The sequence below is a fragment of the Halomonas sp. PGE1 genome (genome assembly GCF_013000985.1).
GTDB classification, from domain to species: Bacteria; Pseudomonadota; Gammaproteobacteria; order Pseudomonadales; family Halomonadaceae; genus Halomonas; species Halomonas alkalicola.
Genome location: NZ_CP053032.1, coordinates 388373 through 445883 on the forward strand (window position 1 = coordinate 388373; position 57511 = coordinate 445883).

The window sequence follows — 57511 nt, forward strand, 5'->3', positions numbered from 1 at the left end:
CCCTGCACCGAGAGGTGGCGGGCGAGGTCCGGGTGGCGGCGGGCGGCGTAGTCGAGCAGCCCCATGTCGGCCATGATCAGGGCATCGACGCCAAGCTCCGCGGCCTGGTCCACGGCGCGGGTCCACAGCGCCCAGCCGTCGGGCTGCGGGTAGGTGTTGATGGCGCAGAACACCTTCTTGCCGCGGGCGTGGGCGTAGTCGATCCCTTCCCTGGCGCGCTTGTCGGTGAAGTTGAGCCCGGCGAACTGGCGGGCGTTGGTGGTGTTCTGGAAGCCGAAATAGACGGCATCGGCCCCTTCATCCACGGCGCGCTTCAGGGCAGGCAGGTTGCCGGCGGGGCAGACGAGCTCCATGGTGAGCCTCCTGTGGTGGGAATCCCGACCATGCTAGTCGACTATCCCCGGCGGTCTTTTGACGCGGGTCATGGCGACCCCGGGTTGGGTCTGCGGGCGCGCCAGGCGTCGGCACTTTTTCCTGAAACCAGGCGTTCCTGAACGCAAACGGCCCCCGGTATCGGGGGCCGTGGCGGGCGGGCCAGCGTGGCATCGTTCAGCCGGCGCGTTCGAAGAGCAGGTTGTTCTCCAGGTGGATGTGCTGCATCAGGTCGTCGCGGAACTCGCGCAGCCCGGTGTAGAGGGCGCGCCAGGTGGTGCAGGCACCCTTGGGCGGGGTGATGTTGTCGGTCAGCGCCAGCACCTGCTCGAGGTTCTCGCCGTGGTCATCATGCTCGTGGCGCATCACCGCGATGGGTCCCTGGGCCTGGGCGCCCATCCCCCGGCGCAGCATCGGGAAGAGGATCTGCTCCTCCTTCTGCATATGGCTCTCCATCTCCTGATGGATGGTGGTGAGCAGGTCGGCCAGGCCATTGGGGCAGCTGTCGCGCTCACCGTGGACCTGCTCGACGCGCCGCGCCATGCGCACAAGCTCCGGAAGCTGCTGGCGGTGGACGTCGTGGTAGCGGGTGAGGATATGGTCGATCAGCTCGTCGTTGCTGGCCGACTGCCAGTCGCGCTCGTCGCTCGCGCCGGCGGGCAGTGCCTCGAGCTCGGCGACCAGAGCCTCGGGCGCGAGGCCGATGCGCTCGGCGGCCTCGCGCAGGCTGATGCGTCCGCCGCAGCAGAAGTCGATGTTGTGATCGCGAAATACCCGGGTGGCGCCCGGCAGGGTCAGGGCGGTGCGGCCGACGGTCTGTTCGATCAGGCTCATAGTGAGGTCCTCCTGGGGTGATGTGCTCTGCCCGACTGGCGGGGTGGAATAACCGACGTCGCTGGCAGGTGGATCGAGGTAGCGCCTTAAAGATGTATATTTAATACCTCTTTAAGGCGAGGCTGACATGGGGCAAATTGTCGCCCCCCATCTCGCCCCTCATCGCCCGGGGCGTGGGGACGCTGATGGCGTTATTCGGTGCCATCCACTTGACCGAGGTCAGCGTCGGGTGATGTCGGCTGGCGGCTGTCTCGCCGCCATGCTAGATAGTAATCAATTACTATCTTTTGAGGCATGAGCATGTCCCAACGCCAGCATCTCCCCGCCGACGAGCGCCGGGAGCGCACCGTGAAGGCCGTCGTCGCCCTGTGCGGCGAGGAGGATCCCGCGACCCTGACCACCGGCCGCATCGCCCAGCGCATGGGGGTGACCCAGGGGGCGCTGTTTCGCCACTTTCCCAACAAGGAGGCGATCTGGGAGGCGGTGGTGGCCTGGGTGGCCGAGCGGGTCATGGCGCGGGTCGGTGCCGCCGCCGAGGGCGTCGAGGAGCCCCTGCAGGCGCTGGAGGCGATGTTCCTGGCCCATGTGGCCTTCATCGCCGAGCATCCCGGAGTGCCGCGCCTGCTGATGGGGCAGCTGCAGCAGCCTTGTCCCACCCCGGCCAGCCGCATGGTGAAGGGCCTGCTGGCGACCTATCGGCAGCGCCTGGCAGGGTGGCTCGAGGAAGGGCAACGATGCGGCCAGCTACGCCCCGGGCTAGATCTGGACGCCGCGGCGGCCCAGTTCATCGGCTGCATCCAGGGGCTGGTGGTGCAGGCGCTGATCGACGGCGACGTAGCCGGGATCGTCGACCGTGCGCCGGCGGCCTTCGACCTCTATCGGCACGGCATCCGAGCGGATCGCGGAGGTGAGGCATGAGCCCACGGGGGAAGCGACTGGGGAGAGGGCTCCTGGTACTGGCGGGTGTTGCCGCGGGCATGGCGCTGCTGGTGGTGTTCGTGGCCAATCGCCAGGTCCCGGAGCGCCGCGACACGCCGCCGGCGCCTGCCGCGGTGGCGGTGATAGAGGCGCAGCCGCTGGCGTTTCGCCTGGAGGCTCGCGGCCACGGCGTGGCACGCCCTGCCGAGACCTGGCAGGCCGTGGCCAATGTCTCGGGCCGGGTAGTGGAGCGCCATCCGGCGCTGGAGAGCGGTACCCTGCTGCGCGAAGGCACCCTGTTGCTGGCGCTGGACCCTAGCCGCTACGAGCTGGCCATCGCCGAGGCCGAGGCGGAGCTGGCCAGCCTGGCCGGCGAGCTGGCTCAGCTTGCCGCCGAGGAGGAGAACACCGATCGCCTGCTGGCGCTGGAACGCCAGGCCCTGGCCCTGGCCGAACAGGAACTGTCGCGCATCGAGCGCCTGGCGGCCAGCGGGTCGGTGTCGACCTCCCAGCGCGATGCCCAGCGGCGCAGCACCCTAGGGCAGCGCCAGGCGGTGGCATCGCTGGAGAATGGCCTGGCGCTGCTGCCGGCGCGGCGCGAGGTGCTCGAGGCCCAGCGTGAGCGCGCCGCGGTGCGCCTGGCCCAGGCTCGTCAGGACCTGGCGGATACCCGCTTTGAAGCGCCCTATGACCTGCGCCTGGCCGAGGTGGCGGTGGAGCTACACCAGTTCGTCAGTGTGGGCCAGCGACTGTTCGAGGCGGACAGCCTGGCCGCCGCCGAGGTGGAGGCGCGAATTCCCTTCACCGCGATGCGTCGCCTGCTGGGTCGTGTGGCCCCGGCCGAGCTTCCACCCGGCACCCTGGACCTCGGCGAGCGCATCGACCTCGATGCGATTGATGCAGAGCTGGAGCTGGTCGGGGCCCCCGGCGTGGGCTGGCAGGGCCGGGTGGTGCGCGTGGCCAGCGGCCTCGATCCGGCCACCCGCGCCGTGCGGGTGGTGGTCAGGGTCGAGCACCCCTGGCGTGATGCGCGCCCCCCCGATCATCCACCGCTGCAGCGCGACATGTATACCCGGGTGAGGCTCTCGGCCGGGGGCCCCGAGGCCTCGATGGTGGTGCCGTCGTCGGCGCTTCACCAGGGTGAGCTCTATCTTGCCGATGAGCAGGGGCGCCTGATGCGACGCCCGGTCTCCGTGGCCTTCCAGCAGGCAGGGCTGGCGGTGATCGAGGCGGGCCTGGCCCCGGGGGAACGGGTGGTGCTCGACGACCTGCAGCCGGCCATCGAGGGCATGGCGCTCGCCGTGCGACGGGACGAGGCCGCCGAGGCGCGCCTGGCCGCCCGGGCCCGGGGTGATGCCGCGGCGGGAGAGCGGCCATGATCCGCTGGTTTGCCGCCCACCCCACCGCCGCCAACCTGCTGCTGATCCTGCTGCTGGCCGCCGGGCTGTTTGCCGCCCCTCATCTCAAGCGCGAGACCTTCCCCGACTACCGCCCGGTGGAGGTGTCCGTGGAGGTGGTCTATCGGGGGGCCAGCGCCGCCGACGTCGAGGATGCGATCTGCCGGCGCCTGTTCGATGCCGTCAAGGGGGTGGAGTTTCTCGACGAGTTCGGCTGCGTGGCCCAGGACAACCTGGCCAACGCCACGGCGACCATGGCCGCCGGCGGCGACGCCATCCGCTTCCTCAACGAGATCGACACCGAGGTGAGCGCCATTACCGAGCTGCCGGCCCGCGCCGATCCCCCGGTGGTGCGCGAGCTCCACCGCAGCGACCTGGTGGCCGCGGTGGCAGTGTCCGGTGATATGCCGAGGCGCCAGCTGGAAGACTACGCCCTGCGCCTGGAGGAGCGCATCATGACCCTGCCCGGCGTTGCCCGGGTGGCAATTCACGGCATGTCCCAGCGTCAGTGGCAGGTGGAGGTGCCCCGCGAGGTGCTGGGGCAGCACGGCCTCTCGGCGCGGGAGCTGGCGCGACGGGTGGCCGGCCAGAGCCTCGACCTGCCCCTGGGCACCCTGGAGACCGCCGACCGGGATCTCCTGCTGCGCTTCACCGACCAGCGTCGCTCGCCCGCCGAGCTGGCCGAGCTGGTGGTGGTCTCCGACGCCGGCGGCGGCGAGCTGACCCTGGGCGAGCTGGCCACCATCACCGAGAGCGGCGAGCGCGCCGAGGAGCAGGTCCGCTTCAACGGCGAGCCGGCGCTGGTGCTGGAGGTGAGCAAGGCGCTGCGCGACGATGCGCTGACCGTCAAGGAGCGGCTCGAGTCGCTGCTCGAGGCCGAGCGTCATCGTTTCGACGGCGGCATCTCGCTGACGCTGACCCAGGATGCGACCAGCATCGTCCGCGACCGCCTGCAGATGCTGGTGGGCAACGGCCTGATGGGTCTGGTGCTGGTGGTGCTGGTGATGAGCCTCTTCTTCCGCCCGCGGCTGGCCCTGTGGGCGGTGCTGGGCCTGCCGGCTGCCTTCATGGGCGCCTTCATCGTCATGGCCCTGACCGGGCTGTCGATGAACATGATCACCCTGGTGGCGCTGCTGATGGCGATCGGCATCGTCATGGACGATGCCATCGTGATCACCGACAACATCGCCGCCCACGCCAGCGAGGGTGCCTCGCCCCTGGAGGCGGTGGTCTCGGGCACCCGCCAGGTGCTGCCCGGGGTGCTCTCGTCGTTCCTGACCACGGTGGCGGTGTTCGCGCCGCTCTCCTTCCTGGCCGGGGAGCTGGGGGCGGTGCTGGAAGTGCTGCCGGTGGTGCTGATCGCGGCCCTGGCGGCGAGCCTCATCGAGGCGTTCTGGATCCTGCCGCATCATCTCAAGGGCAGTCTCAAGGGCAGCGAGGGGAAGCTGGCCGAGGGCCACGACTCCCGCTTCCGGGCCGCCTTCGAGCGACGCTTCGCGCGCTTTCGCGAGGCCGTCGGGGGGCTGGCCGACCAGGCGATCCGCTTTCGGCATGCGGTGCTGGGGCTCGTGCTCGCCATCATCCTGGGCTCGGCCGGTTTCATGGCCGGGGGGCATGTGGGCAGCGAGGCGATGCCGGATATCGATGGCGACGTGCTGGAGGCGCGCATCCTGATGCCCCAGGGCTCCCCCCTGGCGCGCACCGAGGCGGTGGTCGAGCGGGTCGAGGCGGCGATGCGTGAGCTCGATGCCCGCTTCTCGCCGGCACAGCCGGGAGGCGCCTCCCTGGTCGAGGCGATCCAGGCGCGCTTCAACCACAACCCCAGCGCCCGGGAGGCCGGCCCCCATGTGGCCACCGTCATCGTCGACCTGCTCACCGCCGAGCGTCGCCGGGTGACCCTGGAGGAGCTGACCGCCGCCTGGCGGGAGGCGATCGGCGAGATCGAGGGTCTGCAGCGGCTGATCATCCAGGAGCCTGGCTTCGGCCCCGCCGGCGTGCCGGTGGAGGTGCGCCTGACAGGAGACGATCTCGCTGCCATGAAGGCCGCGGCGCTGGAGCTGGGAGGGCATCTCGAGGCCTACGCGGCCGTCTACAACGTCATCGATGACCTGCGCCTGGGCAAGCCCCAGCTGGCCTTCTCCCTGGCCGAGGGCGCCCATGGCCTGGGGCTCGCCGCCGACGAGGTGGCCGGCCAGCTGCGTGCGGCGCTGCTGGGGGAGATCGCCGACACCCTGCGCATCGGTGACCAGGAGATCGAGGTGCTGATCCGCCTGGCCGAAGCGGACAGGAGCTCCCTCGACGACCTGGCCGACTTGACCATCGCCCTGCCCGACGGGCGCCGGGTGCCCCTGGAAGTGGTGGCCAACGCCGAGGAGCGGCGCGACTGGGCGCGCATCACCCGCATCGACGGCCGACGCACCGTCACCGTGGAAGCCAACGTGGATGCGCGCCAGGCCAGCGGTCAGGCCGTCGTCGATGACCTCGCCGGCAGCGGCTGGCTGAGCGAGTTCCGCCAGCGGCATCCCGGGGTGGAGATCTCCTTCGAGGGACAGGTGGCGCGCTCCGCCGAGACCGGCAGCTCCATCGGCCGCGGGCTGCTGATCGGTCTGGTGGGGATCTTCGTTATCCTCTCCTTCCAGTTCCGCAGCTACGTGGAGCCGCTGATCGTCATGCTCTCGATTCCGCTGGCCTTCATCGGCGCCATCTGGGGACACGTGCTCATGGGCTACTACCTCTCCATGCCCTCGCTGATCGGCGCGGCCTCCCTGGCCGGTATCGTGGTCAACAACGCCATCCTGCTGATCCACTTCATCAAGACGCACCGCGAGCGCGGGCTGGAGGCGGTGGCGGCCGCCGGCCAGGCCAGCCGCGACCGGCTGCGCGCCATCCTGATCTCGTCTACTACCACCATCGCCGGGCTGCTGCCGCTGCTGGCCGAGACCAGCTCCCAGGCGGCGGCCATCAAGCCGCTGGTGATCTCGGTGGTCTTTGGCCTGCTCAGCGCCACGGTGCTGGTGCTGCTGGTGATCCCGGCGCTCTATGTGCTGCTGGACGACTGGGGCTGGGTCCGTCAGCCCCCAGGGTGAGTTCTCTCTTGACGACGCTGGGGCAGCGCCTAGGCTTAAGATGTATAAAAAATACATCTTATTGCGAGGCGAAGCCGTGAGGGGGTGCCATGATCAAGGTGCGGCTCTATCGCTACCACCCCGAGCGGGATGACCTGCCCAGGATGGAGACCCTGGAGGTGGAGGAGCGCTTCCGCAAGGCCATGGTGCTGGATGTGCTCGAGCACCTGAAGCAGGAGGATGCCACCCTGGCCTACCGGCGCTCCTGCCGGGAAGGGGTGTGCGGTTCCGACGGCATGAACATCAACGGCAAGAACGGCCTGGCCTGCATCACGCCGGTGGGGGAGGTGCTGGGCAGGGGGGACACCCTGACCCTGCGCCCGCTGCCGGGGATGCCGGTGATCCGCGATCTGGTCGTCGACCAGCGTCTCTTCTTCCGCCAGTTCGAGAAGATTCGCCCCTGGCTGATCAACGACCAGGCGCCCCCCGCCATCGAGCGACGACAGAGCCCCGAGGACCGCGAGAAGCTGGATGGCCTCTACGAGTGCATCCTCTGCGCCTGCTGCAGTTCGGCTTGCCCCTCCTGGTGGTGGAACCCCGACAGGTACATCGGCCCGGCCGGGCTGCTGCAGGCCTATCGCTTCCTGATCGACAGCCGCGATACCGCCACCGACGAGCGGCTGGCGGCGCTCGACGACCCCTTCAGCGTGTTCCGCTGCCGGCAGATCGCCAACTGCACCTGGGTCTGCCCCAAGGGGCTCAATCCGATGCGCGCCATCGGCCATATCAAGGCGATGCTGCTGGCGCGCGGCAGCTGACCACCCACCCCAAGCGACGGGAGGTAGGCCATGGCCTTTCGCCAGGTGAAGGATCTGCTCGAGTGGATCCATGATTTCCACAGGCAGCTGGGTGTGCAGTACGCCCGGTTAGCCGAGGCGGCACCCGATGAGCGCATGCGTATGGCACTGGTATTCCTCGCCGACCGCGAGCGGCGCCTGCAGGAGGGCATGGCGGCCTATCTCGAGGATGCCGATCAGGGGCTCCTGACCACCTGGCTGATCGACAGTCAGGAGTTCTGCCACCCCGCCGTGCTGGAGCGCATTCCCCCCTGCCTGGGTTGTCACGACGTGCAGGATATCCTGGCCAATGTGATGACGGCCCACCAGACTCTCAAGGACATGTATCGGCTGCGCGCCGAGCTGGCCTCGATTCCCGAGGAGGTCGAACTCTTCCGGCATCTCGCCGACCAGCAGGAGGCCGAGGCGCGGCTGCAAACTCGCGACCTTGCCCGCCTCGATATGTACTGAGACCTCGATATGGACTGAGACGTTGCCGCGGCATCACCAGAGACAGCGCCCCGGCATGGCCGGGGCGCTGTGTGTTGGCGGTGGCGTCGAGCCGGTTCAGGCGGCGTCGAGGGGGCGCGAGGGGCCGAAGTGCTCGTAGTGGCGGCGCTCGGCCGGCACGCCCAGCTCGGCCAGGGCCCGGTCGATGGCGCTCATGAAGCCCTGGGGACCGACGAAGTAGCAGCGGGCGTCCTCTGGCAGCAGCCGGGCCAGCAGCGCGCGGTCGATGCGGCCGGTGTGGTCGGCCGCCTCGCCGCACTCGTGGACGCTCACCGCCTGCAGCCGTTCCGGGTGGGCCTCGGCCAGGGCCGCGACCTCGTCACGGAAGGCGTGATGCTTGGCATCCAGGGCGGCGTGCAGATAGACCACCCGGCGACCCTGGGCCAGCGCCTGGTGGGCCAGGGGCAGCATCGGCGTCTGGCCGACGCCGCCGGAGGCCAGCAGCAGCGGTTCGTCACCCTCGACCAGGGTCAGGTCGCCGGCCGGGGGCAGCAGCTCCAGGGTATCGCCGAGTGCCATGGCGTCATGCAGGTGGCGGCTGGCGCGCCCTTCCGGCTCGCGCTTGACGGAGATCCGGTAGGTGCGGCCGTTGGGCAGCGCCGAGAGGCTGTAGTGGCGATAGAGCGGCTCGCCGTCGAGGGTCAGCCTGACCCCGATGTACTGGCCCGGGGCATGCTCGGCCACCGGGTCGCCGTCCACGGGCGCCAGCACGAAGGAGCGGATCACGGCGCTCTCCTGGCGGATCTCGGCGATGCGGAAGGTGCGGGTACCGCGCCAGCCGCCGGGTCGCTGCTCGAACGTCCGATAACGGTGGGCCTCCAGCTCGATCAGCAGGCCGGCCAGCTCCTCGTAGACACCGCTCCAGGCGGCGGCGATCTCCGGTGTCACGGCGTCACCGAGCACCTCGCCGATGGCGGTCATCAGGCACTCGCCGACGATGGGGTAGTGCTCGGGGCGGATGTCCAGGGAGACGTGCTTGCTGACCACCGTGGCCAGGGTCTCGCGCACCTTCTCGCGATCATGGCGTAGCTGCACATAGGCCAGCACGGCACCGGCCAGGGCCCTCGGCTGCCCGCCGTCGGCCTGGTGGGCCTCGTTGAATAGCGGCTTCACTTCGGGGTAGCGGTCGAACATCAGCGGATAGAAGCGTTGGGTGATGGCGTCGAGATGCTCGGCGACGGTGGGGGCGGTGGCTGCGATTAGGGCTTCCTGGGCAGGGGTCAGCATGGCTGGCTCCTCTTCGGGTTCGTCGGGGGGTGTGTTTTTTAAGATGCATATAAAATACATCTTAAAAGTGGCGATCGCTACCCCCCTGCCCTGGTACAGGATGTCGCACCGGGTCAGTAGGCCCAGACGATGGCCATCAAGAGGCCCCAGGCCAGCACCCCGGCGGCCATGATGGTGTAGGTCGCCGACATGGCCACGATGTCCTCGTCCGTTCGGCGGCAGAGGGCCTGAAGGCCGTGATAGATCAGGCTGCAGGAGATGCCCAGGGCCACCAGCACCGCCAGGGCGTTGAGCAGCAGGCTGGGGATCAGCAGCACGATCGCTGAGGACCACAGCGGCAGCGGGGCCAGGGCGGCCAGCAGGTAGGCGTCGTGGTAGTCGATCGAGAGCTCGCGGGTGCCATTGACCACGGCGTGGATCAGCCAGCCCATCACGAAGAAGGTCAGCAGCTCCGCCAGGAACAGGATGGTGGTGATGAAGCGCCACTCCCGGTCGGCGAAGCCGGCGACGAAGGCGTCCCCGTAGTGGGTACCGGCGTAGTAGAGCATCAGCGGGGGCAGCAGCGACATCGGGAAGACGATGGCCCAGGCCAGCAGCGGAATGGAGGGGCGGCGCTGCTGCAGCTCCTTCCAGCCGACGCTGCGGGTGAAGGGCAGGCGGACGACGGTGATCAGGTTCATGGCGCTTTCCCCCTGTTGGTTCGGGCCGGTCCCCCGGTGTGGCGAGCCGAAGATTGCGGGGCCGCATCGAGGCGTTTAATATCATATTATGATATGTGTGCCTTAACTGTTAGTGCTCGGCGCGAGACCTGTCAAGGCCCGTGAAGCAGGAGAAGGAGCTTTCATGACCGAGGGTGAGCGGTTGACCAAGCAGGACTTCCAGCGGCTATCGCATTTTCGCTATCAGCTGCGCTGCTTCCTGCGTCAGAGCGAGGACATCTGTCGTGAGCACGGCGTAACGCCGCTGCAGTATCAGCTGCTGCTGCATCTCAAGGGCTTCGAGCGGCGAGAGTGGGCGACGGTGGGTGAACTGGCCGAGCGCCTGCAGGCCAAGCACCACGGCACGGTGGCGCTGGTCGACCGCTGCGAGGAGTCCGGCCTGGTGGTGAGGCGCCCGGGACGCGAAGACCGGCGTCGAATCGAGGTCCACCTGCTGGCGAAGGGCGCCGAGCTGGCCGAACGGATCGCCGAGAGGCACCAGCCGGAGCTTCGCCATCTTCAGGAGGAGTTTCAGCTGCCGGGGTGGCCCCGGCTGCCCTGACCGTCTGAACCGGGGGCGCTCGCCCCCGCGTGGCTGCCGCTACAGGCCGATACGGTGGGCCCGGTGGGTGAAGAAGATGCCGCTGGGCGACTGGGCCGGCAGGCGGGCCAGCTCCTCGAAGGTGCGGGTGTCGTAGACCACGACGTGGCCGCTGTCCCGGGCGGAGATCCAGATATGCTCGCCGCGGGGGGTGAACTCCTTGTGCAGGATCGACTCGCCGGGGGAGAGCGTCTCGATCACCTCGAGGGTGCGGGTATCGATCACCTGGACCCGGTCGTTGTCGGGGTGGGCGAAGGTGACCCACACCTGCTGCTCGTCGGGGCGGCTCATCACGAAGATCGGCTGGCCGTGCACCTCGATGCGCTCGGTCAGCGACCAGTCGCGGGTATCGGCCACCAGCACCTCGTTGCGGCCCACGGCGGGGAAGAAGGCCTGGTCGCCGGCCATGGCCCAGCCCTCCAGGTGGGGCATCTTGTAGACCGGCAGGCGCTCCTCGCCGCGGCCGTAGTCGGGCAGGATGCGCTGCACGCCCTTCTCCGGGTGCCACAGGTCGAGCAGCGCCATGCCGTCCTCGCCGAACAGCCCGGCAATGTAGTAGCGCCCGTTGGCGGTGATCAGGGCGTCGTAGGGCATGCTGCCCACGTCGCGATAGCGGGTCACCTCGGGCTCTTCGGTGGACATGTCGAGGGTCCAGATCTCGCCGGCCTCGAACAGGCTGAAGACGAACATGTTGCCCGGCACGTCCACCACGCCCACCACCTTGGCCTGGTCGGTGGTGCCGTCGGGTTTCTCGTAGGTGGCCGGCACGTCGATCACCAGCTCCATGGTCTCGACGTCGAACACCTTCACGCCGCCCGGCTCGTAGTTGCCCACCGCCACGTAGCGGCCGTCCTGGGAGATGGCGCCGCCGATGCTGTTGCCGCCCTGGATGATGCGCCCGTCTATCTCGCCGGTGAGCAGGTCGAGCCGGGTCAGGCCGCCGTCGCGGCCGAAGACGAAGGCGTGGCGGGCGTCGCGGGTGAACTTCACCGAAGCGTGGGAGAGGTCGCCGAAGCCCTCGATGTTCCTGAGTACCCGCTTGTGGGTGGTGTCGACCAGCGCCACGCTGCCGGTGGCGCGCTCGATCACCACGCCCAGGTCGCCGGTGCCGCGCAGCTCCACGGCGGGTTCGGCCAGGGCGGGGCCGGCGGCCAGCAGCGACAGGGCGCCGGCGGCGAGCAGGGTCTTGAAGGGGCGGTGCAACGGCATGGCGGTCTCCTCGGGGGGTCAGTCGTCCAGGGTCTTCAGGCGGTTGTCGGTCTGCAGGTGCTCGGCGATCCAGCGCGCCTCCTCCTCGCTGAGCAGCGCCTTCCAGCCGGGCATGGCGGTGCCGGGGATGCCGTGGCGGATGATGTGCGTCAGCGCCTCGGGGCTCAGGGTCTGCATGCGGTCGCGGGGCAGGGCGGGGCCGAGGCCGCCGCGCAGGGTCATGCCGTGGCAGGAGCCGCAGTCCTGGTAGAGCAGGGTCTCCAGGCGCTCGGGGTTCAGGGCGTCGGCGTCCCGGCTCTCCGCCTGGGCCACCTGGGGCAGCAGCCAGGCCAGGCCGAGTAACAGCAGGGGAAGGGCTCTCTTGGGCATGTCGGGGCTCGCAGGAGGTGGGGTGACGGATACCCGAGTCTCGCCGTCCGGGCGTCGCTCTGCGTTGATGAATATCAAGCCGCGGGCCGGTTGCGAAGGGGATTGGGTCATAAAAGGGCATTCCGCATGCCTCTTTTGACTTGCGTCAACCACCGCGGAGTTCTCCGCTTGCGGGGTTCGGGCTGCAGGTAAGATGCTCGAGAAAGGCATCTTAAAAGCGCCACGAGGAGCGCCCCATGGTCACACTCGACCCCCTGGACCGCCAACTGATCGACGCCTACCAGCGCGGCCTGCCGGTCTGCGAGCGGCCCTTCGCCGCCATGGCGGCGCGCCTGGGCAGCAGCGAGGCGGAGGTGCTCGAGCGCCTGGCACGCCTGGCGGATTTCGAGGTGCTCAGCCGAGTGGGGCCGGTGTTCGACCACGCCCGAGCCGGCGCCAGCCTGCTGGCCGCGGTGGCGGCGCCCGGGCCCTCGCGCGATGCCGTGGCGGAGGCGATCAACCGCGCCCCCGGCGTCAACCACAACTACCTGCGCGAGCACGATTTCAATCTCTGGTTCGTGATGACCGCGCCGGACGAGGCGGTCCTCGAGGCTCGCCTCGATGCCCTGGAGGCGGAGCTCGAGCGCGAGATCCTGCGCCTGCCCATGCTCGAGGGGTTCCATATCGACCTCGGCTTCCCGATCCCCTGGCATGAACTGGAGACGCCATGAACGCCCGACAGCCGGCTCCCGCCTGCGCAGAGCCCCTCGCCGAGCGCCGCCTGCGCGCCCTGGTCGAGCAGGGGCTGCCGCTGGTGCCGCGCCCCTGGCAGGCGCTGGCCGAGCAGTGCGGCCTGAGCGAAGCGCAGGTGATGGCCTGCGTGCGCCGCTGGCAGGCCGAGGGGCTGGTCAAGCGCCTCGGCCTGGTGGTGCGCCATCGCGCCCTGGGCATCACCGCCAACGCCATGGTGGTGTGGGACGTGCCCGACGCCGAGGTGGCCGACCTGGGCCGACGCCTGGCCGACGAGCCCGTCGTGACCCTCTGCTACCGCCGGCCGCGGCGCCTGCCCGACTGGCCCTACAACCTGTTCTGCATGATCCACGGCACGCGCCGTGAGCGCGTGCTTAGCGCCCTCGACGAGATCGTCGAGCGCCAGGCGCTGCAGGCCATTCCCCACCGCGTGCTGTTCAGCCTCAAGGCCTACCGCCAGCACGGCGGCCGCTATACCGCCGAGGAGCGCCCATGACCGCCATGCCCGCTACCAACCCACGCCAGCCCGCCGCCGCTGCACGCCAGCCCGCCGCCGCTGCTGCACGCCAGCCCGCCGCCGCTGCTGCACGCCAGCCCGCCGCCGCTGGGCCAGCCGCCGAGCTGGACGCCGCCGATCGGCGCCTGATCAACCGCCTGCAGGATGGCCTGCCGCTGGTGGCGGCGCCCTATGCCGCCGTGGCCGCGGAGCTCGACCTCTCCGAGGGCGAGCTGCTCTACCGCCTGGAGCGGCTGCTGGAGGCGGGGGTGCTCAGCCGCTTCGGCCCCATGTACCACGCCGAGCGGCTCGGCGGCGGCCTGACCCTGGCCGCCCTGGCGGTCCCGGAGCCGGACTTCGAGGCGGTCGTGGAGGCGGTCAACGCCTTTCCCGAGGTGGCCCACAACTACCGCCGCGAGCACGCGCTCAACATGTGGTTCGTGCTGGCCACCGAGACGCCGGAGCGCATCCAGGAAGTGATCGACGAGATCGAGGCCGCGACCGGCCTGCCCGTCTTCAACATGCCCAAGCAGGAGGAATTCCATGTCCGTCTCCACCTGCCCGTCTGAGTCGTCCTCGCTGCTCGACGCCACCGATCGCGCCATCGTGCTGGCCACCCAGGCCGGCCTGCCCCTGGTGCCCGACCCCTGGGGGGCGGTGGGCCGGCCGCTGGGCCTGGCCGGCGAGGAGGTGCGCGCTCGCCTGGCCCGCATGCAGGAGGTGGGCATCGTGCGCCGCGTCGCGGCGGTGCCCAACCATTACCGGCTCGGCTACGTGGCCAACGGCATGACGGTGTGGGACGTGGACGACGCCCACATCGACCGCCTGGGCCGCGAGGTGGCGACCCTGCCCGGGGTCAGCCACTGCTACCGCCGCCCGCGCCACCTCCCCGGCTGGCCCTACAACCTCTTCGCCATGTTCCACGGCCACACCCGGGAGGAGGTCGAGCGCCAGGCCGAGGCGCTGCGCGCGCTGCTCGGCGAGGCCTGCCGCGACCACCGCATCCTCTACAGCTCCCGCATTCTCAAGAAGACCGGCCTGCGACTGGCCGGCCGACCCGGTGCCGGGCGAAAGCCCGAGCCCAGGAGGTAAGCCATGTTTCGCGTCACCCGCTATATCAAGAGCCTGATGGAGCCGACCCCGATCCCGCCGGCCCGCAAGCCGCCGGGGCCGGTGGTGATCTGGAACCTGATCCGCCGCTGCAACCTCACCTGCAAGCACTGCTACACCACCTCGGCCGACATCGATTTCGCCGGCGAGCTCTCCACCGCCGAGGCCCACGCGGTGCTCGACGACCTCAAGGGCTTCCGGGTGCCGGCGCTGATCCTCTCCGGTGGCGAGCCGCTGATGCGCCCGGACATCTTCGAGCTGTCGCGGCGCGCCCGGGAGCTGGGCATCTACACCGGACTCTCCACCAACGGCACCCTGATCGACGAGTCCAACATCGACGCGATCGCCGCCATCGGCTACGACTACGTGGGCATCAGCATCGACGGCCTGGAGGCCACCCACGACGTCATCCGCCAGCGCCAGGGCGCCTTCCGCGAGTCGATGCACGCGGTGAAGCTGTGCAAGGAGCGCGGCATCAAGGTGGGGCTGCGCTTCACCCTGACCCGCGAGAACTATGAGCAGCTCGGCGACATCCTGGCGCTGATCGAGGAACACGACGTCGACAAGTTCTACCTCTCGCACCTCAACTACGGCGGCCGCGGCCGGCGCCACAGCAAGCAGGATGCCTGGTACCGCATGACCCGCGATGCCATGACCCGGCTCTTCGACCACTGCCGCGACGAGCTCGAGCGCGGCGTGGAGCGCGAGTACGTCACCGGCAACAACGACGCCGACGGCCCCTTCCTGCTGATGTGGGCCCGGGAGCACTTCCCCGACCAGGCCGACGCCCTGCGCCAGCGGCTGGTCAACTGGGGCGGCAACGCCTCGGGCGAGCATATCGCCAACATCGACAACCTCGGCAACGTCCACCCGGATACCTTCTGGTGGGACCACGACCTCGGCAACGTCCGGGAGCGGCCCTTCTCCACAATCTGGCGCGACACCACAGACCCCCTGATGGCGGGCTTCCGCCAGCGGCCGCGGCCGCTCAAGGGGCGCTGCGCCGAGTGTCGCTTCCTCGACATCTGCAACGGCAACACCCGGGTGCGGGCCTGGAAGGTGACCGGCGACCCCTGGGAAGAGGATCCCGGCTGCTACCTCACCAACGAGGAGATCGGCGCCAGTGCCGACGGCGAGCGGCGGGTGTCGGCACCCTACGAGGCCATTCAGGCCACCGAGCTCTGAACGTCGAGCGAGAATTCAGACCGTGATGCTCCGGGAGAGCGAGCCATGACAGCATTCCGACACAACCAGACCTGCCACTTCGGCCTCGACGAGGCGCCGCTGGCGCCGGGCGAGGTCGCCATCGTGGGCGCCGGCCCGGGCGATCCCGGCCTCCTGACCCTGCGCGCCCTGTCGCTGTTGCAGCAGGCCGACTGCCTGGTGTTCGACCGGCTGGTCTCCGCCGAGATCCTCGCCATGGCCAGGCCCGAGGCGCGCCGCTACTACGTGGGCAAGGCCTCGCGCTGCCACGCCCTGACCCAGGACGAGACCAACGCCCTGCTGGTGCGGCTGGCCGGCGAGGGCCAGCGGGTGCTGCGCCTCAAGGGCGGCGACCCCTACATCTTCGGCCGCGGCGGCGAGGAGGCCGAGTACCTGATCGAGCACGGCATCGGCTTCCGGGTGGTGCCGGGCATCACCTCGGCCTCGGGCTGCTCCAGCTACGCCGGCTTCCCGCTGACCCACCGCGACTACGCCCAGAGCGTCACCTTCGTCACCGGCCACTGCAAGGGGGACCGGGACCTGGCCCTCGACTGGGCGGCTCTGGCGGTGCCCCATCACACCACGGTGTTCTACATGGGGCTGGCCAACGCCGAGCTGATCCGCCGCGAGCTGCAGGCCCACGGCATGCCCGCCGAGACCCCGGTGGCGCTGGTGGAGCGCGGCACCACGCCGGAGCAGCGCCACGTGCTGGCCACCCTGGGCGACCTGGTGGAGGTGATCGAGCGCGAGGCGTTCCGGCCGCCGACCCTGATCGTGGTGGGCGAGGTGGTCAGCCTGGCCGAGACCCTGGCGCCGGCCATGACCCGCCTGGCCCGGACGCCGGAAGACGCCATCGACTCCCTGGAGCGCGGGGTGGGGAGGGTGGCCCTGTGAGGGAGATCCCGATGGCGCTGCCACCCCTGATACTCGGTGGCCTGCTGGCCGCGATCACCCTGCCGGCCCTGGCCGGCGAACCGGACGCCGAGGTGCTCTACAACCAGCACTGCTCGGTCTGCCACGGCGTCAGTCGCCTGGGCGGGATCGGCCCGGCACTGCTGCCGGATAACCTGGCCCGTGTCCGCCCCGACGACGCCATGGCGACGATACTGGAGGGGCGGAAGGACACCGAGATGCCGGCCTACCGCGAGCTGCTGTCTCAGGAGGAGGTGGCGGCCCTGGCCGAGTGGATCTTCACGCCGCCTGAGCATGACCTGGCCTGGGAAGAGGCCGATATCCTGGCCAGCCACGATGTCGCTCACCCCCATGGCAGCCTGCCGGACGCGCCGGTATTCGAGGTCGAGGATCTGAAGAACCTCTTTCTGGTGGTGGAGATCGGCGATCACCACGTCAGCCTGCTGGACGGCGACACCTTCGAGCGCATCACCCGCTTCCCCAGCCGCTATGCCCTACACGGTGGGCCCAAGTTCTCCGCCGATGGTCGCTATGTCTACTTCGGCTCCCGGGATGGCTGGGTCACCAAGTACGATATCTACAACCTGACGGTCACCGCCGAGATTCGCGCCGGTATCAATATGCGCAACGTTGCCCTGTCCGCCGACGGCAACTATGTGCTGGCCGCCAACTACCTGCCCCACAGCCTGGTGCTGCTCGATGCCCGCGACCTCGAGCTGATCGCGGTGATCCCGGTGGAGGGTCTCGATGGCGAGACCTCCCGGGTCAGCGCCGTCTATACCGCGGCGCCACGCAACAGCTTCGTGGCGGCGCTTCCCGATATCCCCGAGGTCTGGGAGATACGCTGGCCGGAGGAGCGCATCGAGGGCGATGAGACGATTCTGGGCGATGTCGCCCTGCATCGTGTGAAGGCGCCCGACCACCTGGACAACTTCTTCTTCAATCGTGACTATCGCCATGTCATCGGCGCAACTCGTGGTGGCCGGGGCGCTCAGGTGTTCGACCTCGACGAGGCGCGCAAGGTGGCGGACCTGCCCCTGGAGGGCATGCCGCATCTGGGGTCCAGCCTGACCTGGGAGCGCAATGGCACCAGCGTGATGGCCGTGCCCCATCTCAACATGGGGCGGGTCTCGGTGCTCGACATGACCGACTGGTCGCTGATCACCCATATCGAGACTGACGGTCCGGGCTTCTTCACGCGCAGCCACGAGAACTCCCCCTACGCCTGGGTGGATGTCTTCTTCGGTCCCCATCAGGATCGCGTCCATGTGCTCGACAAGCAGAGCCTTCAGGTCGTCGAGACGCTGATTCCGGAGCCGGGCAAGACCGCCGCCCACGTGGAGTTCGACCGGCGCGGCGAGACCCTGCTGCTGAGCATCTGGGAGGATGATGGCTACCTGCTGTGGTTCGATGCCGATACCCTCGAGGAGCTGGGGCGGATGCCCATGAAACGCCCCTCCGGCAAGTACAACATCTGGAACCAGACCCGGTAGGCACCGGGCGGTCACCGAGCGGCCGCGATAAGAAATATTCTTGATACCTGTCATGGCCCCGGCGGCCTCGGGCAAGGCACAATGGGAAATCTAGCGCAACCGTCGGGACAGCTGCCATGACGTCACCCCAACCCGAGCCGGCCGGCATCCCCGTCGCCCGGCTCGCCTTCCGCCCCCTCTTCCTGCTCGCCTCGCTGTTCAGCGTGCTGGCCATGGTGGTGTGGTTCGCCTTCTGGCACGGCGATATCCTGCTGCGCCCCCACGGCGGGCTGATGTGGTGGCACCAGCACGAGATGATCTTCGGCTTCGGCGCCGCCGTTGCGGTGGGCTTCCTGCTCACCGCGGCGCAGAACTGGACCGGCCAGCCGAGCCTGCGGGGCGCGCCGCTGCTGGGCCTGGTCGGCCTCTGGCTGGCGGCCCGGCTGCTGATCGCCTTCCCCATGGGGCTGCCCGCCGGGGTGCTGATGGCCATCGACCTGGCCTTCCTGCCCCTGGCCGCCCTGGCGCTGGCGCGCATGGTGGTGGCGGTGCGCCAGTGGCGCAACCTGGTCTTCGTGCCGATCCTGCTGCTGCTGGCGGTGGCCAACCTGGCCATGCACCTGGGCGTGATGCGCGGCCAGCTGCCGCCGATCCGCGAGGGGGGCTACCTGGGCGTGCTGCTGATCGCCACCCTGATGGTGCTGCTGGGCGGCCGGGTCATTCCCTTCTTCACCTCGCGCAAGCTGGGACGCCCCAGGCCGGCCGACTGGCCGATGCTCGAGCGCCTCGCGCTCTGGTCCATCTACGCCGTGGTGCTGCTGCAGCTGGCGGTGGTGCTGGGCATCGAGCTGCCGGCGGGCCTGCTGGGCTGGGTCATGCTGGTGGCCGCCGCCGCCAACGGCGTGCGCCTGGCCCGCTGGGAGGGGTGGCGCGCGCTGCATGAGCCGCTGCTGTGGGGCCTGCACCTGAGCTACGCCTTCATCGTGGTGGGGCTGGTGATGTGGGCGCTGGCGATGACCGGCGTCTTCCGGGTCGAGCTGGCGCTGCACGCCCTGGCCATCGGCGGCATCGCCTCCATGATGCTGGCGATGATGTCCCGGGTGGCGCTGGGCCATACCGGCCGGGAGATCCGCACCCTGCCGGGCATCGGCGTGGGGCTGGTGCTGATGTTCGCCGGCGCCCTGCTGCGCTCGCCGGTGCTGGCGATGTTCCCCCAGATCACCCACTGGACCTACAACCTCAGCATCCTCTTCTGGTGCATCGCCTACCTGATCTTCCTGTTCCACTACACGGTGCCGCTGCTGACCGCCCGCGTGGACGGCAAGGACGGCTAGGTTTCCCCGGGAGGTACCCGATGATCGAGCACTACTTCCTGATCAAGCACCTGCATATCACCACCGCCACCCTCAGCCTGCTCTTCTTCGTCGTGCGGGCCTGGTGGTCGGTGCGCGAGTCGCCCTGGCTCCAGCGCCGCTGGGTCAGGGTGCTGCCCCACGTCAACGACACCCTGCTGCTGACACTGGGCGTGCTGCTGATGGTGATGCTCAAGATGTGGCCCCAGCACCACCCCTGGCTCGCCGCCAAGCTGATCGCCCTGCTGCTCTACATCGGCCTGGGCACCCTGGCGATCAAGCGCGGGCGAAGCCCCGCGGTGCGCGGGATCGCGGCCCTGGCGGCGGTGGCCACCTTCGCCTACATGCTGGGGGCGGCGCTGCACAACAGCCCCCTCTCCTGGCTGGCGGCCGGCTGAGCCCCGGCATGACGTCGGGGGGCGGAGCTCTCTATACTGCGGCTTAGGTTGCCGACCCTTCCCGGCAGACTCACCAGTACCCTCTACAGCAGCCAAGGAGCGATTCGATGAGCCAAGAGCAACTTCCCGCCGGCGCCGGCAAGGTCGCCGAGCAGTACCCCGAGGTGTGGGACGCCTATGCGGCGCTGGGCAAGGCCTGCGCCGAGGCCGGCCCCCTGGACGCGCGCACTCGCCGCCTGGTCAAGCTGGCGCTCGCCGTGGGTGCGCGCTCCGAGGGCGCGGTGCACTCCCATGCGCGACGCGGCCTGGAGGAGGGCGAGTCCCCCGAGGCGCTCAAGCAGGTGGCCATGCTGGCCATTCCGACCCTGGGCCTGCCCTCCGGCGTGGCGGCCCTGACCTGGATCGAGGACCTCACCGAGGCGTGATTCATCGCCGCCGGCAGCCCGCTGCCGGCACCCCGCCCCGTTCCCCGCGAATGGCAAGCCTCGGTTGCGTCATTCTGCCCCCTCCCTATTGACCCTCGTCAAAGTCATGGACGCGTCCTCACTGCTACTCTTTAACATGCATAGAGAATGCATATTAAGGGGGCGGAAGCGGTCGGTACCCACGGCCGTTTTCCACAAGAAGACAGACTAGCAAGGGGGTATGGTCCATGACCGAAGGCCTGACAAAGGCAGCTGCCCGCAACATCTTCTATGGCGGGTCGCTGTTCTTCTTCCTGGTGTTTGCCGCGCTGACGGCTCACAGCCACTACTACATCGTCAACACCTCGACCCAGCCGCTCACGGACTCCGTGCGGCTGGGCAAGCACGTGTGGGAGGAGCACAACTGCATCAACTGCCACACCATCATCGGTGAAGGCTCCTACTTCGGACCGGAAGTCGGCAACGTCTGGACCCGCTACGGCGGCCATGAGAACCCCGAAGGGGCTCGCATGGCGCTGGCGGCCTGGATGCGCGCCCAGCCCACCGGTGCACCGAACCGTCGTCAGATGCCCTACTTCGAGATCAATGACGAAGAGATGGCAGCCCTGATCGACTTCTTCGAGTGGACCGATTCCATCGACACCCAGGGCTGGCCGCCCCACCCGGCCGGTTGATCCGGACCCGTGACTCAGCCGGATTCCCGAAACCAGGAGAGCCGAACCGATGAAATATGAAACGCAGAAGGTGGCCCTGCCATTCTTCATGGTCGCGATGGCGCTGTTTGCGCTGCAGATCGTCTTTGGTCTTGCCGCCGCCGCCGCTTATGTCTGGCCTCACTTCATGTCCGAGGCCATGCCCTTCAACATTACCCGGACCAGTCATACCAACCTGCTGATCGTCTGGCTGCTGATCGGCTTTATGGGCTGCACCTACTACCTGATGCCCGAGGAGGCCGAGAACGAGATCTACAGCCCCAACCTGGCCTACCTGCAGCTTGGCCTGTTCGCCATTGCCGGCGCCGGCGCGCTGATCAGCTACCAGTTCGGCATCCACGAGGGGCGTCACTACCTCGAGCAGCCGCTCTGGTCGAAGATCCTGATCACGATCTCCTTCCTGATGTTCCTGTTCAATACCAGCCTGACCATGCTCAAGGGGCGCAAGACGGCCATCAACATGGTCCTGATGCTGGGCCTCTGGTTGGCGGCGGTATTCTGGCTGTTCGCCTTCTACAACCCCGACAACCTGGCGCTGGACAAGCTCTGGTGGTGGTGGATCGTCCACCTCTGGGTGGAAGGCGTGTGGGAGCTGATCATGGCCTCCCTGCTCGGCTACCTGCTGATCAAGATGACCGGCGTCGACCGCGAGATCATCGAGAAGTGGCTCTACGTCATCGTCGGCCTGGCGCTCTTCTCCGGCCTGCTGGGTACCGGCCACCACTACTACTGGATCGGCACCCCCGGCTACTGGCAGCCCATCGGCAACATCTTCTCCACCCTCGAGGTGATCCCCTTCTTCGCCATGGTGGTGTTCGCCTTCTACATGTTCTGGAAGGGCAACCGTAACCACCCCAACAAGGCCGCCATGCTGTGGACCATGGGCTGTGCCGCCGTGGCCTTCTTCGGCGCCGGCGTGTGGGGCTTCATGCACACCCTGTCGTGGATCAACTACTACACCCACGGCACCCAGATCACCGCGGCCCACGGCCACCTGGCCTTCTACGGCGCCTACGTGATGCTGATCATGGGTATCATCACCTATGCCATGCCGCAGCTCCGTCGTGTGCAGCCCTACAACCAGGTGCTGAACATGTGGGCCTTCTGGATCATGACCTCCGCCATGTGGTTCATGACCTTCACCCTGACCTTCGCGGGCGTCGTCCAGACTCACCTGCAGCGGGTGCTCGGCATGAACTTCATGCAGGTCCAGGACCAGCTTGACCTCTTCTACATCATGCGTTTCAGCACCGGCATCTTCGTCGGCATCGCCGCGCTGATGTTCATCTACGCGGTCTTCGGGCCGGCGCGCGAGCAGGTGCCTGCCACCAGCAAGCCGCTGACCGCTGCCGAGTAATGCCCCCGGCGGGCCGCGGCGGTCGCCGCGGCCCGCTTCCTTCAGGCTTCTGGAGTGATCCATGACCCATATCGCATCCCTGCCCGAACTCGACCAGGAGGCACCCTACTACGAGCCGGTCGGCAACGAGTGTGCCCTCTTCGAGCAGGCCTACCAGCAGCGCCTGCCGCTGCTGCTCAAGGGGCCCACCGGCTGCGGCAAGACGCGCTTCGTCAGCCATATGGCAGCCAAGCTGGGTCGGCCGCTCTACACCGTCTCCTGTCACGACGATCTCACCGCCGCCGACCTCACCGGTCGCTACCTGCTTCAGGGTGGCGAGACCCGCTGGGTCGACGGCCCGCTGACCCGCGCCGTGCGCGAGGGTGGCATCTGCTATCTCGACGAGGTGGTCGAGGCGCGCAAGGACGTCACCGTGGTGCTGCACCCGCTCACCGACGACCGCCGCCTGCTGCCCCTGGAGCGCACCGGAGAACTCCTCGAGGCGCCCGACGACTTCATGCTGGTGGTCTCCTACAACCCCGGCTATCAACACATTCTCAAGTCTCTGAAGCCCAGTACCCGCCAGCGCTTCGTGGCGATGTCCTTCGACTTCCCGCCCCCCGAGGTGGAGTGCGGCATCGTGGCCCGGGAGAGTGGCCTGCCCCATGAGCGCTGCGCCGCCCTGGTCAACCTGGCCACCCGCCTGCGCGAGCTCAAGGGCCAGGACCTGGAGGAGGGGGTCTCCACCCGCCTGCTGGTCTACTGCGCCACCCTGATCCAGGCCGGCATGCCGATCCTGACCGCGGCCCGGGCCACCCTGGTGGAGCCCCTGACCGACGACCTGGACGTCCAGGAAGGGCTTATGGAAGCAATTAACGCCACTTTCGGCTGAGGAAGCACTGACACATTACTGCGCTCGATATCCTGCCCTCCGGCGGTGCTCGGAATCCTCATGTAGCAGGCTACACTCCGGTTGACTCGGAACCTTCGGTTCCTCGCCCCTTCGGGGTCATCCTCCGGATGTTTGTCGCTTCGCTCGGTTCTGCGCTCCGGCGGCGACCAGCCTATCTTCGCTCGTGACATGTCTCAGCGCTTCCTTGATAGGAGAAACGCCATGCTGCACTTTCTCGAGGTCGAGGAGTTCGTCGGCCGCCACTGGCACCGCTGGGCCTCCGGGGCCGCCAGCTACCGGCGTCATCCCGAGGCCGCCGTGGCCCTGGAGGATCTCCGCCATGTGCTCGGCGTCTTCTTCCGCGCCAGCGGTGGCGAGAGCGGCCTCGAGGTGGCCGCCATCGTGGCGCGCAGCTCGGCGCACCGGCTCTCGCTGCGCCAGCGCCTCGGCTTCGATGACGAAGCCATCGACCAGGCGCGGCGCGACGAGGAGAGCCTGCTGCTGCCGCCGACCCTGGACCTCTTCCCCGAGACGCGCCTCAACCGCGACCTCTACTTCTGGCTGACCGCCTACCTGGCGGTCTCCCGGCATCCGGGCCTCCACGCCGACCCGCTCCAGAATGACCTGGCGCGGCTGCGTGAGGCGATGCGCGCCACCGAGGCGGCCCTGATTCGCTTCCCCGGGCTCGCCGGGCGCTATCGCGACCTCTGTGCGGCGCTGCTGGCGGTGCGCCCGGTGCGGCGCAAGCTGCCGCCCATGGAGCAGGCCCTGGAGGCCACGCTGCGCGCCCTGCTGGGCGATGATGCCCCCCTGGAGGGCTGGGCCGCCTCCATGGCCGCGGCGGTGGCCGACCCGGAGGCGTCACTCGAGGCGTTCCAGGCGCCGCGGGGCTATCGTCCCCCGCTGCCGGTCCCCCTGTGGGGCCAGGTGGTGCACCTGGGCGTGGGCCACGGTCGCGAGGAGAGCGACGAGGACCCCTATGATGGCGAGACCAACAGCGCCCAGCAGGCCAGCGAGGGCAAGCGCAAGGCGGAGCGCCGCCGCCAGGACCAGTCGGAGCGCGACGACCCGCTGATCGCCAACCGCTTCGAGAAGATGCTCTCCTGGACCGAGATGGTGAACCTCAACCGCCTGGTGGAGGACAACGAGGACGAGGAGGCCAAGCGCGCCGCCGAGCAGATCGAGGAGATCGTCATCAGCCCGCACAAGCAGCGGGCGGCGACCCGGCTCAAGGTCGACCTCGACCTGCCGCCGGACGAGGCGCTGGGCGAGCGGCTACGCGGCAAGCAGCTCTACCCCGAGTGGAACTACCGCAAGCAGTGCTATCTGCCCGACCACTGCCAGGTGATCACCGACCTGCAGAGCGAGGAGGGCGAGCAGTGGGAGCCGGACGACGCCACCCGGCGGCGCATCCGCCGGGTGCGCCGGGAGTTCGAGGCGCTGCGTCCGCGCCGCGAGATCCTGCGCGGCCAGGTCGACGGCAACGAGCTCGACATGGACGCGGTGATCCGCTCCCGCTGCGACCTGGCCGCCACCGGCGAGGCCAGCGACCGCCTCTACATGACGGCCCGCGAGCAGGCCCGCGACCTGGCGGTGGATATCCTGGTGGATGTCTCGCTCTCCACCGATGCCTGGCTGGACGATCGCCGGGTGCTCGACGTGGAGAAGGAGGCGCTGATGGTGCTGGGTCACGGCCTGGCCGGCTGCGGCGACGACTACGCCATCCACTGCTTCACCTCCCACCGCCGCCAGAAGGTGTGGGTCAACACCCTCAAGACCTTCGAGGAGGGCATGAGCGAGCGGGTGGCGCGGCGCATCTCGGCGCTGAAGCCGGGCCACTACACCCGCATGGGGCCGGCGATCCGCCACGTGACCGGGGAGCTGGCCAAGCGCCCCAACCGCCATCGCCTGCTGCTGGTGATCACCGACGGCAAGCCCAACGATACCGACTACTACGAGGGGCGCTACGGCATCGAGGACACCCGCAAGGCGGTGCTCGAGGCGCGCCAGCAGGAGGTGCGGGTGTTCGGCGTCACCGTGGACCGCGAGGCGCACCAGTATGTCTCGCACCTCTTCGGGCGGGGCAGCTACGCCATCGTCAACCGTCCCGAGCACCTCGCCCTGGCGCTGCCGGGCATCTACCGCCAGATCATCGGCCACTGAGGAGCGACCATCATGCGCAACGCCGCCGTGCCGAATCGCCGTCCCGCCATCGCCGTCGCCGTGGGCCTGCTGGTCGCCCTGGCGGTGATCACCCCGCTGGCCTGGCTGATCAACACCCGCGACTGGGGCATCCTGGTGATGTTCGTGGTGCCCTTCGCGGTGTGGGGACTGATCTGGCTGGGGCGCCGCCTGGCCGACTGGGCCGGTGTCGGCCCTCCGCCCTGACCCCTTTCGTTCCTGGCAATGGCGCTCGAGGCTGATCCGGCGTCAGACCTGTGAGGAGGCGCCACGAATCCATCCCTGGAGGCTACCTAGACCATCCCTGGTCCACGGACCTCCTCTTCGGTCTGCCCCCGGCGCCTCTCGCGACAGGCCAGTTCAAGCCGCCTGGGCCACCAGGTAGCCGGCGCCCACCAGCAGCAAGGTGAAGAGGGTGAGGCCGGTAAAGGCGCCGCGCCAGGCCGGCGTCGAGGCGTGAAGGCCCAGGTAGACCATCAGTACCCGATGGGCCTTGAAGAAGGTGGTGGCCAGCAGGAGCCCCGCCGACCAGAGGGGGAGCGCTTGCAGCCGGGCCTCGCCGCCGAGCTGGGCCGAGGCCATGGTGATCAGGGTCAGGCCCATCAGCACCGCCCAGGTGATCAGCAGTCGGCGTGTCGGATGGGTCGGTGCGCCCTTGGTCCTGGAGTGCATGGGACTCACCTCAGCAGGTAGATGATGGGATAGAGCAGGATCCAGATCAGGTCGACCATGTGCCAGAAGGCGGCAGCGGTCTCCACGTTGTCGTGGGAGATCCGCCAGGCCACCAGGGCGATCAGCCCCAGGCCGAAGATCACATGCGCGAAGTGGAATCCGGTCAGCAGGTAGTAGAAGGTGAAGAAGGTGTTGGTCTCGGGCAGGATGCCCTGCCCCAGCTTGTCGGCATACTCCACCACCTTGACCACGCAGAAGAGCACCCCGAGGGCGAAGGCCCCGCCCAGCCACTGGCGGCAGCGGCGCACCTGTCCCGCGGCGATGGCCTGGGATGCCAGGGCGGCGAAGAGGCCGCTGGTCAGCAGCACCAGGGTGTTGAGGCCGCCGGCCACCGGGTCGAGCAGCTGCTGGGAGGCGTCGAACACCTCGCGCTCGCCGGCGCGCAGCCAGGCGAACATGCCGAAGAAGGCGGCGAAGACCAGCATCTCGCTCAGGATCAGCACCCACATCAGCGGGTTGCCCGGCAGCGCCGAGAGCGGCCCCCACCCCGGGTTGGGCAGCGAGCGCTCCCGGTCGGCATCGTGTTCGCGCATCTCGACCCTGTTTGTTTCAGCCCTGTTCATTTCAGCCCTCGGCGGGGACGGGGGCGTGCTCGAACTCGGCACGCACCGCCGGGGTGGTCAGTTTCCAGCCGGCCCAGGCGAACAGCGCCGTGAGCAGGGTGGCGATGAGGATCAGCCCGCCCAGCAGGCCCACCAGGCCGGCGACCGGATCCTCGACGTTGACAGCCTCGGTGGTGGCGGCGTCCGGCAGCAGGCTGAAGGTCAGCGGCGTCAGGGCCGCGCCGCCCAGCACGCCGACGAAGCCGGCGGCCATCAGGGCGATGAAGGCGTGCCTCGCCCAGGGCAGGCGGCGCAGCAGGGCGACGGCCAGGCCCAGGGTGACCAGGGCGCCGAGCAGCAGCAGGCTGGCGACCCGGGTGCTGCGCTCGATCATCCAGGCCACGCCCCCGGTCAGCCCGCCGCTGCTAGCATCGACGCCCAGGGTCATGGCCAGGGCATCGCCCGGTGCGCGGCTCAGGATCACCAGCAGCAGGGTGGCGAGGGCAAACAGGATGAAGCCCCAGGCCAGGCCGGTCACGGCAGGGGAGCGCGGCACGGATGGCCGGTGCGATAGCGTGGTGTGCGTCATGTTGGGGCTCCCTCAGTCGCCGAGGCGAACGGCGGCACCGCCGAACAGCAGGCTACGCGGGTTGTCGACGGGGCGCGCGGCCATCAGCCGCTGGATGCCGACGCCGCAGCGCGCGATGGTCCAGATCAGGCAGGCGGTGAAGAAACCGTAGCCCAGCACCCAGGAGGCCCAGGCGGGGGCGCCGATCCAGCCCAGCAGGTTCCAGGCGGCCAGGGCGATCAGGCCGCCCAGGGCGCCCAGCCAGAAGGTGCGGATCTGGAACAGCAGGTGGCTGTCGGCCATGGGCGGGACGCGGCCGCGCCGGATATGGGCGATTACTACGCCGATGGGAGCGGTGATCACCGCCATGATGCTGCCCAGGTAGAGCACGTAGATGGCCGCGGCCAGGCCACGGCCCCGGGTGTCGGGTGCGAGGGTGGTGTCGGTGTGGGACATGTCGCCTTGGCTCCTGTCGAGTGCTGCCTGATTTGATGCATTCTGGATACTACTATGACGCCCGCATCCGCCGGCGTCTTTGTCGGAAGTCAAGGTCGCGGACGGTGAGGCCGGAAACGGCTGCGCCCGGCGGGGCCGGGCGCAGCGGTTCGGGTGGTGGGTGTGAGCGTCAGGCCTTGCCTTCGGCCTTCAGCTGCTCCTGCTCCTCGATCATCTTGTCCACCGAGGAGAGGTAGTACTCGTCGGCGAAGCCGCTCTCCGGCTCCTTGAGCCAGATGAAGCAGACCAGCCAGCTGAGGAAGGCGCCGGCGGCCAGGATGTAGAAGAACTGGGTCGGGGTGACGAAGGTGAAGAGGGTCAGGTAGACCACCGCCCCCACGTTGCCGTAGGCGCCGGCCATGCCGGAGATCTGGCCGGTGATGCGGCGCTTGATCGAGGGGATGATGCCGAAGGTGGCGCCCTCGGAGCCCTGCACGAAGAAGGAGGTGAAGATGGTGATGGCGATGGCCAGGATCAGCGGCCAGGTCTCGTTCATCATGCCCATTAGGGTGAAGCCGATGCCGATGCCGAACATGTAGCTGAGCATCACGAAGCGCCGGTTGCCCATGCGGTCGGAGACCGCGCCGCCCATGGGGCGAGCCACCAGGTTGACGAAGGCGAAGGACGAGGCGATCAGGCCGGCGGCCGCGGCGGTCAGCCCCCAGGTCTGCTCGAAGAACATCGGCAGCATGGAGATCACCGCCAGCTCCGCGCCGAAGTTGGCGAAGTAGGTGGTGTTGAGCGCGGCCACGCTGTTGAAGTGGTACTTGTCGTCCTCCGGCACGCCCTTCTTCAGGATCGGCACGTTGACGCGGATGATCTGCACCACCTGGTAGATGACGATGGCCAGGATCGCCAGGTAGGAGATCACCGCCGCTGTCATGGACATGAAGCCCATGTCCTGAATCCGCCACACCAGGATGGCGAGACAGCCCACCAGCGGGATGGTCCACAGGATCAGCTTGATCATGTCGCCCCAGCTGCTGACCTCCATGGCCAGCGCCTTGCGGGTCTTGCGGTGGGAGGTGGCGGAGGGGCCGTCGGTGATGGCAAACCAGTAGTAGACGCCGTAGGCGGCCATCACGAAGGCGCTCTGGGCGATGGCCCAGCGCCAGCCCTCGTCGCCGCCGTACCAGACGATGGCGATGGTGGGCAGGGTCATGGCGGCGGCGGCGGAGCCGAAGTTGCCCCAGCCGGCGTAGAAGCCCTCGGCGAAGCCGATGTGCTTGGGCTTGAACCACAGCGCGGTCATGTGGATGCCGACCACGAAGCTGGCGCCGATGGAGCTCAGCACCAGGCGCGCGACCAGCAGTTGGGTGAAGGAGTTGCCGAAGGCGAAGGCCAGGGCGGGAATCGCCATGGTCACCATCAGGATCGAGAAGACCCGACGGGGGCCGAAGCGGTCCAGCGCCATGCCGACGATGATGCGCGCCGGGATGGTCAGCGCCACGTTGCAGATGGCAAAGAGGCGGATATGGTCCTGGGTCAGCCAGTCGACGTCGCGCAGCATGCTGGTGGCCAGCGGCGCCATGTTGAACCAGACGTAGAAGGTGATGAAGAACGCGATCCAGGTCAGGTGCAGGGCCCTGATCTCAGGAGTGCGTACCTTGAAGAGGTCAGCGACTTTCATGGTGAAGTCATCCTTTAAGCGAAGGACGTGATGACACGGACAAGGGAATCCTCTCCGCCTAGGGGCTGGGGAAGATCAGCAGCGGGACCTCGGCGCGGCGGGCCAGGAAGGAGCTGACGCTGCCGAAGGTCATGTAGTCGAGCTCGTCGACGAAGTAGCTCAGCGACTGGGCGATGATGCCGCCGTCGGGCTTCTGGCTGTGGCGTGCCATCACCAGCAGGTCGGGGGCCAGCTTGCGGGTGGCCTCGAGCAGCTGCTTGCGGGGATCCCCCTCGGCGATATGTACTTCCGTTTCGCAGCCCTCGGCCTCGGCGAACGTCTTGGCCTCGGCCAGGGCGGCGGTCAGCTCCTGGACCTCCTCCTGGAAGAGATCCTCGTTGGCGTCGGTATAGTCCCGGGGGTTCTCGGCCACGGCCACCAGCAGCAGCTTCGGCTGGGTGCAGCGGAACATCTCCACGGCCTGGGCCAGGCAGAGCTTGGCGTTCCGGGAGCCGTCATAGGCAACCATGATCTTCATGGGGTCTCTCCTGCAGGGCTCTGGCGGGGCGACCGGGAGGCCGGTCGCCGGGCGAAGTTGGCGGGTTACGGGTTCTTCACGTAGGCGTTCTTGCGCAGGTAGAACCACCAGTTGATCACCAGGCACACCGCATAGAAGATCGCGAAGCCGTACATGGCGAGCTCAGGTGTGCCGGCGCGAATCTGGCCGCCCATCACCACCGGGGCGATGAAGGCGCCGTAGGCGGCGACCGCGGAGGTCCAGCCCAGCACTGGGCCCTTCTGCTGGGCATCGAAGATCACGCCGATGCTGCGGAAGGTGGAGCCGTTGCCGATGCCGCTGGCGGCGAACAGGATCACGAACATGATCATGAAGATCGCGAAGTAGCTGTTCGGGTCGGTGGAGTTGTAGGCCAGCATCATCACGTAGCCGGTGATGGCGGAGGCCACCACCATGATCACCGAGATCACCTGGGTGACGATGGAGCCGCCCACCTTGTCGGAGACCCAGCCACCCAGGGGGCGGATCAGGGCGCCGACGAAGGGACCGATCCAGGCCCAGGTCAGGGCGCTTGGGCCGTCGGGGTTGGCGACGCGGGTCACGCTGCCGTCGGCGGCCACCTCCATCATGCTGCCGAAGATGACGTTGATGGAGAGCGGCAGCGCCGCGGAGAAGCCGATGAAGGAGCCGAAGGTCAGGATGTAGAGAACGGTCATCGACCAGGTGTGCTTGTTCGAGAAGATCGCGAACTGCTTCTGGATATTGGGCTTGATGCTGCCCGGAATCAGGCGCAGCAGCACCACGGTGAGCACGATGGTCAGCGGCAGGGCGACCCACATGCCCAGCAGGTTGAGGGCGAACATGCCGATGATGCTGGCGACCGCGCCCACGGCGTAGAGGCCGAGGATCTTGCCGAAGGCCTGGGCAGGGCTGCCCGGGGCCGGCGTGATGGTGCGCAGGTTGTTCATGCCGAACCAGCCGGCGAAGGCCAGCGGGATCAGGAAGACCAGCCAGACGAAGCCGGCATTCTGGATCCAGGTGTCGGTGCCCGCCTCGATGCGGCCGATCAGGGTGCCGCTGGCGTTCTGCAGCTCCATGGGGCCGCCGGCGATCACGCCGAAGATGCCCACGGTCATCACCAGCGGGATCAGGATCTGCATGGAGGTGACGCCGAAGTTGCCGAGGCCGGCGTTCATGCCCAGGGCATAGCCTTGCTGCTTCTTCGGGTAGAAGGTGGAGATGTTGCTCATGGAGGCGGCGAAGTTGCCGCCGCCGATGCCGGAGAGCAGCGCCAGGGCCTGGAATACCCACAGCGGCGTTTCGGGGTTCATCAGCGCGAAGCCGGTCCCCGCGGCGGGGATCATCAGCAGGGCGGTGGTCAGGAAGATGGTGTTGCGCCCGCCGGCGATGCGGATCATGAACGAGGCCGGGATGCGCAGGGTGGCACCGGAGAGGCCCGCCAGCGCCGTCAGGGTGAACAGCTCGCTCACGGTGAACGGGAAGCCGAGGTTCTGCATCTGGGTGGTGATCATCCCCCACATCATCCAGACGCAAAAGCCCATCAGGAGGCTCGGGATGGAGATCCACAGGTTGCGATTGGCAACCCGCTTGCCCTCCTTCTCCCAGAACTCCTCGTTCTCGACATCCCAGTGTTCGATGTCGGCATTCTTCCTGGTCATGGCGTATCCCCTTGAGGTCCAGCGATGTGCTCGTGGTGCCCGATAGCGGTTGACCGGTATCAAGGGCAGGAGCTCTGGGGCAAAGATACGCCGCCGTACGGGCGCGCGAAACGTGGCCTCGGCGGCCGCCAGGCGGGGGGATACCTCCAGGGAGGTAGGGGGGGATAATCTACAGGTGACTGTTTATGAAAGGCTTTGTGGCGGGGAGGGTGGGGCGGTAGGGGGCTGGCGGTGCCCCTGGATTATTTGGAGGTATCCACACAGAACCGCCCCGGCTAGCGGTCTACCCCCTCCTGCACCGCCCACACCGCGGCCTCCACTCGCGAGCGCAGGTTGAGCTTCTTGAGCAGGTGCTTGACGTGGACCTTGACCGTGCCTTCGGTGATGTCGAGCTTGCGGGCGATCATCTTGTTGGAGAGCCCGCCGGCCAGCTCGCGCAGGATAAAGCATATCTATGCCTATCTATGCAGATCAATTCGGTTGAAAGCAGCGTGGTACCTCTATATATTGATCAGTCAATGTAGTGTAGGGCGGTTCCGCCCATGAGACCGTGCCGCCTCAGATAAGGTGGCAACACCATCGCCCATAGGAAGCGAAAACATGGCCGAGATGGAAGATCGCTGGTTATCCGTAGACGAAATAGGCAAGCACCTCGGTGTCAGCAATGACACCGTGTACCGCTGGATCGACAAGCACGCAATGCCCGCCCACCGTATGGGGCGTTTTTGGAAGTTCAAAAAAGTCGAAGTGGATGAGTGGGTCAAGGGCGGTGGCGCCGCCGAGACGAGCAAGGGTGAGCGTTCCGAATGACCCAAGGCCGGTATCGCATCTCCTTCACGTCCGGCAGCCTGTATCACCGCGAATCGGTGAAGCTGGCCGAGCTGTACCTGTCGCTCCGTGACTGGGATGAGGTGCGTGCTCAAGCGCTGCATGACAACCTGCTACAGGCCAGAACGGAAAGCACGGCAAAGCGCACCTGTAGAGAGGCGATTGCACGCCTGAAGACGTTGACCGAAAGCGAACGGACTTTCCTGGCCGAGGCAAACCACCAGGACCAGGCTCACCTTCTGTGGGTTGCCGTGTGCCGACTGTACCGCTTTATCGCGGACTTTGCGGTGGAAGTGCTACACGAACGGTTTGTCGCGATGAAGCTGGATCTCAGTTTTGAGGATTTCGATGCCTTCTATAACCGTAAATCGGAATGGCATGACGAGCTTGATAATGCCAGCGCCTCAACGCGCGATAAATTGCGGCAGGTCCTGTTCAGAATGCTGCGGGAGGCAGGGTTGTTAGCTAAGGACAAAACCATAAACGCAGTTCTGCTAAGCCCCAGGCTGGTTGAGTTGCTGCGTCAGAACAATCCTGACGAGTTTTTCTACTTCCCAGTCTATGAATCCGATATCAGGGGGATGTCAGCTTGAGAAAGGACATTGCCAAAATGCCGATGCAGGAGCGACTACAGCACCTGTTTAGCGTGGTTTCCGGCCAGCGGTTCCTGAACAAACAGGGGCTGGGTAATGAAGTGCCTTTCTTCATCTGTCCCTACCGGCCTGAAGAAGCGGTCGAAATGGAGCGTCTTCAGCGGCAGTTGGTTAACCGGCTGGAGCAGGCGGGCATCCGGATCCTGAGTATCAATCTGTACGACCTGGCCGTCGATATTTTGAAAGACAGAGACATCTGGGAGCAGGTGTTGGAGCTCGAGCCCACGGTCTCAAAGGATCAACTGAAAGAACTGCTACAGGGAGTGCTGGACCCGGAAGCCCATTTGGTGCCCGCTATTGCGGCAAAACTCCAGTCCGTTGAGTTTGACGTGCTGTTTCTCTCAGGGGTGGGCGAGGTTTTCCCCTACATACGCTCCCACAACGTGCTTAACAACTTGCAGAGCACCGCCAAAGACCAGCCAACGGTGATGTTCTTCCCGGGCTCCTATACCCACTCGCTGGAAACCGGTGCATCGCTGGATCTGTTCGGCAGGCTGCATGACGACAAGTACTACCGTGCGTTCAACATCTTTCATTACGAAGCCTGAGCGGACGATACGATTCGAGGCGTAATCATTAAGGGAAAGTACAATGACATTGAAGAATATTTTTCTAAAGCCCGTTGACCGCCCCATTGAAGGCGTTATCAAAGCCGACGATGAAGCCAGTCTTCGCCTCGAAATTGAAGAATACGTACTGACCAACGAAGTTGAGAAACGCCTCGAAGAGTTCCTGGACGCTTACAACAATTACGAAGGGGCCAACGGTGTATGGGTCTCCGGCTTCTTCGGGTCCGGTAAGTCTCACCTGCTCAAAATGCTGGCCCTTTTGCTTGAAAACCGGGAAATGGACGGTGCTACAACCCTGGGCCTGTTCCTTCCCAAGTGCAGCGAGAATGAAATTCTCCGGGGCGACCTGAAGCGAGCTGTCTCAATTCCGGCGAAGAGCATTCTGTTCAACATCGATCAGAAAGCCGATGTCATCAGCAAAACCCAGATTGATGCGCTTCTGGCCGTGTTCGTTAAAGTCTTCGACGAAATGTGCGGCTACTACGGCAAACAAGGGCACATTGCCCAGTTTGAGCGCGATCTGGACGGCCGTGGCCTGTACGAACAATTCAAAGCCGAGTACGAGACCATCGCCGGCCGCCCCTGGCAGAAAGGCCGGGAGCAAGCCCTTCTGGAAGGCCCGAATATTGCCCAAGCCTACGCCGCTGTGACCGGTGGCGACCCGCAGTCGGCAGCGGGCATTCTGGACAAGTACCGCAGCGAATACCGAGTCTCGATTGAAGACTTCGCGGACAATGTGAATGCCTATATCGAGAAGCAGGCAAAAGAGGGTGGCCACAAAGAGTTCCGCCTGAACTTCTTTGTGGACGAGGTCGGCCAGTACATTGCCGACAACACCAAGCTGATGACCAACCTGCAAACCATTGCCGAGAGCCTCGCCACCAAGTGTCGGGGCCGGGCCTGGATTATCGTCACCGCCCAGGAAGAAATGAAAAACGTGGTTGGCGAAATGGGCAAGCAGCAGGGCAACGACTTCTCGAAAATTCAGGCACGGTTCAATAACCGCATGAAGCTGTCCAGCGCGGACGTGGCGGAGGTTATCCAGAAGCGCCTGCTAACCAAGACCGAAGAAGGCGTCAATCAGCTGTCGGACGTCTACCACGCACAGGCGAACAACTTCAAAACCCTCTTTGACTTCGCGGATGGATCGGCTACCTACCGGAACTTCCGGGACAGGGACCACTTCATCCACAGCTACCCCTTCGTCCCCTACCAGTTCGCGCTGTTTCAATCGGCGATCCAGAACCTGTCGCAGCACAACGCCTTCGAGGGTAAACACAGTTCCGTCGGTGAACGCTCCATGCTAGGGGTTTTCCAGCAGGTGGCCATCCACATCGGCAACCATGAGGTGGGCCAGCTGGCCACCTTTGACCTGATGTTTGAAGGCATCCGCTCTGCACTGAAATCACAAATACAGCGGGCGATTATTCAGGCAGAGAACCACCTCGATAATGCCTTCGCCGTCCGGCTGCTGAAGGCCCTGTTCCTGGTCAAATATGTCAAGGAATTCAAGTCCACGGTGCGTAACCTTTGCGTGCTGATGCTGGATGCCTTCGATCAGGATCTGCCGGCACTTCGCACCAAGGTCGAGGAAGCCCTGAGCCTTCTGGAGCAACAGACCTACATACAGCGCAACGGGGACCAGTACGAGTACCTGACGGACGAGGAAAAGGACGTCGAGCAGGAGATCAAGAACACAGAGGTTGAGTCATCGGACGTTGCGGACGAGCTGGAAAAGATCGTTTTCGACTTTGTTATAAAACAGCGCAAAATCCGCTATGACGCCGGCTCCTCCCAGAACCAGGGGCAGGACTACTCCTATTCGCGCAAACTGGATGATCGTCTGCATGGGCGTGAATACGAGCTCTCGATCAATGTCATCAGTCCGTTCCACGAGCATACTGACAACGAGCAGATGCTCCGTACAGCCTCGACCTACAAGGCGGACGAGCTGTTCGTGCTCATGCCGTCGGACGAGCGCCTGGTGCGGGACCTGCTCATGTTCAAGCGCACCGAAAAATACATCAAGCAGAACATCTCCGTTACCCAGCAGGAAGCCGTCAAGCGGATCCTGAATGACAAGGGCTTTCAGAACCGTGAGCGCGAGGCCAGGCTCCGGCAGCAGGTTCAGACCCTCATTGGCAAGTCCAAGTTGCTCATTGGCGGCGCTGATGTGGAAGTGGCGAATGAGGACCCCCAGACCCGCATTATTCGGGGCTTCCATGAGCTGATTTCACGGGCTTACCCGAACCTCCGCATGTTGCGCGGCGTTTCCTACACGGAAAACGACATCAGCAATTGCCTCAACCGTACAGACGATGGCCTTTTCGGTAACGACGCCACGGCCCTGGCGGAATCCGAGCAGGAGGTGCTGGCGTTCATTCAGAGCAACAACCGGGGCGGTGTTCGCACCACCTTGAAGAGCCTGCTGGAAAAGTTCGAACGCAAACCCTACGGCTGGTATTACGCCGCGATTCTCTGCACGCTGGCCAACCTTTGTGCCCGTGGCAAGGTGGAAGTTCGTCTCGACGGTAATATCCTGGAGGACAGCGAGCTGGAGCGCGCCCTGCGTAACACTCACGGCCACGGCAACGTGGTGCTGGAACCACAGATTGAGTTCACCGCCTCTCAGGTCCGAGTCCTCAAGTCGTTCTACGAGGACTTCTTCGACAGCCCGCCCCGCACCAGCGAAGCCAAGGCCCTGGGTAAAGAGGCCGGCGAAGCCTTCCAGGACATGTACCACGACCTGGATCGGCGGATAGCGCAAGTCGATCAGTACCCGTTTCTCAATGCCTTGAAACCTGCCCTGGTGACGCTGAAAGAGGTCGCCGGAAAGCCCTACACCTGGCACCTGACGGAATTGGGCAAGCAGGAAGACCAACTGCTGGACCTGAAAGAGGATGTCATCGACCCCATCCGCAAGTTTATGGGCGGTTCACAAAAAGACATCTACAACCAGGCTCGGTCCTTCCTGCAGAGCCAGGAGCCCAACTTCATCTATGTGTCCGGGGACGAGATTGAGCAGATCCGCACCATCCTGAACGACCCCAACTGCTACAAAGGGAATCGCATTCAGCAGCTCAAGGGCCAACTGGATAGCCTGCAGGAGCGCATCGACGAGAAAGTGCAGCAAACCCGAGCTCAGGCGGAAACCTCCCTGAAGACCATGCAGGAACGCATGCAAAGCATGGACGAATACCAGTCCCTGCCGGAGCCACGCCAGGATGAACTCAACAAACCGTTCCGGGATCTGGTCGACTACATTGGGCAGGAGCGCCTGATTGCCGTGATCAAGGACCGTACCCGGTACTTTGAAGAAGAGGGCTACCAGAAGCTGCTGGGCAAAATGGTGGCGCTGGCCAATCAGAAATCAGCACCGGCAGACGACCCCGATCAGCACCCAGGTAGCCAGAGTGAAGACCAGAGTGACGGGGGGACTCCCGAGGTCAAGGAATCGCCCGCCGACTATGTTCACACCCGCAACCTCCGTGTCGCGTTCGACAAGGCCTGGTTGGCCGACGAGGGGGATGTGGACCGGTACCTGAATGCCTTGCGCGAGGCCCTGCTGGTTGAAGTCCAGCAAGGGCGCAAGGTCCAGATCTAAGCGTGCCGAACCGTCTAATCGGTCAAAGTTGGGGATAGCCATGCACGAAGCCGAACAGGAAATCCAGGCGCTCATTCGCGGCGGCGAAAACCTTGCCGTCGAATTCAAGAGCGACGTCAAGAGCCTGCCGGACCGGGATCTGGTAGCCGCGGTGGTGGCCCTGGCCAACACCGAGGGCGGCGACCTTTTCCTGGGCGTTGAAGACGATGGCACCCCGACTGGGCTGCATGCCAATCACCGCAACCTCGCCGGCCTGCCCGCGCTGATTGCCAACAAGACCATTCCCTCGCTGGCCGTGCGCGTTGAGTCCCTGGAGCTGGAAGGGCAACCTATTGCCAGGATCCAGGTTCCCAAGTCCCGGCAGTTGGTGTCCACCTCGGATGGCCTGCTGCAACGTCGGCGCCTGAGGATGGACGGCACTCCGGAGGCCGTGCCCTTCTACCCCCATGAGTTTGTTCAGCGCCAGTCCAGTCTGGGGGTAACGGACCCCTCGGCCTTGCCGGTGGAAAACCTGGCGGTTGACGACCTGGACCCGATTCAGCGCATCCGGATCCGCAACGCCATCAAGAAATACGGCGGCGATCAGAGCCTGATGCCCCTGGCGGACGATGAGCTGGACGGCGCCCTGGGGCTGACTGTGAGCGTGGGAGGCCAGCGCCACCCCACCGTGGCGGGTTTGCTGCTGCTGGGGAACGAAATGCAGCTCCGGCAACACCTACCCTCCCACGAGGTAGCCTTCCAGGTCCTGCGCGGTACCGATGTCCTGGTCAATGAGTTCTACCGCAAACCGCTGCTGGAGACCTTTGAAGAGGTCGAAGTGCTGTTCCGGGCCCGGGTGGAAGAAGAGGAGATTCAGATCGGGCTGTTTCGCGTGCCCATCCCCAACTTCGACCGCCGGGCCTTCCGGGAAGCCTTTGTGAACGCCCTGGTTCACCGCGATTACAGTGCCCTGGGCGCCGTACACGTCAAACTGGACGACGACGGCCTGAGCATCAGCAACCCGGGTGGATTTGTGGAAGGCGTCAACCTGGACAACCTTCTGGTGGCCGACCCCCGCTCCCGCAACCCGTTGCTGGCTGACATCATCAAGCGCATCGGTCTGGCCGAACGCACGGGCCGGGGCATCGACCGGATCTTCGAGGGTATGCTCCGCTACGGGCGCACCGCCCCCGACTACTCCATGTCGTCCGCTCACACCGTCTCCGTGCGCATGAGCGCAGCGGACGCGGACGCCGAATTCCTGCGCATGATCGTCGAGCGCGAGGAGCAGACCGGTGCCGCCATGCCCATTGACAGCCTGATTATCCTGTCCCGGCTGCGCAATGAGCGGCGCTTGAGAACGGCGGACCTGGCCAAGTCGGTACAGAAGCCGGAAACCGTGGTCCGGGGCACCCTGGAGAAACTGGTGGAAGCCGGCATGGTGGAAGCCCACGGAACCGGCAAGGGCCGCACCTACACCTTGGGCGCCAAGGTATATCAAGGGGCGGGGCAAAAGGCCGCCTATGTACGCCAGGCAGGGTTTGATCCTATCCAGCAAGAGCAGATGGTCATGAGCTTTATTGATACGCACGGCAGCATCAAACGTGCTGACGTGGTTGAGCTGTGCCATATCAGCCCGGATCAAGCCTACAAGTTGTTGGCCAGATTGAAGAAAAGGGGAGAAATCGAGCAAATAGGCGAGCGTAAAGGGGCTATTTACAAGCGCGCGCGTTAATTTATGCGCTCAGCGTAAATATATACGCTCATTTATGCGTCAGCGTATATCGCTCGGTCACGATCAAAACCAAGGCATGAATCGATGGAAACCGCAAAACTCAGAAAATTCGCTCAGTTCGCCCGCCGCAGCCTGATTGAACAGGTCGGCGCCAAGCTAAAACTGGTATTGGCCGAAGAAAGCCCCGCCCGGCGGGAAAGCCCATCGGCCATCAAAAAGCTGGAAGAGGCGATAGCCGAGCAGGGTAAAGAGCAGGTTGTCGAGCGGGTGGCGTATATCTGGTTCAACCGGCTCGTAGCCCTGCGGTTTATGGACGTGAACCGATATAACCGCATTGGCGTGGTCTCGCCCGCCGAGGGGCAGTTTCAGCCCGAGATTCTGGCGGATGCCAAGATGGGCCATATCGATGAAGAGATGGTCGTGGAAAATACCCGAAAACGGGTCTTCGCCCTGCTCGATGGCAAAATGCCCAGCCAGGATCCCCAAGGGGAAGCCTATCGCTTACTGGTCGTCGCGGCCTGTAACTATTGGTACAGCGCGATGCCGTTCCTGTTCGAGCGTATTGACGACTACACCGAGCTTTTGATGCCGGATGACCTGCTATCTGGAAACTCGATCCTGGCCTATACCCGCGAGGCCATGACGCCGGATGCCTGTGAAGATGTCGAGGTTATTGGCTGGCTGTATCAGTTCTATATCTCCGAGAAGAAAGACCAGGTATTCGCTGATCTCAAGAAGAACAAGAAGATTACACCCGAAAATATCCCGGCGGCGACCCAGCTGTTCACACCGCACTGGATCGTGCGTTATCTGGTGGAAAACTCGCTGGGCCGCCTCTGGTTGCTCAACCGGCCAGACTCTGGTTTGGTCGAGCAAATGGATTACTACATCAAGCCGGAAGAGCCCGATACCGACTTCCTGCGGATCAATAGCCCGGAAGAGATCAAGATCTGTGACCCGGCCTGTGGATCGGGGCACATGCTGACGTATGCATTCGATCTGCTGTATGCCATTTATGAAGAGGAAGGTTACGAACCTGCCGATATTCCGGCCAAGATTCTGGCTAATAACCTTTACGGAATTGAGATCGACGAACGCGCTGGAGAACTGGCCGCATTTGCTCTGACGATGAAAGCGCGGGAAAAACAGCGCCGGTTTTTTCGGAAGCCAGTGCAGCCGAATGTTGTCGTTTTAGCGAATGTGACCTTTACCGAATCCGAGATGCAGGATGTATCAACTTTGGTGGGTAAGGATCTTTTTACGGACTCACTGCGTGAGACGCTGAGTCAGTTTGAGCAAGCGAGAAACTTCGGCTCATTGATCGTGCCGAAGTTACGCGAACCGGCCGAGATTCTGCGGGCGCTGGAAGCGCGAGATTTCGGCTCTGATATGCTGCTGAAAGTTTTGTACGAGCGGCTAATGGAGGTGCTACGCATGGTCGAGGCGTTATCGCCGAAATATCATGTGGTAGTGGCGAATCCTCCTTATATGGGTCGTGGTGGCGCAAATGAAGCGCTGTCATCTTGGACTCAGAAACAATACCCAAAGAGCAGAGCAGATTTGTATGCGATGTTCATTGAGAGGTGCGGGCAGTTGTCAATTCCCGCTGGCTTTTTCTCTATGATCACTATGCATGGCTGGATGTTCTTATCAACGTTCGAAAAGCTTCGGCGTGAGCTACTGCTCGAAAATCATATTGTGACAATGGCACATCTTGGTGAGCGGGCCTTTGACTCGATCGGCGGAGCTGTTGTTTCAACAGCAGCTTTTGTATTCGAGCACAAAAGGCGACTAAGGTCACGAGGCACCTATATTCGCCTAGTAGAAGGTGGGAACGAACAGGTAAAACGAGATGCCCTGATTGATGCTTCCAATAACGAAAATTCTATTTTTCGTTTCACGGCTTCCTCAAATGACTTCAACAAAATTTCGAGTGCTCCTGTCGCATACTGGGTGTCACCCCGCCTTTTCAGTCTTTTCGAGGATGGGACGCCGATAAAGGATAAGGTCATCTCAAGAGATGGATTAAACACGGGAAATAATGAACTTTTTATTAGGCAGTTCTGGGAAGTTCCCCTTGAATCGTCGAAATCCGGAGCGCAGTCCGCTGAGGAATTTTGGTCATCAGGAGCTCGGTGGGCGCCACTTATCAAAGGCGGCCCGTATCGGAAGTGGTATGGCAATCTTCAGCATGTGATCACCTATGACAAGCAAGGTTTTGAACGGCTAGCGCGGTCGGGCAACAAGCTGCCATCACGTGAGTTCTACTTTAGAGAATGTTTTGCGTGGACGCGAATCTCTAGTCCAGCAGGCTCGTTCCGCTACTATCCAGAGGGAGCGATATTCGAAAGTGCAAGTCTTTGCGTCTATTCAGATAGCCCCAAAGATCTGAGAGAGTCATTGGCCTTTTCGAATAGTAATCTGGCTCCCAAAGAACTCGCTGCGCTCAGTCCTACGGTTAATCTTCTCTCAGGCTACTTTGATATGCTCGTGGTGCCTCCTTTGGGTAACCAATCGCAAAACATCATTGAAATCTGCGGACAGTGCATTGATATTGCCAGAAGCGACTGGGACGCATACGAAACCTCTTGGGATTTCACGAGATTGCCTTTGTTGAATCCTAACTACCGTCAGCCAAGTCTAGATGCCTCCTATCAGAACCTCCGCGCCTACTGGCGAGAGATGGCACAGGAAATGCGACGGTTGGAGGAAGATAATAACCGCATCTTTATCGACGCTTATAGTCTGCAGGATGAGCTGGCCCCAGATGTACCGCTGGAGGATATCACTCTGACCTGCAACCCTCACTACCGCTACGGCAACAACAAAAGTGAGGAAGAGCTGGAGTCACTTCTTCTGGCTGACACCATGCGCGAGCTGGTCTCCTACGCCGTTGGCTGTATGTTCGGCCGCTACGCGCTGGACAAACCGGGGCTAGTGCTGGCCAATCAGGGTGAGACCATCGAGGACTACCTGAAGCAGATCCCAAAGCCGAGCTTCCCGGCGGATGAGGACAATGTCATCCCCATGCTCGACGGCGACTGGTTCACCGACGATATAACCGAGCGCTTCCGTGAATTCCTGCGCATTGCCTTTGGCGAGGAGCACTACGAGGAAAATCTCTGCTTTGTCGAGCAGGCGCTGGGCAAGGACATTCGCAAGTACTTCCTGAAGGACTTCTATAACGACCACGTGCGCCGTTACAAGAAGCGGCCTATCTATTGGCTGTTCTCCTCTCCCAAGGGCTCATTCAACGCGCTGATCTACATGCACCGCTACCAGCCTCACACCGTGGGCACGGTGCTGGAGTATCTGCGCGATTTCAAAGATGAAAAACTGCAAGCCCGGAAGAACCATCTGGAAGCCGTCAGTATCAGCGCCGGTGCCTCCCAGGGTGAAAAGGCTAAAGCTCTGAAGGAAATCGAGAAGATCAACAAAATCCTAGCCGAGTTGGATGACTACGAGCGGGATGTACTTTATCCCCTGGCTACCGAACAGGTGGAAATCGATCTCGATGACGGGGTGAAGGCCAATTATCCGAAATTTGGCGACGCCTTGAAGAAGATTCCTGGCCTCTCATGAAGGAGGGCTACCTATGAAATTGAAAGAAATTGCCGTTAAAGGCTTTAAATCCATCAGCAATCACGACTACGAGCGTATTGCCTTTAACGATGTCACGGTGCTGTTGGGCGCGAATGGCTCCGGGAAAAGTAACCTGATTTCACTGTTCCGGCTGTTGGGATTTATGACCACTGGTGCTCTGCAGCAGTACGTTGGCAGGCAGGGCGTCAGCCAGCTTCTGTTTTATGGCCCAAAGGTGACCGAATCGCTGAGTTTCAGCGTGAAACTGGAAGATGACAGCACCACGGACTCCTACGATGTAAAGCTATCGTATGGGTTGCCGGACCGGCTGTTCGTCAGTGGTGAACAGGTAAGCTATCACAAGGCCGGTCACGCCAGACCGCAGGAATACTTTCTGTCCAGTGGTGGCCCTGAAGCGGAGCTGGGGCAGGATGACCGGCCCACCAGTAAAGTGCTTACCGGTCTGCTTAGAGGCATACAGACCTTCCAGTTTCACGACACATCCGACACCGCCCGAATCAAGGACCGGGTGTACGTTGATGATGTGTCCTACCTGCGCAGCGATGGGGGCAACCTCGCGGCCTTCCTCAAGATGTTGAAGAAGTCGGATAGCTATCGTCCTTACTACGAACGAATTGTCCGGCATATTCGCAAGATCATGCCGCAGTTCAACGACTTCGTGCTGGATACTCTTCCTGGCAATGACCGTTTCGTGCGACTGAACTGGTCTGATACCTACCGCCAGGATTATCTCTTTGGTCCGGATCAGATTTCCGACGGATCTCTTCGCTTCATGGCGCTGACCACGCTGCTGTTGCAGCCACCGGCGTTGCTTCCAAAAGTGATCGTTCTGGATGAGCCGGAGTTGGGTCTGCATCCGGCTGCCACGCTTGAGCTTGCCGGTATGATCAAACGTGCATCCCAGAAAACGCAGGTGGTCCTGGCCACCCAGTCCACACGTCTGGTCGATGAATTCCTTCCGGAGCAGATTGTGATCGTGGAGCGCGATTCTAAGACCGGCACCAGCTCGTTCCACCGTCTGGAACCGGAGGCGCTGGGTGAATGGTTGCAACGGTACAGCCTATCGGAGCTTTGGGAGAAAAATGTGTTGGGAGGGCAGCCGTGATTCGACTGCACATAACCGCAGAGGGCCAGACTGAGAAAGCCTTTGTCGACCAGGTTTTGACACCCCATCTGGCGCACTTTGATGTCTACACTGACGCGCGCTGCGTGCTGACGAGCAAGGACAAACGGGCGGCCAAAGAATACCGGGGTGGCCTGATCAGTTACCAGAAGGCAAAAGCAGACATCGAAACCTGGATGAAGGAAGACGCCAACCAGGAATGCTGGTTTACCAGCATGTTCGATTTATATGCCTTGCCAGACGATTTCCCAGGATTTGACGAGGCGAAACGGCTGGAGCCTTATCAAAGGATCGAACGGCTCGAAGCTGCTTTTGGCAATGAAATGAACAAGCCAAACTTTATTCCCTATATCCAGTTGCATGAATTTGAAAGCCTGATTCTGGCTGACCCGACCAAGCTGGATTGGGAGTACCTGGAGCACGACCAGCCAATTGGAAATCTGGTGAAGATGGTCGGCTCCCAAAATCCGGAGCTCATCAATGACGGTCGAGAAACAGCGCCATCGAAACGAATTCTCAAAGAGATACCGGAGTACGACAAGGTGACATCGGGGGTTTCGGTTGCGGCTCATATCGGCCTCGATGCTCTGCGGGCCTCTTGCAAACACTTTGATGAATGGGTGTCGCGCCTGGAGAAGCTCGGGGGCAAAGAATGAGCCAGCAAATCACTCATGCGCTGAGCAGACTTTTCGATAAGCACCGGGTTGTGTTCTGGTACGACACCAAGCAAGAGCTGCGTAGTGACTTCGAGGCGGTTTCCATTCCTGACGTAGAAAAGGCCGAAATTGCCAACAACGAGTACGGCCTGAAATATCGCATCCTGCGGGAGTCACCGGAACAGAAATTCTTGCTGTACAAGGAAGGGCCACAACCGGAGGATCTGGACAACTGGTTGCTGGACGTACAGCTGGCCCACGGCGAGTTCCGGACCGACCAGGTGGCCATCTGGCTGTCCGAGTTGGAGTTGGGCCTGGAGTTCGCCGAGATAGCTCAGGCCCATACGGAGTTCTTTCAGGCGATCAAGCGCAAGGAGGCACTGAAGAAGTTGCTGAAGCCGGACGATACCGCCGGTCAGCTGCGCCTGAAGATGCTGGCCGTGTGTGCCGGTAGTGAGCCCCGTATGGACTCGGTGGTGGAAACCCTGCTGCAGCAACTGGCGGAAGAGCGCGATGATGGGATCAGGCTGATCGAACGGTGCGGCTTGGATAGCTTCCTGTGGGAACAATTGACCCGTTTCTACGGCTACGAGGCCAGTGAACCTAGTCTGCGAGACTTTGTGATCGAGCTCTTCAAGTCCTGCTACGCCATGGGTACCGATGGCGATGTCAAACTGACCGGCGACGCCCTGGTGTTCCTCAAGCGCTGGAAGGACAGCCGGCAGTTCGAGCAGGGGTTTGAAACCCTGTCTGCCGAGTGTGCCGAGGTGCTGGGCATTGAGCAGGATCTCGGTAAACGGGACTTCCGGGACCTGGTTGAACTGGACTACTTCCGGCTAATCGACCAGAAGATTATCAGTGACCTGGTGCGGGCGGTGGTAGGCCGCACGGTCACCAGCGGCGATGTGGCACTGTGGGTGCGGCAGCGGCGCCAGGGCCACTGGTACGGGGAGTTCCGCCACCTGTATGAAGCCATTGAGTTTGCTGCGCGCTTTGTCCAGATGCTGGGTGAGGCTCGTCTTACTATGGACAGCCTCTCCGACGGCGTTCAGCGATATAGCCGCTCCTGGTTCCAATTGGATCAGCTCTACCGCAAGTTTACCTACCATGTGCGCATGTCTGGTCAGGCATCGTTGATGGGCGATCTCAGTGAGCAGGTGGAGAACCTGTATTCCAACAACTATCTGCTCAAGCTGGGCGACGGCTTCCAGGTTCACGTGGACGCCGCGCCGCGCTGGGAGGCCTATCCGGTCGTTCAGCAAAAAGCCTTTTTCGAGCACTGGGTTCGCCCGTACCTGCGCAAGGACAAGCGGATCTGCGTGATTATTTCCGACGCCATGCGCTATGAGATTGGTGATGAGCTGCTGGGCCTTATCCGGCAGGAAGATCGCTACAGCGCGGAGCTCGAACCGGCACTCTCGACCCTTCCCAGCTATACGCAGCTCGGTATGGCGGCGCTGCTGCCCAACAAGTCCTTGGCGATCGCCGACAACGACACCGGTACGGTACTGGTGGATGGCCAAAGCTCACAGGGTACGGTCAATCGTACCAAAATCCTGCAGGCGGCCCTGGATGGGCGGGGCCAGGCCGTCAAGGCGGAGGATTTTATGCAGCTCAACCGGGAAGACAGCCGTGAGCTGCTCAAGGGTAATGATGTGCTGTACATCTACCACAACCGCATCGATCACACTGGCGACAAGATGCACTCAGAGGGGCAGGCCTTTGAAGCCGCAGAACAAACCCTGGATGACCTGATTCGTCTGATCAAGAAGCTCACGGCGGCCAACGCCAATAACCTGCTGATCACCGCTGACCATGGCTTTATTTACCAGAACCGTGAGCTGGATGAGAGTGACTTCCTGGGCGACGCCGTTTCTGGCGATGATATTCGCTACCGGGACCGTCGGTTCGTGCTGGGTAAGGGGTTGTCCGCCTCTCCGGCGTTCCATCACTTCTCGTCCGAGCAGCTTGGGCTGAATGGCGATATGGAAGTGCAGATTCCCAAGTCCATCAACCGACTGCGCCTTAAAGGCTCTGGCAGCCGCTTTGTGCATGGCGGCGCATCCCTTCAGGAGGTTGTGATTCCGGTCTTGAAGGTTAACAAGAAGCGCCAGAGTGATGTCAGCGCCGTTGAGGTGGACATCCTGCGTGGGGCCAGCTCGGTGATCACTTCCGGCCAACTGGCCGTCACCTTGTATCAGTCCGGACCGGTTACCGAGAAAGTACAGCCTCGCCACCTGCGGGCCGGGATTTATACCCAATCAGGGGAGTTGATTTCGGACAGTCACGAACTGTCGTTTGACCTGACATCGGAGAATCCCCGCGAGCGGGAGCTTCAGGTGCGCTTTGTGCTCAGCCGCAAGGCGGACGAGGCCAACGGCCAGGAGGTCTTTTTGCGGCTGGAAGAGCAGCACGCCGGTACCTCCCACTACAAGGAATACAAGTCGCTCAGGTATTTGATGCGGCGCTCCTTTACCAGCGATTTTGATTTTTGAGGGTGATAGTCAATGAGCACGCTTGACCAAAAGATCAACGAACACTTCCCCGGGTTGGTGGTGCGCAAAGACCTGGTTAAAACGGTCAAGGGCAACGCCATCGTCCCCTCGTACGTGCTCGAGTATCTGCTCGGCCAATACTGCGCCACTAACGACGAGGCCACGATTCAGACTGGTATCGAGACGGTCAAGGAGATTCTGGCCAAGCACTATGTCCACCGCAACGAGGCCGGGCTGGTGCGCTCGAATATCAAGGAAAAGGGGCGCTACAAGGTCATCGATAAGATCAGCGTGGCCCTGAATGAGAAAACGGATGCCTACGAGGCGCAGTTTTCCAACCTGGGAATCAAGAAAGTGTTGGTGGATTCTGGGACCGTGAAGGCCCACCCCAAACTGCTGGTAAGCGGCGTCTGGTGCATTGCGGACATCGAATACGTATTTTCTGAAGACCAGAACGTCAGCCCCTGGATTCTGTCCACCCTCAAGCCGATTCAGCTATCTCACTTCGACTACGACGCCTACGTTGCCGCGCGGCAGCAGTTCAGCACCGATGAGTGGATTAACCTGCTGATACAGAGCATTGGCTTTAACCCGGAGATGTTTGGGCGGCGCAGCAAGCTTCTCCAGCTCCTGCGATTGGTCCCTTTTTGCGAGCGCAACTACAACCTGATCGAACTTGGCCCCAAGGGGACAGGTAAATCCCACGTTTACTCCGAGTTCTCGCCCCATGGGATCCTGGTATCGGGTGGTGAAGTTACCGTACCCAAGCTATTTGTGAATAATTCCAGCGGCAAGATTGGCCTGGTGGGGTACTGGGATTGCGTGGCCTTCGACGAATTCGCTGGCAAGCAGAAACGCGTCGATAAAGCACTGGTCGACATCATGAAAAACTACATGGCCAACAAGTCCTTCTCCCGGGGCGTGGAGACCTTGGGCGCGGAAGCTTCCATGGTGTTCGTGGGGAATACCCGGCATACCGTACCTTATATGCTGAAACATTCGGACCTGTTCGATGAGCTGCCGGACAAGTTCTACGATTCTGCCTTTCTGGACCGAATCCACTTCTACATCCCCGGGTGGGAGGTCGACATCATCCGGGGCGAGATGTTCTCCGACGGCTATGGCTTCGTGGTGGACTACCTTGCAGAAATCCTGCGCTCGATGCGGAACTACGATTATTGCGATCAGTACCGGGAGTACTTTACCCTCTCTTCGGATATCTCGACCCGTGACCGGGACGGTATCAACAAGACCTTTTCCGGCTTGATGAAGATCCTGTTTCCCCAGGGCGGAGCAACCAGGGATGAGGTTGAAGAAGTGCTGCGTTTTGCCATCGAGGGGCGCAAGCGGGTCAAGGACCAGTTACAGCGGATTGACACCACCTACGGCGAAGTCCGATTTTCTTATCAGGATCAACAAGGCCAGGAAATACTGGTCACGACACTTGAGGAAGAAGAGTACCCGGGTTACTACCATCAGACAGTGTCCACCCCTGATGACGGGGGATTAGAGCCCGAGCCAGCAGCAGACGTTAAAGGTGGCGAGCCCAAAGAGCCCCGCGCCCCTGAGCCTGCGCTGGAGGAAAAACACCTGACCTTCCAGGAGAACCAAAAAGGCATCTCATTCGACGGCTTGTTTGGCGCATACCTGAAAGGCGCCAGCAAGATCACCGTCACAGACCCCTACATCCGGCTTTTCTACCAAATCCGCAATTTCATGGAGTTTCTCGAAGCCATCGTGAAGAACAAGGCCGAGGAAGATGAAGTGGCGGTTCACCTCGTCACCGTCCGGGACGAGTTCAAGGGTGACTTACAAGACGAGAGTTTTGAAAAAATCCAGGAATCCGCTCGCACCGTGGGCATCGACTTCACCTGGGAGTTTGATGAAAGCGGCACCATTCACGCCCGTCATATCGTTACAGATCACGGCTGGAAGATTTCACTGGATCGAGGGCTGGACATCTTCCAGCACTACGAGATGAATGAAGCCTTCGCGTTTGCCAACCGGTTGCAGCAGTTTCGCTCCAGCAAGGCCTTTGAGGTGACGTTTATCAGGCTGGGTTAACTGGATGATCTAGTCGGCTAACCCAGCCGGGTCACCACAGCGGAAAATACTTGGCCAGCTGAGCAGACTGCGAACTACCTGTCGATCCCTTCCTGCACGGCCCACACCGCGGCCTCGACCCGGGAGCGCAGGTTGAGTTTCTTGAGCAGGTGCTTCACGTGCACCTTCACCGTGCCCTCGGTGATGTCCAGCTTGCGGGCGATCATCTTGTTGGAGAGCCCGCCGGCCAGCTCGCGCAGGATCTCGCGCTCGCGCTGGGTCAGGCTGTGGATATCCGGCGTCGCCGGCTGGCTGCGCTGGCTGCGCAGCGCCTCGGCCAGCAGGGCGGTGAGGCTCTCGCTGATCACCATGCGCCCGAGCGAGGCCTGGCGCAGCTGGCGGATCATCTCGTCCGGGTCCATGTCCTTGAGCAGGTAGCCGTCGGCGCCGCCCTGCAGGGCGGCCACCACGTCCTCCTCGTGGTCGGAGACGGTGAACATCACCACGCGTCCGGCGTAGCCCTCATCGCGCAGCCGCTTGAGGGTCTCGATGCCGTTCATGCCGGGCATGTTGAGGTCCAGCAGCACCATGTCGGGGTCGCGCTCCAGGGCCAGGCGGATGCCTGTCTCGGGGTCGCCGGCCTCGCCGATCAGCGCCATGTCGTCTTCCAGCTCCAGCAGTTGGGAGACGCCGCGACGCAGCAGCGGGTGGTCGTCGATGATCAGGATGCTGGCGGGGGTATCGGGTGTCTTGTCGGTCATGCCTGGATTAGTCCCTGTTCCCGTGGTGGTCGGTGGCGATGGCGTCGGCCCTCGGGTCGACGGGGGTGGCGGGGATGCTGCCGGCGCCGACGTGCTGGCTGATCAGGCGCGCGGTCTGGGGGGTGAAGACCAGCTCCACCCGGGTGCCCCCCTGGGCACGATTGCTCAGGGTCAGCTCGCCACCCAGGGTCTCGGCGCGGTCGCGCATGATCACCAGGCCGTAGTGCATGGGCGGCGAGCTGTCGTCCGAGAGGCCCACGCCGTCATCCTCGATGACGACGTGGAGCCGGGCGGCGTGGAAGGTCACCGACACCGCCGCCCAGTGGGCGTTGGCGTGCTTGACCACGTTGGCCAGCGACTCCCGCACCACCTGCAGCACGTGGATCTCCTCGTTGGGATTGAGCAGATGGGGCGGCAGGTCGACGGTCAGGTCGATGCGGGTCTCGAGGCGCTCGCCGAACTCGGTGACGGTCTGGCGCAGGGCGCTGGCGAGTCCCGGGCCCTCGAGCTTGAGGCGGAAGGTGGTGAGCAGCTCGCGCAGCTGGCGGTAGGCGCTGTCCAGGCCGGTGCGCAGTTCGTCGAACACCGGGGCCTGGGTCTCCGGCCCCACCCCCTTGGCCTGCATGCGCTCAAGGCGCGCCACCTGCATCTTCAGGTAGGAGAGCGACTGGGCCAGGGAGTCGTGGAGCTCCCGGGCGATGATGGTGCGCTCGTTCATCAGTGTCACCTGCTGCTGCTCCTCGATGCGCCGCTGCAGGTAGACCGCGGTGGCCAGTTGGTCGGCCAGGGCGTTGAGCAGGCGCTTCACGCTGTCGGTGAGCGGCACGTCCCGCGGATACCAGACCTCCAGGGTGCCGAGCATCAGGTCGCCCACGCTCACCGGCAGCAGCTGGCACTCGCCGGCCTCGGTGGCCTGCAGCGTCAGCGGCTGGGGGTCGAGCAGGCAGGCGTGGCAGTCGTGGTCGCGGCAGTACTCGGGGCGGCGCGCCGAGTGGGTGGCCAGTATCGGGATATCGCGCTCGTCGTGGGGGTCGTGGAGCGAGAGCCGGATGGGGCCGATCTGGAGCAGCTGCTCCAGGCGGCGCAGCATGGGGGCGGCGCTGGCGCAGAGGTCGTTGCCGCCGCCGTAGAGGGCACGGCTGCCGTCGTGCAGCACCTGCATGGCGCGGTTGCTGCGCTCCAGCTCCGCCTTCTTGCTGGTGGCGCGGGCCTCCAGCTCGGCATAGCTGGTGCCGAGCTCCTCGGCCATGGCGTCGAAGGTGCGCCCCAGCAGGGCCAGCTCGTCGCTGCCCGAGAGCCGGGTGCGGTGGTCGAAGTTGCGGTGGGCGGCCTCCCGGGCCAGCACCACCAGGTGGCGCAGCGGCATCACCAGGTTGTGGCGGATATCGTAGAGGGCGATCACCACCACCACGGCGGTGAGGGCGAGGAAGAGGATCTGCAGGGCGCTGAGCAGCTGGATCTTCGATTCGCTGTTCTGCTCGAGCAGGGTGACCAAGGCGTCGATCTCGGCGACCAGCTCGTCCAGGGTCTCGCGCAGGGCGTCGGGTTCCACGCCGCCGCCGCCGGTGGCAAGTTCGACCTGTGGGGCCAGCTCCTGGCCCCAGCGCTCCAGGATCAGCCGGTACTGGCGCTGCAGGGCGTGGTCCTCGGCGTCAGGCAGGGCGCCGGTCAGCTCGGGGCTGGCCAGGCGCTGCTCGAGGCGCTCGGCCAGCTCAGCTACCTGGGCGCGGGTCTCGGCACCGGGCCGCTGATCAAAGCGCTGCAGGGCGCTGACGATCTGGTAGGTGTTCATGCGCAGCGAGCCGGCCATGTTGATGGCGGCGGCGTCGCCGCGGCTGTCGGCCGCCACGGTCATGGTCACCACGATGCTGACCAGCGCCATGGCGCTGATGGCCAGCAGCGAGGCGGTGATCCGGGCCACCAGGGAGTGTCGCAGCAGTTTCATCGCGCCTCGAGATGGGTCGGGGGTCTTGGCCAGTCTACTACACCCTTGGGGGTAGAACGCATACCTCCGATGCCCCTTTGACCCCCGGGGGTGAGCTCCCGAGACTCTTTCGAGACTCCACACCTTCTCCGGCCCTCGATGATGCCAGCCGCCCAGCAGTTCGACCCAGAGCTCGACCAGGAGCCGACTGGGGGCTATCGGCCCCTGGTCGTCGTGCTGCTCTCGCCGCTGGCCTTCGCGCTGGTGTTCGCCAGCTGGACCATCTTCGCGGTGTTGGGGGTCGAGCTCAAGGGACTGCTTGGCTTCGGCGAGGCGCGTTTCGCCGTGCTGCTGGCCATGCCCATGGCGATGGGTGCCCTGGCCGCGCTGCCCATGGCGCTGCTGGCACAACGACTAGGCGGGCGGCGGGTGATGATCGCCTGCCTGCTGCTGATCTGCCCCTTCCTGTGGGGGCTCTCCCACTCCCGGGACTACTACCACTTCCTGCTCGCCGGTGCCGGCCTGGGCCTCGGCGCCGGGTCGCTCTCGGCGGGGCTGGTCTATGTGGCGGGGCTCTGCCCACGGCGCCACGCTGGTCTGGCGTTGGGCCTCTATGGCGCCGGCATGGTGGGCGCAGGGCTCAGCTACCTGCTGCTGCCGCTGGTCAGCCAGGCCTACGGCTGGCGCAGCGCGCCGCTGCTCTACCTGCTGCCGGTGCTGGTGGTGGCCGCCCTGCTGTGGCTCTTTGCCGACGACCTCGAGGCGGAGCCGAGCGCTCGCCCCGCGCTGCCGGCACTGCTGGCCCGCCTGGCCTGCTGGCGGCTGTGGCGCCTGGCACTGGTCTACAGCTTCTTCTACGGCGCCTTCGTGGCCCTGGCGCTGTGGCTGCCGGCCTATCTGAGCGCCCAGTACCAGCTCGAACTCAAGCAGGCCGCCCTGACGGCGGTGCCCTTCGTCCTGGCGGTGGGCATCGGCCAGGTGATCGGCGGGGCCTGGGCCGATCGGCGCGACTTCCGTGCCCTGCGCTGGTGGGTCAGCGCCTTCGTGCTGGTCTGCCTGTTCCTGCTCTCCTACCCCCCCTTCACCATGCGGGTCGAGGGGGTGCATGCCCCCATTACCCTGCACTACGAGGCGCCGCTCGGGGGCTTCCTGCTGCTGCTCTCACTGATGGGGGCGGCCATGGGGGTCGGCAAGGGCAGCCTGATGCGTCTGATCCACCGCGACCACCGCGACGAGATGCCCCTGGTGGGCGGCCTGGCGCTGACCCTGGGCGGGCTCTTCGCCGCCCTGCTGCCGCTGGTCTTCGTGGTGGGCAATGAGTGGGTCGGCATCCGCACCGCCGGCTTCATGTTCCTCTATGGCTCGCTGGTCGTGTGCATGCTGGTGATGGTCTGGGACCACGCCAGCGGCCGCGCCGGGCGGGCCTGAGCCGCCGCGCTTATCCCCCTCGTTCGGCGGGTCTATCACCTTGGGGGTAGAGGGGCGGTATATGGAGGTAACCGGGCAGTAATCCGTCGATTGTTCGCCCAGAATCCTCTGCAAGGTTCCTGTCTGGCGTGCGGTTCACTGCGCCACGCTGCACGACAGGCCGGGTGGCCCAGGGCGGTCACACCCACTTTCCAAGAAGCCTGGAGATCGACCATGAGTCACTTCATTGATCGGCTGAACTTCTTCCGCAAGGCCCGCGAGCCCTTCGCCAACGAGCATGGCGAGACCCGCGAGGAGTCGCGCGGCTGGGAGGACAGCTATCGTCAGCGCTGGCAGCATGACAAGGTCGTGCGTTCCACCCACGGGGTGAACTGCACCGGCTCCTGCAGCTGGAAGATCTACGTCAAGAACGGCCTGGTCACCTGGGAGACCCAGCAGACCGACTACCCGCGCACCCGCCCGGATCTGCCCAACCACGAGCCGCGCGGCTGCCCGCGGGGCGCCAGCTACTCCTGGTACCTCTACAGCGCCAACCGCCTCAAGTACCCGCTGATCAGAAAGCCGCTGCTCAAGCTGTGGCGCGATGCCCTCAAGGAGAAGAAGGACCCGGTCGACGCCTGGGCCTCCATCGTCGAGGATCCCGCCAAGACCAAGCAGTACAAGCGCGCCCGTGGCATGGGTGGCTTCGTGCGGGCCAACTGGGACGAGCTCAACGAGCTGGTCGCCGCCTCCAACGTCTACACCGCCAAGCAGTTCGGCCCGGACCGCATCATCGGCTTCTCGCCGATCCCCGCCATGTCCATGGTCAGCTACGCCGCGGGCAGCCGCTACCTGTCGCTGATCGGCGGCGTCTGCATGAGCTTCTATGACTGGTACTGCGACCTGCCGCCGGCCAGCCCCCAGACCTGGGGCGAGCAGACCGACGTGCCCGAGTCCGCCGACTGGTACAACTCCGGCTACATCATCGCCTGGGGCTCCAACGTGCCCCAGACCCGTACCCCGGACGCCCACTTCTTCACCGAGGTGCGCTACAAGGGCACCAAGACCGTCTCCATCACCCCGGACTACGCCGAGGTCTCGAAGCTCACCGACGAGTGGCTGTCGGTCAAGCAGGGCACCGATGCGGCCATCGCCATGGCCATGGGCCATGTGATCCTCAAGGAGTTCCACCTCGAGAAGCCCAGCACCTACTTCACCGAGTACGTGCGCCAGTACTCCGACATGCCCTTCCTGGTGGAGCTGGAGCAGCGCGAGGACGGCAGCTACGTGCCGGGCAAGCAGATGCGCGCCAGCGACTTCGCCGACGGCATGGGCGAGAACAACAACCCCGAGTGGAAGACCGTGGCGTGGGACGAGACCCGCGATCAGCTGGTGGTGCCGCGCGGCTCCATCGGCTTCCGCTGGGGTCAGGAGAGCGGCGAGGAGGGCAAGTGGAACCTCGAGCCCCGCGATTCTGCCGGTGACGAGATCAAGCCGCTGCTGACCCTGGCCGACCACCACGACGACGTCGCCAAGGTCGCCTTCCCCTACTTCGGCGGGCTCAAGCACGAGCACTTCGACCATGTCGAGAGCGGCGGGGCCAGCGACGAGCTGCTCTACCACAGCCTGCCGGCCAAGCGCCTGAAGAAGGCCGACGGCAGCGATGTGCTGGCGGTAACCGTCTTCGACCTGATGTGTGCCAACTACGGCATCGACCGCGGCTTCGGTGAGGATGACGGCGCCAAGTCCCTGGACGAGGTGAAGCCCTACACCCCCGCCTGGCAGGAGAAGATCACCGGCGTGCCCGCCGAGCAGGTCGCGCGCATCGCCCGGGAGTTCGCCGAGAACGCCGACAAGACCCAGGGCCGGTCCATGATCATCGTGGGTGCCGCGATGAACCACTGGTACCACATGGACATGAACTACCGCGGCCTGATCAACATGCTGATCATGTGCGGCTGTATCGGTCAGAGCGGCGGCGGCTGGGCCCACTATGTCGGCCAGGAGAAGCTGCGCCCGCAGACCGGCTGGACCCCGCTGGCCTTCGGCCTGGACTGGAACCGTCCGCCGCGCCACATGAACTCCACCTCCTTCTTCTACAACCACTCCTCCCAGTGGCGCTACGAGAAGCTCGAGATCAAGGAGATCCTCTCCCCGCTCGCCGACCACAGCAAGTACACCGGCAGCCTGATCGACTTCAACGTGCGCTCCGAGCGCATGGGCTGGCTGCCCTCCGCGCCCCAGCTGGGGGCCAACCCGCTGCGCCTGGCCAAGGCCGCCGAGGCCGCCGGCCTGTCCACCAAGGACTATGCCGTCGAGCAGCTCAAGGCCGGCAAGCTGGCCTTCGCCGCGGAAGATCCGGACAACCCCCAGAACTTCCCGCGCAACCTCTTCATCTGGCGCTCCAACCTGCTGGGCAGCTCCGGCAAGGGCCACGAGTACATGCTCAAGTACCTGCTGGGCACCCGCCACGGTATCCAGGGCAAGGACCTGGGCGACTTCGGCGGCCAGAAGCCGGAAGAGGTGAAGTGGCACGACGAGGCGCCGGAAGGCAAGCTCGACCTGGTGGTGACCCTGGACTTCCGCATGTCCTCCACCTGCCTCTACTCGGACATCGTGCTGCCGACGGCCACCTGGTACGAGAAGAACGACCTCAACACCTCGGACATGCACCCCTTCATCCACCCGCTGACCGCGGCCACCGACCCGGCGTGGGAGTCGCGCAGCGACTGGGATATCTACAAGGGCATCGCCAAGGAGTTCTCCCGGGTCTGCGTGGGGCACCTGGGCGAGGAGACCGATCTGGTCACCCTGCCGCATCAGCATGACTCCCCCGCCGAGCTGGCCCAGCCCGAAGTGCTGGACTGGAAGAAGGGCGAGTGCGAGCCGATCCCCGGCAAGACCATGCCGGCGCTGATCGAGATCAAGCGCAACTACCCCGAGACCTACGAGCGCTTCACCTCCGTGGGCCCGCTGCTGGAGAGCATCGGCAACGGCGGCAAGGGCATCAGCTGGAACACCGACTCTGAGGTGGAGCTGCTCGGCAAGCTCAACCATCGCAAGCTGGAGGGTTCCTCCAAGGGTCGCCCGCAGATCGAGACCGCCATCGACGCGGCCGAGATGATCCTGACCCTGGCGCCGGAGACCAACGGTCAGGTGGCGGTGAAGGCGTGGGGCGCGCTCTCCAAGATCACCGGGCGGGATCACACCCACCTGGCGATCAACAAGGAGGAGGAGAAGATCCGCTTCCGCGATATCGTCGCCCAGCCGCGCAAGATCATCTCCAGCCCGACCTGGTCCGGCCTCGAGGACGAGCACGTCTCCTACAACGCCGGCTACACCAACGTGCACGAGATGATTCCGTGGCGCACCGTGAGCGGCCGCCAGCAGTTCTATCAGGATCACGCCTGGATGCGCGCCTTCGGCGAGAGCCTGTTGACCTACCGTCCGCCGATCAACACCAAGACCCTGGTGAGCTTCGAGGCGCCGGCAGACAACGGCTACAAGAGCAAGGCGCTGAACTTCATCACGCCGCACCAGAAGTGGGGGATCCACTCCACCTACTCGGACAACCTGCTGATGCTGACGCTGAACCGCGGCGGCCCGGTGGTGTGGCTCTCCGAGACCGATGCCGCCGAGGTGGGCATCGAGGACAACGACTGGGTCGAGCTCTACAACGCCAACGGCTCCATCGCCGCGCGAGCCGTCGTCAGCCAGCGGGTCAAGGCCGGCATGGTGATGATGTACCACGCCCAGGAGCGCCAGGTGAACGTGCCGGGCTCCGAGGTCTCCGGCACCCGCGGGGGCATGCACAACTCCGTGACCCGGGTCTGCCCCAAGCCGACCCACATGATCGGCGGCTACGCGCAGCTCTCCTACAGCTTCAACTACTACGGCACCGTCGGTTCCAACCGCGATGAGTTCGTCATGGTTCGCAAGATGAAGCACATCGACTGGCTGGATGGCGAGGGCAATGACTACGTGCAGGAGGCCGTGAAATGAAGATTCGTTCCCAGGTAGGCATGGTCCTCAACCTCGACAAGTGCATCGGTTGCCACACCTGTTCGGTGACCTGCAAGAACGTCTGGACCAGCCGTGAAGGCGTCGAGTACGCCTGGTTCAACAACGTCGAGACCAAGCCCGGCATCGGCTATCCCAAGGAGTGGGAGAACCAGACCAAGTGGAAGGGTGGCTGGCTGCGCCGCAAGGACGGCAAGATCGAGCCGAAGATCGGCGGCAAGTGGCGGGTGCTGGCGAACATCTTCGCCAACCCCGACCTGCCGGAGATCGACGACTACTACGAGCCGTTCACCTTCGACTACGAGCACCTGCACACCGCCAAGATCGGTGAGCATCAGCCGGTGGCGCGCCCGCGTTCGCTGATCTCCGGCGAGCGCATGAAGAAGATCGAGTGGGGCCCGAACTGGGAGGAGATCCTCGGCACCGAGTTCGCCAAGCGTCGCAAGGACATGAACTTCGAGAAGGTGCAGGCCGACATCTACGGCCAGTTCGAGAACACCTTCATGATGTACCTGCCGCGGCTGTGCGAGCACTGCCTCAACCCGACCTGCGTGGCGAGCTGCCCGTCCGGTGCGATCTACAAGCGCGAGGAGGACGGCATCGTCCTGATCGACCAGGACAAGTGCCGCGGCTGGCGGATGTGCATCTCCGGCTGCCCCTACAAGAAGATCTATTACAACTGGAAGACCGGGAAATCGGAGAAGTGCATCTTCT

Annotated in this window: 48 protein-coding genes and 2 pseudogenes (2 of these 50 cut by a window edge); 34 read left to right on the forward strand and 16 right to left on the reverse strand. The window is 64.5% G+C overall.

Features of this window, described 5'->3' with window-relative positions:
• Together ubiU and ytfE are read right to left on the reverse strand one after the other, a co-directional pair.
• Window positions 1–353: pseudogene (gene ubiU, locus HIR79_RS01920) on the reverse strand (ubiquinone anaerobic biosynthesis protein UbiU); it reaches 644 nt to the left of the window's first position.
• A gap of 196 nt (window positions 354–549) precedes the next feature.
• Window positions 550–1206: an iron-sulfur cluster repair protein YtfE gene (ytfE, locus tag HIR79_RS01925; RefSeq protein ID WP_169956385.1), complete on the reverse strand. Its 657-nt coding sequence runs from the start codon at window positions 1204–1206 to the stop codon at window positions 550–552.
• Between the two features lie 300 nt (window positions 1207–1506).
• On the opposite strand from ytfE, the gene HIR79_RS01930 reads away from it, so the two are divergent.
• The 5 genes from HIR79_RS01930 (at window position 1507) to HIR79_RS01950 (ending at window position 7893) form a co-directional block, all read left to right on the forward strand.
• The gene (locus HIR79_RS01930; protein ID WP_211620907.1) at window positions 1507–2124 is read left to right on the forward strand and encodes a TetR/AcrR family transcriptional regulator; all 618 of its coding nucleotides are present in this window, start codon (window positions 1507–1509) and stop codon (window positions 2122–2124) included.
• Window positions 2121–3503: an efflux RND transporter periplasmic adaptor subunit gene (locus HIR79_RS01935; RefSeq protein WP_169956389.1), complete on the forward strand. Its 1383-nt coding sequence runs from the start codon at window positions 2121–2123 to the stop codon at window positions 3501–3503. Before HIR79_RS01930 ends, HIR79_RS01935 begins: the two co-directional genes overlap by 4 nt.
• Complete coding sequence (locus HIR79_RS01940; RefSeq protein WP_169956390.1) at window positions 3500–6607, forward strand: efflux RND transporter permease subunit; 3108 nt, start codon at window positions 3500–3502, stop codon at window positions 6605–6607. The genes HIR79_RS01935 and HIR79_RS01940 overlap by 4 nt, the downstream gene beginning before the upstream one ends.
• 92 nt (window positions 6608–6699) lie before the next feature.
• On the forward strand, window positions 6700–7404 hold the full coding sequence (locus HIR79_RS01945) for a succinate dehydrogenase iron-sulfur subunit (RefSeq protein ID WP_283241862.1): 705 nt from the start codon (window positions 6700–6702) through the stop codon (window positions 7402–7404).
• A gap of 30 nt (window positions 7405–7434) precedes the next feature.
• Window positions 7435–7893, forward strand: coding sequence for a 2-hydroxyacyl-CoA dehydratase (locus HIR79_RS01950; protein WP_169956394.1), 459 nt, complete (start codon window positions 7435–7437; stop codon window positions 7891–7893).
• Between the two features lie 96 nt (window positions 7894–7989).
• Here HIR79_RS01950 and hmpA read toward each other — a convergent pair whose 3' ends face one another.
• Together hmpA and HIR79_RS01960 are read right to left on the reverse strand one after the other, a co-directional pair.
• On the reverse strand, window positions 7990–9159 hold the full coding sequence (gene hmpA, locus HIR79_RS01955; protein WP_119021261.1) for an NO-inducible flavohemoprotein: 1170 nt from the start codon (window positions 9157–9159) through the stop codon (window positions 7990–7992).
• A gap of 113 nt (window positions 9160–9272) precedes the next feature.
• Complete coding sequence (locus HIR79_RS01960) at window positions 9273–9839, reverse strand: YIP1 family protein (protein WP_110069496.1); 567 nt, start codon at window positions 9837–9839, stop codon at window positions 9273–9275.
• Between the two features lie 163 nt (window positions 9840–10002).
• Between HIR79_RS01960 and HIR79_RS01965 the strand changes: the two genes are divergently transcribed.
• Complete coding sequence (locus HIR79_RS01965) at window positions 10003–10419, forward strand: MarR family winged helix-turn-helix transcriptional regulator (protein WP_169956396.1); 417 nt, start codon at window positions 10003–10005, stop codon at window positions 10417–10419.
• Window positions 10420–10458: 39 nt separating this feature from the next.
• Here the strand turns inward: HIR79_RS01965 and HIR79_RS01970 are convergent, their stop codons facing one another.
• Window positions 10459–11667: a cytochrome D1 domain-containing protein gene (locus HIR79_RS01970; protein ID WP_169956398.1), complete on the reverse strand. Its 1209-nt coding sequence runs from the start codon at window positions 11665–11667 to the stop codon at window positions 10459–10461.
• Window positions 11668–11685: 18 nt separating this feature from the next.
• On the reverse strand, window positions 11686–12036 hold the full coding sequence (locus HIR79_RS01975; RefSeq protein WP_169956400.1) for a c-type cytochrome: 351 nt from the start codon (window positions 12034–12036) through the stop codon (window positions 11686–11688).
• A 236-nt stretch (window positions 12037–12272) separates the two neighbouring features.
• On the opposite strand from HIR79_RS01975, the gene HIR79_RS01980 reads away from it, so the two are divergent.
• The 15 genes from HIR79_RS01980 (at window position 12273) to HIR79_RS02050 (ending at window position 25462) form a co-directional block, all read left to right on the forward strand.
• A complete protein-coding gene (locus tag HIR79_RS01980; RefSeq protein ID WP_169956402.1) occupies window positions 12273–12746 on the forward strand; it encodes an Lrp/AsnC family transcriptional regulator in 474 nt (157 codons plus the stop codon).
• Window positions 12743–13261: a siroheme decarboxylase subunit beta gene (ahbB, locus tag HIR79_RS01985; RefSeq protein WP_169956404.1), complete on the forward strand. Its 519-nt coding sequence runs from the start codon at window positions 12743–12745 to the stop codon at window positions 13259–13261. Before HIR79_RS01980 ends, ahbB (HIR79_RS01985) begins: the two co-directional genes overlap by 4 nt.
• Entirely contained in the window at window positions 13258–13830 is a 573-nt protein-coding gene (locus HIR79_RS01990) for an AsnC family transcriptional regulator (RefSeq protein WP_249322225.1), read from the forward strand. Before ahbB (HIR79_RS01985) ends, HIR79_RS01990 begins: the two co-directional genes overlap by 4 nt.
• Window positions 13805–14353: a siroheme decarboxylase subunit beta gene (gene ahbB / locus HIR79_RS01995; protein ID WP_169956406.1), complete on the forward strand. Its 549-nt coding sequence runs from the start codon at window positions 13805–13807 to the stop codon at window positions 14351–14353. The genes HIR79_RS01990 and ahbB (HIR79_RS01995) overlap by 26 nt, the downstream gene beginning before the upstream one ends.
• Before the next feature lie 3 nt (window positions 14354–14356).
• Entirely contained in the window at window positions 14357–15556 is a 1200-nt protein-coding gene (gene nirJ, locus HIR79_RS02000; RefSeq protein ID WP_169956408.1) for a heme d1 biosynthesis radical SAM protein NirJ, read from the forward strand.
• Window positions 15557–15601: 45 nt separating this feature from the next.
• Window positions 15602–16468 (forward strand): uroporphyrinogen-III C-methyltransferase, encoded by an 867-nt coding sequence (gene cobA / locus HIR79_RS02005; protein WP_169956410.1) that lies wholly within the window; start codon window positions 15602–15604, stop codon window positions 16466–16468.
• Window positions 16469–16479: 11 nt separating this feature from the next.
• Complete coding sequence (locus HIR79_RS02010) at window positions 16480–17979, forward strand: nitrite reductase (RefSeq protein WP_169956412.1); 1500 nt, start codon at window positions 16480–16482, stop codon at window positions 17977–17979.
• A gap of 116 nt (window positions 17980–18095) precedes the next feature.
• Window positions 18096–19292, forward strand: coding sequence for an NnrS family protein (locus HIR79_RS02015; protein WP_169956414.1), 1197 nt, complete (start codon window positions 18096–18098; stop codon window positions 19290–19292).
• 20 nt (window positions 19293–19312) lie between these two features.
• The gene (locus HIR79_RS02020; protein WP_169956416.1) at window positions 19313–19708 is read left to right on the forward strand and encodes a SirB2 family protein; all 396 of its coding nucleotides are present in this window, start codon (window positions 19313–19315) and stop codon (window positions 19706–19708) included.
• Between the two features lie 107 nt (window positions 19709–19815).
• Window positions 19816–20133: a carboxymuconolactone decarboxylase family protein gene (locus HIR79_RS02025; RefSeq protein WP_169956418.1), complete on the forward strand. Its 318-nt coding sequence runs from the start codon at window positions 19816–19818 to the stop codon at window positions 20131–20133.
• Window positions 20134–20360: 227 nt separating this feature from the next.
• Window positions 20361–20807, forward strand: coding sequence for a c-type cytochrome (locus HIR79_RS02030; RefSeq protein ID WP_169956420.1), 447 nt, complete (start codon window positions 20361–20363; stop codon window positions 20805–20807).
• A 49-nt stretch (window positions 20808–20856) separates the two neighbouring features.
• Window positions 20857–22203 carry a cbb3-type cytochrome c oxidase subunit I gene (locus HIR79_RS02035; RefSeq protein ID WP_169956422.1) on the forward strand — a complete coding sequence of 449 codons (1347 nt, stop codon included), beginning with the start codon at window positions 20857–20859 and terminating at the stop codon, window positions 22201–22203.
• Between the two features lie 61 nt (window positions 22204–22264).
• On the forward strand, window positions 22265–23074 hold the full coding sequence (locus HIR79_RS02040; RefSeq protein ID WP_169956424.1) for a CbbQ/NirQ/NorQ/GpvN family protein: 810 nt from the start codon (window positions 22265–22267) through the stop codon (window positions 23072–23074).
• Window positions 23075–23296: 222 nt separating this feature from the next.
• On the forward strand, window positions 23297–25237 hold the full coding sequence (locus HIR79_RS02045) for a nitric oxide reductase activation protein NorD (RefSeq protein WP_169956426.1): 1941 nt from the start codon (window positions 23297–23299) through the stop codon (window positions 25235–25237).
• 12 nt (window positions 25238–25249) lie between these two features.
• Window positions 25250–25462: a hypothetical protein gene (locus HIR79_RS02050; protein WP_249322226.1), complete on the forward strand. Its 213-nt coding sequence runs from the start codon at window positions 25250–25252 to the stop codon at window positions 25460–25462.
• 153 nt (window positions 25463–25615) lie between these two features.
• On the opposite strand, the gene HIR79_RS02055 is transcribed toward HIR79_RS02050, so the two are convergent.
• The 8 genes and pseudogenes from HIR79_RS02055 to HIR79_RS02090 all read right to left on the reverse strand — a co-directional run.
• On the reverse strand, window positions 25616–25927 hold the full coding sequence (locus HIR79_RS02055; RefSeq protein ID WP_169956428.1) for a cytochrome C oxidase subunit IV family protein: 312 nt from the start codon (window positions 25925–25927) through the stop codon (window positions 25616–25618).
• A 5-nt stretch (window positions 25928–25932) separates the two neighbouring features.
• Window positions 25933–26520: a cytochrome c oxidase subunit 3 family protein gene (locus HIR79_RS02060; protein WP_169956430.1), complete on the reverse strand. Its 588-nt coding sequence runs from the start codon at window positions 26518–26520 to the stop codon at window positions 25933–25935.
• Between the two features lie 31 nt (window positions 26521–26551).
• On the reverse strand, window positions 26552–27118 hold the full coding sequence (locus tag HIR79_RS02065) for a hypothetical protein (RefSeq protein ID WP_169956432.1): 567 nt from the start codon (window positions 27116–27118) through the stop codon (window positions 26552–26554).
• A gap of 12 nt (window positions 27119–27130) precedes the next feature.
• Entirely contained in the window at window positions 27131–27553 is a 423-nt protein-coding gene (locus tag HIR79_RS02070) for a DUF4870 family protein (RefSeq protein ID WP_169956434.1), read from the reverse strand.
• A gap of 169 nt (window positions 27554–27722) precedes the next feature.
• Window positions 27723–29222, reverse strand: coding sequence for an MFS transporter (locus tag HIR79_RS02075; RefSeq protein WP_169956436.1), 1500 nt, complete (start codon window positions 29220–29222; stop codon window positions 27723–27725).
• A gap of 58 nt (window positions 29223–29280) precedes the next feature.
• On the reverse strand, window positions 29281–29739 hold the full coding sequence (locus HIR79_RS02080) for a universal stress protein (RefSeq protein WP_169956438.1): 459 nt from the start codon (window positions 29737–29739) through the stop codon (window positions 29281–29283).
• Window positions 29740–29804: 65 nt separating this feature from the next.
• Window positions 29805–31397 (reverse strand): MFS transporter, encoded by a 1593-nt coding sequence (locus HIR79_RS02085; protein ID WP_169956440.1) that lies wholly within the window; start codon window positions 31395–31397, stop codon window positions 29805–29807.
• Window positions 31398–31672: 275 nt separating this feature from the next.
• Window positions 31673–31840, reverse strand: a pseudogene (locus HIR79_RS02090) (LuxR C-terminal-related transcriptional regulator); the annotation flags it as partial.
• Window positions 31841–31997: 157 nt separating this feature from the next.
• On the opposite strand from HIR79_RS02090, the gene HIR79_RS02095 reads away from it, so the two are divergent.
• The 10 genes from HIR79_RS02095 to brxL all read left to right on the forward strand — a co-directional run bounded on the left by HIR79_RS02095 (window position 31998) and on the right by brxL (window position 48706).
• Window positions 31998–32207 carry a helix-turn-helix domain-containing protein gene (locus HIR79_RS02095; RefSeq protein ID WP_008174223.1) on the forward strand — a complete coding sequence of 70 codons (210 nt, stop codon included), beginning with the start codon at window positions 31998–32000 and terminating at the stop codon, window positions 32205–32207.
• On the forward strand, window positions 32204–32818 hold the full coding sequence (locus HIR79_RS02100; protein WP_169956442.1) for a DUF1819 family protein: 615 nt from the start codon (window positions 32204–32206) through the stop codon (window positions 32816–32818). The genes HIR79_RS02095 and HIR79_RS02100 overlap by 4 nt, the downstream gene beginning before the upstream one ends.
• Window positions 32819–32835: 17 nt before the next feature.
• Window positions 32836–33426, forward strand: a complete 591-nt coding sequence (locus HIR79_RS02105; RefSeq protein ID WP_169956444.1) for a DUF1788 domain-containing protein — start codon at window positions 32836–32838, stop codon at window positions 33424–33426.
• Between the two features lie 43 nt (window positions 33427–33469).
• Entirely contained in the window at window positions 33470–37051 is a 3582-nt protein-coding gene (brxC, locus tag HIR79_RS02110; protein ID WP_169956446.1) for a BREX system P-loop protein BrxC, read from the forward strand.
• Between the two features lie 40 nt (window positions 37052–37091).
• The gene (locus HIR79_RS02115) at window positions 37092–38765 is read left to right on the forward strand and encodes an ATP-binding protein (RefSeq protein WP_169956448.1); all 1674 of its coding nucleotides are present in this window, start codon (window positions 37092–37094) and stop codon (window positions 38763–38765) included.
• 84 nt (window positions 38766–38849) lie between these two features.
• On the forward strand, window positions 38850–42347 hold the full coding sequence (gene pglX / locus HIR79_RS02120) for a BREX-1 system adenine-specific DNA-methyltransferase PglX (RefSeq protein ID WP_169956450.1): 3498 nt from the start codon (window positions 38850–38852) through the stop codon (window positions 42345–42347).
• Window positions 42348–42360: 13 nt separating this feature from the next.
• Window positions 42361–43473, forward strand: a complete 1113-nt coding sequence (locus tag HIR79_RS02125) for an AAA family ATPase (RefSeq protein WP_169956452.1) — start codon at window positions 42361–42363, stop codon at window positions 43471–43473.
• Window positions 43470–44147, forward strand: a complete 678-nt coding sequence (locus HIR79_RS02130) for a DUF4276 family protein (RefSeq protein WP_169956454.1) — start codon at window positions 43470–43472, stop codon at window positions 44145–44147. Before HIR79_RS02125 ends, HIR79_RS02130 begins: the two co-directional genes overlap by 4 nt.
• Window positions 44144–46642, forward strand: coding sequence for a BREX-1 system phosphatase PglZ type A (gene pglZ / locus HIR79_RS02135; RefSeq protein WP_169956456.1), 2499 nt, complete (start codon window positions 44144–44146; stop codon window positions 46640–46642). Before HIR79_RS02130 ends, pglZ begins: the two co-directional genes overlap by 4 nt.
• Before the next feature lie 12 nt (window positions 46643–46654).
• The gene (gene brxL, locus HIR79_RS02140; RefSeq protein WP_169956458.1) at window positions 46655–48706 is read left to right on the forward strand and encodes a BREX system Lon protease-like protein BrxL; all 2052 of its coding nucleotides are present in this window, start codon (window positions 46655–46657) and stop codon (window positions 48704–48706) included.
• A gap of 74 nt (window positions 48707–48780) precedes the next feature.
• Here the strand turns inward: brxL and narL are convergent, their stop codons facing one another.
• Together narL and HIR79_RS02150 are read right to left on the reverse strand one after the other, a co-directional pair.
• Window positions 48781–49446: a two-component system response regulator NarL gene (gene narL, locus HIR79_RS02145; protein ID WP_169956460.1), complete on the reverse strand. Its 666-nt coding sequence runs from the start codon at window positions 49444–49446 to the stop codon at window positions 48781–48783.
• Between the two features lie 7 nt (window positions 49447–49453).
• Complete coding sequence (locus HIR79_RS02150) at window positions 49454–51391, reverse strand: type IV pili methyl-accepting chemotaxis transducer N-terminal domain-containing protein (protein WP_169956462.1); 1938 nt, start codon at window positions 51389–51391, stop codon at window positions 49454–49456.
• A 141-nt stretch (window positions 51392–51532) separates the two neighbouring features.
• Between HIR79_RS02150 and HIR79_RS02155 the strand changes: the two genes are divergently transcribed.
• From HIR79_RS02155 to narH, 3 genes are all read left to right on the forward strand, one after another.
• Window positions 51533–52798, forward strand: coding sequence for an MFS transporter (locus HIR79_RS02155; RefSeq protein ID WP_169956464.1), 1266 nt, complete (start codon window positions 51533–51535; stop codon window positions 52796–52798).
• A gap of 213 nt (window positions 52799–53011) precedes the next feature.
• Window positions 53012–56779: a nitrate reductase subunit alpha gene (locus HIR79_RS02160; protein ID WP_169956467.1), complete on the forward strand. Its 3768-nt coding sequence runs from the start codon at window positions 53012–53014 to the stop codon at window positions 56777–56779.
• Window positions 56776–57511, forward strand: the 5' end (the start) of a protein-coding gene (gene narH / locus HIR79_RS02165; protein WP_169956469.1) for a nitrate reductase subunit beta. It continues 845 nt past the right edge of the window; 736 of the gene's 1581 nt are visible here — the first part of the coding sequence; the start codon lies at window positions 56776–56778; the stop codon falls past the right edge of the window. The genes HIR79_RS02160 and narH overlap by 4 nt, the downstream gene beginning before the upstream one ends.

Bases quoted from the DNA above. Each gene is read 5' to 3' on its own strand.
- HIR79_RS01980 (WP_169956402.1), top strand. From the start codon at position 12,273: ATGGTCACACTCGACCCCCTGGACCGCCAACTGATCGACGCCTACCAG.
- HIR79_RS01960 (WP_110069496.1), bottom strand. From the start codon at position 9,839: ATGAACCTGATCACCGTCGTCCGCCTGCCCTTCACCCGCAGCGTCGGC.
- HIR79_RS02105 (WP_169956444.1), top strand. From the start codon at position 32,836: ATGCCGATGCAGGAGCGACTACAGCACCTGTTTAGCGTGGTTTCCGGC.
- HIR79_RS01930 (WP_211620907.1), top strand. From the start codon at position 1,507: ATGTCCCAACGCCAGCATCTCCCCGCCGACGAGCGCCGGGAGCGCACC.
- HIR79_RS01970 (WP_169956398.1), bottom strand. From the start codon at position 11,667: ATGCCGTTGCACCGCCCCTTCAAGACCCTGCTCGCCGCCGGCGCCCTG.
- brxC (WP_169956446.1), top strand. From the start codon at position 33,470: ATGACATTGAAGAATATTTTTCTAAAGCCCGTTGACCGCCCCATTGAA.
- HIR79_RS02085 (WP_169956440.1), bottom strand. From the start codon at position 31,397: ATGACCAGGAAGAATGCCGACATCGAACACTGGGATGTCGAGAACGAG.
- HIR79_RS02160 (WP_169956467.1), top strand. From the start codon at position 53,012: ATGAGTCACTTCATTGATCGGCTGAACTTCTTCCGCAAGGCCCGCGAG.
- HIR79_RS01990 (WP_249322225.1), top strand. From the start codon at position 13,258: ATGACCGCCATGCCCGCTACCAACCCACGCCAGCCCGCCGCCGCTGCA.
- HIR79_RS02115 (WP_169956448.1), top strand. From the start codon at position 37,092: ATGCACGAAGCCGAACAGGAAATCCAGGCGCTCATTCGCGGCGGCGAA.
- HIR79_RS02150 (WP_169956462.1), bottom strand. From the start codon at position 51,391: ATGAAACTGCTGCGACACTCCCTGGTGGCCCGGATCACCGCCTCGCTG.
- HIR79_RS02055 (WP_169956428.1), bottom strand. From the start codon at position 25,927: ATGCACTCCAGGACCAAGGGCGCACCGACCCATCCGACACGCCGACTG.
- HIR79_RS02065 (WP_169956432.1), bottom strand. From the start codon at position 27,118: ATGACGCACACCACGCTATCGCACCGGCCATCCGTGCCGCGCTCCCCT.
- HIR79_RS02100 (WP_169956442.1), top strand. From the start codon at position 32,204: ATGACCCAAGGCCGGTATCGCATCTCCTTCACGTCCGGCAGCCTGTAT.
- ahbB (WP_169956406.1), top strand. From the start codon at position 13,805: ATGTCCGTCTCCACCTGCCCGTCTGAGTCGTCCTCGCTGCTCGACGCC.
- pglZ (WP_169956456.1), top strand. From the start codon at position 44,144: ATGAGCCAGCAAATCACTCATGCGCTGAGCAGACTTTTCGATAAGCAC.
- HIR79_RS02045 (WP_169956426.1), top strand. From the start codon at position 23,297: ATGCTGCACTTTCTCGAGGTCGAGGAGTTCGTCGGCCGCCACTGGCAC.
- HIR79_RS02040 (WP_169956424.1), top strand. From the start codon at position 22,265: ATGACCCATATCGCATCCCTGCCCGAACTCGACCAGGAGGCACCCTAC.
- HIR79_RS02095 (WP_008174223.1), top strand. From the start codon at position 31,998: ATGGCCGAGATGGAAGATCGCTGGTTATCCGTAGACGAAATAGGCAAG.
- HIR79_RS02020 (WP_169956416.1), top strand. From the start codon at position 19,313: ATGATCGAGCACTACTTCCTGATCAAGCACCTGCATATCACCACCGCC.
- HIR79_RS01965 (WP_169956396.1), top strand. From the start codon at position 10,003: ATGACCGAGGGTGAGCGGTTGACCAAGCAGGACTTCCAGCGGCTATCG.
- ahbB (WP_169956404.1), top strand. From the start codon at position 12,743: ATGAACGCCCGACAGCCGGCTCCCGCCTGCGCAGAGCCCCTCGCCGAG.
- HIR79_RS02030 (WP_169956420.1), top strand. From the start codon at position 20,361: ATGACCGAAGGCCTGACAAAGGCAGCTGCCCGCAACATCTTCTATGGC.
- ytfE (WP_169956385.1), bottom strand. From the start codon at position 1,206: ATGAGCCTGATCGAACAGACCGTCGGCCGCACCGCCCTGACCCTGCCG.
- HIR79_RS02125 (WP_169956452.1), top strand. From the start codon at position 42,361: ATGAAATTGAAAGAAATTGCCGTTAAAGGCTTTAAATCCATCAGCAAT.
- HIR79_RS02070 (WP_169956434.1), bottom strand. From the start codon at position 27,553: ATGTCCCACACCGACACCACCCTCGCACCCGACACCCGGGGCCGTGGC.
- HIR79_RS01975 (WP_169956400.1), bottom strand. From the start codon at position 12,036: ATGCCCAAGAGAGCCCTTCCCCTGCTGTTACTCGGCCTGGCCTGGCTG.
- hmpA (WP_119021261.1), bottom strand. From the start codon at position 9,159: ATGCTGACCCCTGCCCAGGAAGCCCTAATCGCAGCCACCGCCCCCACC.
- HIR79_RS01950 (WP_169956394.1), top strand. From the start codon at position 7,435: ATGGCCTTTCGCCAGGTGAAGGATCTGCTCGAGTGGATCCATGATTTC.
- HIR79_RS01935 (WP_169956389.1), top strand. From the start codon at position 2,121: ATGAGCCCACGGGGGAAGCGACTGGGGAGAGGGCTCCTGGTACTGGCG.
- narL (WP_169956460.1), bottom strand. From the start codon at position 49,446: ATGACCGACAAGACACCCGATACCCCCGCCAGCATCCTGATCATCGAC.
- HIR79_RS01940 (WP_169956390.1), top strand. From the start codon at position 3,500: ATGATCCGCTGGTTTGCCGCCCACCCCACCGCCGCCAACCTGCTGCTG.
- HIR79_RS02080 (WP_169956438.1), bottom strand. From the start codon at position 29,739: ATGAAGATCATGGTTGCCTATGACGGCTCCCGGAACGCCAAGCTCTGC.
- HIR79_RS02155 (WP_169956464.1), top strand. From the start codon at position 51,533: ATGCCAGCCGCCCAGCAGTTCGACCCAGAGCTCGACCAGGAGCCGACT.
- HIR79_RS02015 (WP_169956414.1), top strand. From the start codon at position 18,096: ATGACGTCACCCCAACCCGAGCCGGCCGGCATCCCCGTCGCCCGGCTC.
- cobA (WP_169956410.1), top strand. From the start codon at position 15,602: ATGACAGCATTCCGACACAACCAGACCTGCCACTTCGGCCTCGACGAG.
- HIR79_RS02010 (WP_169956412.1), top strand. From the start codon at position 16,480: ATGGCGCTGCCACCCCTGATACTCGGTGGCCTGCTGGCCGCGATCACC.
- brxL (WP_169956458.1), top strand. From the start codon at position 46,655: ATGAGCACGCTTGACCAAAAGATCAACGAACACTTCCCCGGGTTGGTG.
- nirJ (WP_169956408.1), top strand. From the start codon at position 14,357: ATGTTTCGCGTCACCCGCTATATCAAGAGCCTGATGGAGCCGACCCCG.
- HIR79_RS02025 (WP_169956418.1), top strand. From the start codon at position 19,816: ATGAGCCAAGAGCAACTTCCCGCCGGCGCCGGCAAGGTCGCCGAGCAG.
- HIR79_RS02060 (WP_169956430.1), bottom strand. From the start codon at position 26,520: ATGCGCGAACACGATGCCGACCGGGAGCGCTCGCTGCCCAACCCGGGG.
- pglX (WP_169956450.1), top strand. From the start codon at position 38,850: ATGGAAACCGCAAAACTCAGAAAATTCGCTCAGTTCGCCCGCCGCAGC.
- HIR79_RS02075 (WP_169956436.1), bottom strand. From the start codon at position 29,222: ATGAAAGTCGCTGACCTCTTCAAGGTACGCACTCCTGAGATCAGGGCC.
- HIR79_RS02050 (WP_249322226.1), top strand. From the start codon at position 25,250: ATGCGCAACGCCGCCGTGCCGAATCGCCGTCCCGCCATCGCCGTCGCC.
- HIR79_RS02035 (WP_169956422.1), top strand. From the start codon at position 20,857: ATGAAATATGAAACGCAGAAGGTGGCCCTGCCATTCTTCATGGTCGCG.